Source organism: Nocardioides sp. JCM 18998 (assembly GCF_055391535.1).
Window position 1 is genome coordinate 2,546,078 of the sequence record NZ_AP043886.1, and the last position, 56,852, is coordinate 2,602,929.

Annotated in this window: 51 protein-coding genes and 1 riboswitch (2 of these 52 running past the window's edge); of the genes, 38 read left to right on the top strand and 13 right to left on the bottom strand. The window is 70.9% G+C overall.

The features are described from left to right. The 4 genes from ACZ5L9_RS11945 to ACZ5L9_RS11960 form a co-directional block, all read right to left on the bottom strand. On the bottom strand, nt 1-1,082 hold the 5' portion of the coding sequence (locus tag ACZ5L9_RS11945; RefSeq protein ID WP_464527924.1) for a hypothetical protein. It extends 58 nt beyond the left edge of the window; only the first 1,082 of its 1,140 coding nucleotides appear in the window; the start codon lies at nt 1,080-1,082; its stop codon lies beyond the left edge, outside the window. Beyond that, nucleotides 1,075-1,593 carry a SigE family RNA polymerase sigma factor gene (locus ACZ5L9_RS11950; RefSeq protein ID WP_464527926.1) on the bottom strand — a complete coding sequence of 173 codons (519 nt, stop codon included), beginning with the start codon at nt 1,591-1,593 and terminating at the stop codon, nt 1,075-1,077. The genes ACZ5L9_RS11945 and ACZ5L9_RS11950 overlap by 8 nt, the downstream gene beginning before the upstream one ends. A gap of 137 nt (nt 1,594-1,730) precedes the next feature. After that, nucleotides 1,731-2,252 (bottom strand): GNAT family N-acetyltransferase, encoded by a 522-nt coding sequence (locus tag ACZ5L9_RS11955; RefSeq protein WP_464527927.1) that lies wholly within the window; start codon nt 2,250-2,252, stop codon nt 1,731-1,733. A gap of 9 nt (nt 2,253-2,261) precedes the next feature. Then, a complete protein-coding gene (locus ACZ5L9_RS11960; RefSeq protein ID WP_464527928.1) occupies nt 2,262-5,129 on the bottom strand; it encodes an FAD/NAD(P)-binding protein in 2,868 nt (955 codons plus the stop codon). Nucleotides 5,130-5,287: 158 nt separating this feature from the next. On the opposite strand from ACZ5L9_RS11960, the gene gatC reads away from it, so the two are divergent. The 8 genes from gatC to ACZ5L9_RS12000 all read left to right on the top strand — a co-directional run bounded on the left by gatC (nt 5,288) and on the right by ACZ5L9_RS12000 (nt 14,987). Beyond that, a complete protein-coding gene (gatC, locus tag ACZ5L9_RS11965) occupies nt 5,288-5,587 on the top strand; it encodes an Asp-tRNA(Asn)/Glu-tRNA(Gln) amidotransferase subunit GatC (protein ID WP_225286388.1) in 300 nt (99 codons plus the stop codon). 52 nt (nt 5,588-5,639) lie between these two features. After that, nucleotides 5,640-7,154, top strand: a complete 1,515-nt coding sequence (gatA, locus tag ACZ5L9_RS11970) for an Asp-tRNA(Asn)/Glu-tRNA(Gln) amidotransferase subunit GatA (RefSeq protein ID WP_464527929.1) — start codon at nt 5,640-5,642, stop codon at nt 7,152-7,154. Between the two features lie 2 nt (nt 7,155-7,156). Next, a complete protein-coding gene (gatB, locus tag ACZ5L9_RS11975; protein WP_464527930.1) occupies nt 7,157-8,674 on the top strand; it encodes an Asp-tRNA(Asn)/Glu-tRNA(Gln) amidotransferase subunit GatB in 1,518 nt (505 codons plus the stop codon). A 132-nt stretch (nt 8,675-8,806) separates the two neighbouring features. After that, nucleotides 8,807-8,946, top strand: a riboswitch (cobalamin riboswitch). A gap of 79 nt (nt 8,947-9,025) precedes the next feature. Then, nucleotides 9,026-10,402, top strand: coding sequence for a hypothetical protein (locus ACZ5L9_RS11980; RefSeq protein ID WP_464527931.1), 1,377 nt, complete (start codon nt 9,026-9,028; stop codon nt 10,400-10,402). Beyond that, entirely contained in the window at nt 10,402-11,343 is a 942-nt protein-coding gene (locus ACZ5L9_RS11985) for a hypothetical protein (protein ID WP_464527932.1), read from the top strand. The genes ACZ5L9_RS11980 and ACZ5L9_RS11985 overlap by 1 nt, the downstream gene beginning before the upstream one ends. A 10-nt stretch (nt 11,344-11,353) precedes the next feature. After that, entirely contained in the window at nt 11,354-12,511 is a 1,158-nt protein-coding gene (locus tag ACZ5L9_RS11990) for an energy-coupling factor transporter transmembrane component T (RefSeq protein WP_464527934.1), read from the top strand. After that, nucleotides 12,508-14,160, top strand: coding sequence for an ABC transporter ATP-binding protein (locus ACZ5L9_RS11995; protein WP_464527936.1), 1,653 nt, complete (start codon nt 12,508-12,510; stop codon nt 14,158-14,160). The genes ACZ5L9_RS11990 and ACZ5L9_RS11995 overlap by 4 nt, the downstream gene beginning before the upstream one ends. A gap of 5 nt (nt 14,161-14,165) precedes the next feature. Next, nucleotides 14,166-14,987 (top strand): ECF transporter S component, encoded by an 822-nt coding sequence (locus tag ACZ5L9_RS12000; protein WP_464527938.1) that lies wholly within the window; start codon nt 14,166-14,168, stop codon nt 14,985-14,987. Here the strand turns inward: ACZ5L9_RS12000 and ACZ5L9_RS12005 are convergent. The 3 genes from ACZ5L9_RS12005 to ACZ5L9_RS12015 form a co-directional block, all read right to left on the bottom strand. Then, on the bottom strand, nt 14,977-15,912 hold the full coding sequence (locus ACZ5L9_RS12005) for an alpha/beta fold hydrolase (protein ID WP_464527939.1): 936 nt from the start codon (nt 15,910-15,912) through the stop codon (nt 14,977-14,979). The two genes, ACZ5L9_RS12000 and ACZ5L9_RS12005, sit on opposite strands and share 11 nt — an antisense overlap. Before the next feature lie 56 nt (nt 15,913-15,968). Continuing rightward, the gene (locus tag ACZ5L9_RS12010; protein WP_464527941.1) at nt 15,969-16,199 is read right to left on the bottom strand and encodes a hypothetical protein; all 231 of its coding nucleotides are present in this window, start codon (nt 16,197-16,199) and stop codon (nt 15,969-15,971) included. A gap of 176 nt (nt 16,200-16,375) precedes the next feature. Further along, on the bottom strand, nt 16,376-17,245 hold the full coding sequence (locus ACZ5L9_RS12015; RefSeq protein WP_464527943.1) for an EamA family transporter: 870 nt from the start codon (nt 17,243-17,245) through the stop codon (nt 16,376-16,378). Nucleotides 17,246-17,263: 18 nt separating this feature from the next. Here ACZ5L9_RS12015 and ACZ5L9_RS12020 point away from each other — a divergent pair, with 18 nt between their 5' ends. Beyond that, a complete protein-coding gene (locus ACZ5L9_RS12020) occupies nt 17,264-18,358 on the top strand; it encodes a WD40/YVTN/BNR-like repeat-containing protein (RefSeq protein ID WP_464527945.1) in 1,095 nt (364 codons plus the stop codon). An 18-nt stretch (nt 18,359-18,376) separates the two neighbouring features. Then, nucleotides 18,377-18,808, top strand: coding sequence for a universal stress protein (locus tag ACZ5L9_RS12025; RefSeq protein WP_464527948.1), 432 nt, complete (start codon nt 18,377-18,379; stop codon nt 18,806-18,808). Between the two features lie 39 nt (nt 18,809-18,847). On the opposite strand, the gene ACZ5L9_RS12030 is transcribed toward ACZ5L9_RS12025, so the two are convergent. Together ACZ5L9_RS12030 and ACZ5L9_RS12035 are read right to left on the bottom strand one after the other, a co-directional pair. Beyond that, a complete protein-coding gene (locus tag ACZ5L9_RS12030; RefSeq protein WP_464527951.1) occupies nt 18,848-21,439 on the bottom strand; it encodes a glycoside hydrolase family 65 protein in 2,592 nt (863 codons plus the stop codon). Then, nucleotides 21,436-22,179 (bottom strand): HAD family hydrolase, encoded by a 744-nt coding sequence (locus ACZ5L9_RS12035; RefSeq protein ID WP_464527953.1) that lies wholly within the window; start codon nt 22,177-22,179, stop codon nt 21,436-21,438. The genes ACZ5L9_RS12030 and ACZ5L9_RS12035 overlap by 4 nt, the downstream gene beginning before the upstream one ends. A 136-nt stretch (nt 22,180-22,315) precedes the next feature. On the opposite strand from ACZ5L9_RS12035, the gene ilvD reads away from it, so the two are divergent. After that, nucleotides 22,316-24,163, top strand: a complete 1,848-nt coding sequence (ilvD, locus tag ACZ5L9_RS12040) for a dihydroxy-acid dehydratase (protein WP_464527955.1) — start codon at nt 22,316-22,318, stop codon at nt 24,161-24,163. A gap of 8 nt (nt 24,164-24,171) precedes the next feature. Further along, nucleotides 24,172-25,155 carry a hypothetical protein gene (locus ACZ5L9_RS12045; protein ID WP_464527957.1) on the top strand — a complete coding sequence of 328 codons (984 nt, stop codon included), beginning with the start codon at nt 24,172-24,174 and terminating at the stop codon, nt 25,153-25,155. On the opposite strand, the gene ACZ5L9_RS12050 is transcribed toward ACZ5L9_RS12045, so the two are convergent. After that, nucleotides 25,142-26,836 (bottom strand): APC family permease, encoded by a 1,695-nt coding sequence (locus ACZ5L9_RS12050; protein ID WP_464527959.1) that lies wholly within the window; start codon nt 26,834-26,836, stop codon nt 25,142-25,144. The genes ACZ5L9_RS12045 and ACZ5L9_RS12050 overlap by 14 nt on opposite strands. 108 nt (nt 26,837-26,944) lie before the next feature. Here ACZ5L9_RS12050 and ACZ5L9_RS12055 point away from each other — a divergent pair, with 108 nt between their 5' ends. The 11 genes from ACZ5L9_RS12055 to efeB all read left to right on the top strand — a co-directional run bounded on the left by ACZ5L9_RS12055 (nt 26,945) and on the right by efeB (nt 38,574). Continuing rightward, nucleotides 26,945-27,976, top strand: coding sequence for an FUSC family protein (locus ACZ5L9_RS12055; RefSeq protein ID WP_464527961.1), 1,032 nt, complete (start codon nt 26,945-26,947; stop codon nt 27,974-27,976). Nucleotides 27,977-28,049: 73 nt separating this feature from the next. Continuing rightward, nucleotides 28,050-28,331, top strand: coding sequence for a hypothetical protein (locus ACZ5L9_RS12060; RefSeq protein ID WP_464527964.1), 282 nt, complete (start codon nt 28,050-28,052; stop codon nt 28,329-28,331). After that, the gene (locus ACZ5L9_RS12065; RefSeq protein ID WP_464527967.1) at nt 28,324-29,052 is read left to right on the top strand and encodes a GNAT family N-acetyltransferase; all 729 of its coding nucleotides are present in this window, start codon (nt 28,324-28,326) and stop codon (nt 29,050-29,052) included. The genes ACZ5L9_RS12060 and ACZ5L9_RS12065 overlap by 8 nt, the downstream gene beginning before the upstream one ends. 31 nt (nt 29,053-29,083) lie before the next feature. Then, entirely contained in the window at nt 29,084-29,767 is a 684-nt protein-coding gene (locus ACZ5L9_RS12070; protein WP_464527969.1) for a VOC family protein, read from the top strand. A gap of 271 nt (nt 29,768-30,038) precedes the next feature. Beyond that, nucleotides 30,039-31,808, top strand: a complete 1,770-nt coding sequence (locus ACZ5L9_RS12075) for an acetolactate synthase large subunit (protein WP_464527972.1) — start codon at nt 30,039-30,041, stop codon at nt 31,806-31,808. 82 nt (nt 31,809-31,890) lie between these two features. Beyond that, nucleotides 31,891-32,439 carry an acetolactate synthase small subunit gene (gene ilvN, locus ACZ5L9_RS12080; RefSeq protein WP_464527974.1) on the top strand — a complete coding sequence of 183 codons (549 nt, stop codon included), beginning with the start codon at nt 31,891-31,893 and terminating at the stop codon, nt 32,437-32,439. Between the two features lie 39 nt (nt 32,440-32,478). Then, the gene (gene ilvC / locus ACZ5L9_RS12085; protein WP_464536855.1) at nt 32,479-33,546 is read left to right on the top strand and encodes a ketol-acid reductoisomerase; all 1,068 of its coding nucleotides are present in this window, start codon (nt 32,479-32,481) and stop codon (nt 33,544-33,546) included. 196 nt (nt 33,547-33,742) lie between these two features. Then, nucleotides 33,743-34,447: a DsbA family oxidoreductase gene (locus ACZ5L9_RS12090; RefSeq protein WP_464527976.1), complete on the top strand. Its 705-nt coding sequence runs from the start codon at nt 33,743-33,745 to the stop codon at nt 34,445-34,447. A gap of 101 nt (nt 34,448-34,548) precedes the next feature. Continuing rightward, on the top strand, nt 34,549-36,072 hold the full coding sequence (gene efeU / locus ACZ5L9_RS12095) for an iron uptake transporter permease EfeU (protein ID WP_464527978.1): 1,524 nt from the start codon (nt 34,549-34,551) through the stop codon (nt 36,070-36,072). Continuing rightward, the gene (gene efeO, locus ACZ5L9_RS12100) at nt 36,053-37,294 is read left to right on the top strand and encodes an iron uptake system protein EfeO (RefSeq protein WP_464527980.1); all 1,242 of its coding nucleotides are present in this window, start codon (nt 36,053-36,055) and stop codon (nt 37,292-37,294) included. Before efeU ends, efeO begins: the two co-directional genes overlap by 20 nt. Continuing rightward, nucleotides 37,294-38,574: an iron uptake transporter deferrochelatase/peroxidase subunit gene (efeB, locus tag ACZ5L9_RS12105; RefSeq protein WP_464527982.1), complete on the top strand. Its 1,281-nt coding sequence runs from the start codon at nt 37,294-37,296 to the stop codon at nt 38,572-38,574. Before efeO ends, efeB begins: the two co-directional genes overlap by 1 nt. 99 nt (nt 38,575-38,673) lie before the next feature. Here the strand turns inward: efeB and ACZ5L9_RS12110 are convergent, their stop codons facing one another. Further along, the gene (locus ACZ5L9_RS12110) at nt 38,674-39,243 is read right to left on the bottom strand and encodes an O-methyltransferase (protein WP_464527984.1); all 570 of its coding nucleotides are present in this window, start codon (nt 39,241-39,243) and stop codon (nt 38,674-38,676) included. Nucleotides 39,244-39,520: 277 nt separating this feature from the next. Between ACZ5L9_RS12110 and ACZ5L9_RS12115 the strand changes: the two genes are divergently transcribed. Genes ACZ5L9_RS12115 through ACZ5L9_RS12140 form a run of 6 tightly spaced genes read left to right on the top strand, consistent with a single transcriptional unit; the run spans nt 39,521 to nt 44,726 of the window. Beyond that, nucleotides 39,521-39,643 carry a hypothetical protein gene (locus ACZ5L9_RS12115; RefSeq protein WP_464527986.1) on the top strand — a complete coding sequence of 41 codons (123 nt, stop codon included), beginning with the start codon at nt 39,521-39,523 and terminating at the stop codon, nt 39,641-39,643. A gap of 10 nt (nt 39,644-39,653) precedes the next feature. After that, complete coding sequence (locus tag ACZ5L9_RS12120; RefSeq protein WP_464527987.1) at nt 39,654-40,700, top strand: 3-isopropylmalate dehydrogenase; 1,047 nt, start codon at nt 39,654-39,656, stop codon at nt 40,698-40,700. A 38-nt stretch (nt 40,701-40,738) separates the two neighbouring features. Beyond that, the gene (locus tag ACZ5L9_RS12125) at nt 40,739-41,830 is read left to right on the top strand and encodes a branched-chain amino acid aminotransferase (protein ID WP_464527989.1); all 1,092 of its coding nucleotides are present in this window, start codon (nt 40,739-40,741) and stop codon (nt 41,828-41,830) included. A 32-nt stretch (nt 41,831-41,862) separates the two neighbouring features. After that, complete coding sequence (locus tag ACZ5L9_RS12130) at nt 41,863-43,422, top strand: serine/threonine-protein kinase (protein WP_464527991.1); 1,560 nt, start codon at nt 41,863-41,865, stop codon at nt 43,420-43,422. 45 nt (nt 43,423-43,467) lie between these two features. Further along, nucleotides 43,468-44,226, top strand: a complete 759-nt coding sequence (locus ACZ5L9_RS12135; RefSeq protein WP_464527993.1) for a dienelactone hydrolase family protein — start codon at nt 43,468-43,470, stop codon at nt 44,224-44,226. A 14-nt stretch (nt 44,227-44,240) separates the two neighbouring features. Continuing rightward, nucleotides 44,241-44,726 (top strand): gluconokinase, encoded by a 486-nt coding sequence (locus ACZ5L9_RS12140; RefSeq protein WP_464527995.1) that lies wholly within the window; start codon nt 44,241-44,243, stop codon nt 44,724-44,726. Between the two features lie 52 nt (nt 44,727-44,778). Here ACZ5L9_RS12140 and ACZ5L9_RS12145 read toward each other — a convergent pair whose 3' ends face one another. Both ACZ5L9_RS12145 and ACZ5L9_RS12150 read right to left on the bottom strand, forming a co-directional pair. Then, entirely contained in the window at nt 44,779-45,660 is an 882-nt protein-coding gene (locus tag ACZ5L9_RS12145; protein WP_464527997.1) for a crotonase/enoyl-CoA hydratase family protein, read from the bottom strand. Continuing rightward, nucleotides 45,657-46,970 (bottom strand): LCP family protein, encoded by a 1,314-nt coding sequence (locus ACZ5L9_RS12150; protein WP_464527999.1) that lies wholly within the window; start codon nt 46,968-46,970, stop codon nt 45,657-45,659. Before ACZ5L9_RS12150 ends, ACZ5L9_RS12145 begins: the two co-directional genes overlap by 4 nt. A gap of 24 nt (nt 46,971-46,994) precedes the next feature. On the opposite strand from ACZ5L9_RS12150, the gene ACZ5L9_RS12155 reads away from it, so the two are divergent. The 9 genes from ACZ5L9_RS12155 to ACZ5L9_RS12195 form a co-directional block, all read left to right on the top strand. Continuing rightward, nucleotides 46,995-47,507: an acyl-CoA thioesterase gene (locus ACZ5L9_RS12155; RefSeq protein ID WP_464528000.1), complete on the top strand. Its 513-nt coding sequence runs from the start codon at nt 46,995-46,997 to the stop codon at nt 47,505-47,507. 155 nt (nt 47,508-47,662) lie between these two features. Further along, nucleotides 47,663-49,093 (top strand): LCP family protein, encoded by a 1,431-nt coding sequence (locus ACZ5L9_RS12160; protein WP_464528002.1) that lies wholly within the window; start codon nt 47,663-47,665, stop codon nt 49,091-49,093. 162 nt (nt 49,094-49,255) lie between these two features. Then, on the top strand, nt 49,256-50,206 hold the full coding sequence (locus ACZ5L9_RS12165; RefSeq protein ID WP_464528004.1) for a glycosyltransferase family 2 protein: 951 nt from the start codon (nt 49,256-49,258) through the stop codon (nt 50,204-50,206). Beyond that, nucleotides 50,203-51,189, top strand: coding sequence for a glycosyltransferase family 2 protein (locus ACZ5L9_RS12170; protein ID WP_464528006.1), 987 nt, complete (start codon nt 50,203-50,205; stop codon nt 51,187-51,189). Before ACZ5L9_RS12165 ends, ACZ5L9_RS12170 begins: the two co-directional genes overlap by 4 nt. 6 nt (nt 51,190-51,195) lie before the next feature. Then, a complete protein-coding gene (gene glf, locus ACZ5L9_RS12175) occupies nt 51,196-52,395 on the top strand; it encodes a UDP-galactopyranose mutase (RefSeq protein ID WP_464528008.1) in 1,200 nt (399 codons plus the stop codon). After that, a complete protein-coding gene (locus tag ACZ5L9_RS12180) occupies nt 52,392-54,461 on the top strand; it encodes a glycosyltransferase (RefSeq protein WP_464528011.1) in 2,070 nt (689 codons plus the stop codon). Before glf ends, ACZ5L9_RS12180 begins: the two co-directional genes overlap by 4 nt. Beyond that, entirely contained in the window at nt 54,458-55,351 is an 894-nt protein-coding gene (locus ACZ5L9_RS12185; protein WP_464528013.1) for an ABC transporter permease, read from the top strand. Before ACZ5L9_RS12180 ends, ACZ5L9_RS12185 begins: the two co-directional genes overlap by 4 nt. Next, nucleotides 55,351-56,127, top strand: coding sequence for an ABC transporter ATP-binding protein (locus ACZ5L9_RS12190; RefSeq protein ID WP_464528015.1), 777 nt, complete (start codon nt 55,351-55,353; stop codon nt 56,125-56,127). The genes ACZ5L9_RS12185 and ACZ5L9_RS12190 overlap by 1 nt, the downstream gene beginning before the upstream one ends. A 296-nt stretch (nt 56,128-56,423) precedes the next feature. Beyond that, nucleotides 56,424-56,852, top strand: the 5' end (the start) of a protein-coding gene (locus ACZ5L9_RS12195; protein WP_464528017.1) for an FG-GAP-like repeat-containing protein. It continues 2,286 nt past the right edge of the window; 429 of the gene's 2,715 nt are visible here — the first part of the coding sequence; its start codon is at nt 56,424-56,426; its stop codon lies off the right edge, out of view.

A 56,852-nucleotide genomic window follows, 5' to 3' on the forward strand; every position in this document is an offset into this window, starting at 1 on the left:
GGCGTGGACGTACACACCATCGTGTCGGCGTCGCAGGACTTCACGCTCGTGCCGTCCACGACCAGCAACCGTCCGGTCGCCGACCAGCCGAACGCGCCGTACGCGAGTCTCGCCGTCGTCGTCGCCCCGCTCGCGAGGTCCTGGATCCGGGTGCTCCGCCCCTCATAGCTGCACGCGCCGTCCTCGTCGCACATCCCCATCGGCGCCAGAAGCAGGTGGGTGCCGTCCGTCGACAGCCGTGGCCACCGGACCATCCCCGCCTCGGGGTCGTAGCGGTAGGTCTTGACGGCCCGGCCGCTGGGGAGGTCGACGACGCTGACCGTGCCGTCGGCGTCGCTCGAGACGATGTCGCGACCCGCTCTGACCTCCGGCATGTGCGTCGGGATCGTGGTGGTCGTGACCGCGCCGGTGCGCCAGGCGACGTCCAGCAGGGTGCCGTCGACGCCGACGTAGACGTGATCACCGCTCAGCGAGACCGGCGGGGCGACCCAGCCGCCCCACGTGAAGGCTCCCGTGACCGGGATCTCGCGCACGGTGCTGCCGTCACGGACGTCGCGGATCACGACCTTCCAGTGCCGGTCGTCGCTGCCCTGGTCGGCGTAGGCGAGGTAGGGCAGGGTCGGGTCGGTCCCGGGTACGCGGTCGCCGAGGCTGAGCTTGAAGTCGGTGAGGGTGCCGTCGGGGCGCGCCAGCCAGTAGTTGGAGTCCGGGGCGTCGGTGTAGGGAGACGCGCCGACCCTCACGAGGGTGCCGGCCGAGGTGTAGTACATCGCCTTCACCTGGCCGGGGACCGTCGCGCTGGCGCCCGTGCCGAGGTGGATCGTCGAGCCCTGCGCCACCGCCCACTCGCTGGTGACGGGCGCTGTCGCCGGGTCGAGCACCACCGCAGCCTGGTCGTGGCCGTGGGTGAGCTGGGCCAGTGAGCCGGCCGCGATGATCGCGACGGCCGCGGCCGAGACGAGGGCGGTCCGACGGCGGCGTACGCGCTTGCGGCCCCTGGCCAGGACGGTGGCGGCCGGCGGCGACGGGATGGTCAGTGAGTCGGCCTCGTCGTGCAGCAGCATGCTCAGGTGCTCAGTCATGGAGGGCTCCTTCGGGCAGGACGGCGTCGCCCAGGAGGCGGCGCAGCTTGGTCAGGGCGGCGGAGGTCTGGCTCTTGACCGTGCCGGCGGTGCAGTCGAGCAGCGCTGCGGTCTGCTCCACGCTCAGGTCCTCGTAGAAGCGCAGAGCGACGACGGCGCGCTGGCGTGGCGGCAGTGCCCGCATCGCGTCGAGGACGGTCGGTCGATCGGACGGATCGGCGCCCGGTGTCGGACGCGGTTCGGGCAGGTCGTCCGAGGCGATCTCCCGCCGCCACGACGCCTTGCGGAACAGTGTGCGGGCCTCGTTGAGAAGCGTCGTACGGGCGTAGCCGTGGGCGGCCGCCGCCTCCCGGATGCGAGGCCAGGCGACGTAGGTCTTCGTCAGCGCCGTCTGGGTCAGGTCCTCGGCCGCGGCGTGCTCGCCGAGGAGGAGGTACGCCGTCCGGTACAGCGGTCTCCAGGCGTCGTCGACGAACGCGCTGAACTGCTCGTCGGTGGGTCTGCGGCTCATCCACACTCCCTGTCTCGGTGGTCACCATGACAGATGCGGCGGGGTCGGGTTCGGTTGGTCGCGAATCCTGCACACGTGCCGCGAGACGACCTGCAGGAGGCGCCGGAGGAGGTCGAAGCCGCCACCTGTGCGGCGGGTCAGTCGAGCGCGATCCAGTAGCGGCGGGTGCCGTCGCGGACGTCCTCCATCACGCCGCCGTGCGACTCGATGGTGCGCGCCGAGGCCTCGTTGTCGTCGTCGCAGGTGACCAGGGCCCGCTCGACGCCCAGGTCCCGCAGCGCGTCGAGGCCGAGCCCGAGCGCCCGGCCCGCGTGCCCCTCGCGACGACGGGAGGGTCGGACGCCGTACCCGATGTGGCCGCCGCGGTCGAGCAGGAACTCGTTGAGGGTGTGCCGCATGTGGAGGAAGCCGACCAGGGCGCCCTCGTCGTCGGTGATCCAGAACTGGGTGGCGTGCACCTTGCCGTCGGGCACCGGCCGGGAGGTGTCCATGAAGCGGGTCGAGGCGATGACGTGCTGGGTCAGACCCTCCTCGGTGATCCCGGCCTCGACCTCCCACAGCCCGCTCCCGTGGGGCATGTCGGTCTCGGTCATCAGCTCGGCGCAGAGCGAGCGCCAGTCCTCGAAGCGGGTCAGGTCGGGAAGGATCAGCCGAGTCATGGCCCGACCCTAGGGGTGGGCGACGCCCGTGCGCCTCGGGGTTTCCGCCTCGACCGCCTCGACCGCGTCGAGCGCCGTATCGAGCGCCGGGGCGGTCTCGAGCGTCGAGCCCGGGAGCAGGAGCCGCGCCCGGTCGGCGTCGAGCTTGCACGAGCGCCGCGTGAGCCGGCCCTCGAGCAGGGCGCGGGCCTCGGCCGTACGTCCCGACCGCTGCTCGCACAGCAGCAGCGACTCCTCGATCACCTCGCGCTGGGCGGCCGAGCCGCCCACCGTGACCAGCCGGGGCAGCACCTCGCCGAGGATCCCGGCGGCGTCGTCCCAGCGATCCTCGGTGGTCGCGACGAGCGCGTCGACGATGGGCGCGACGACCTCGCGGGTCGGTGCCTCGGCGGCATCGCGACACCACCCGGCCAGCCGGACGAGCCGGTCGTGGTCGCCGGTCGCGGCGATCGCGAGCGCTGCGTGCAACGCGATGAACGGCGTGCCCGGCCGGTCGAGCAGCTCCGCGCCGACCGCCGCGAGCACCGGCTCGATGGGCGGCGGGTCGGACTCGGCCGGGTCCCAGGCGGGAAGGGTGATCCGCCAGCGCCACAGCAGCGAGGCGGAGTCGACGAGCGCGCGCACGCCGGTCACCGCCGGCGGCGCCAGCTGCGAGTAGTAGCGGGCGCGGACGGCCTCGGTGTCGCCGAGCGCGAGCTCGTGCAATGCGGCGTGCCAGGAGAAGTGCGCCCGGTGGCTGGCGGAGCGGCCGCTGGCCGCGACCCAGTGGTCGAGCCACTCCCGGCCGGTCTCGTGCTGCCCGGTCTCGTAGAACACGTGGGTCAGCGCGTGGACGGCGTGGCCCGAGGACGGCTCGCAGGAGAGCGCGCTCTCCGCGAGCAGCCCGGCCTCCTCGTACCGGCCCTGGTCCTGGCGGATGAAGGCGAGCAGCGAGATGTACCACCAGTGGTCGCCGTAGGCGGGCGCGAGCTGCTCGACCAGCTCCCACGCCTCCTGCTGGACGTCGATCAGGCCGGAGAAGGCGATCGTCGGCACCGCCGCCGAGACCGCGAGGACGTCGCGCGGGTGCTCGGCGATGTGGCTCCGCAGGGCGAGCGCACCTTCGTGCCGGGCGTCGCGCACCCGCTGGGCGACGACCTCGACGAAGCTGCGCTCCCGGTCGTCGCCTCGTCGCCGCGCCGCCCGCTGGGCGGCCGCGAGGGAGGCCTTCACGTCGGCGTCGGCGCCGGCCTCGTGCCCGAGCATCGCCAGGGCCGCGTGGGCGATCGCGAAGTCCGGGTCGAGGCGGGTCGCCTCGCGGATCAGGTCCTCGCCTCCGGACTGCAGTCGCATCACCCGCTCCAGGCCGGCGTTGTAGGCGGCCGCCGCCTCCGCCGTCGTCGACAGCGGCAGGCCGAGCGGGTCGCGCGGCCGGGCGGCCGGGTGGTTGCCGGGGACGACGGTGCCGTCGGCGAGACGGCGGGGGAGCGGCGCGACCGTGTCGAGGACAGCGGTGGCCAGGGCCAGGGCCTGGGTGCGGATCTCCGGCACGGCGGTCGACTCCCACAGCTCGCCCTTGCGCAGCGCGCCGAGCGTCCACAGCGGGGCGGCGGTCGAGCCGAGCTCGTCGACGAGTCGGCCGTGGTCGGTCCGTACGCCCATGCCCGCGGAGGCGAGGGTGGCGAGCGCACCCCCCTTGCGATCGCGCAGGAGGTCGTCCAGGAGCGGATTGCCCAGGGTGCTGATGTCGAGCCGCGGACCGGTGCAGTTGACCACCCAGCCCACGTCGAGGACCCGGCCGTCGGTGAGGGTGACCCGGAGGCCGCCGCGCGGCAGCGGCTCGGCGCTGCTGACCTCGCCGGTCAGCTGGTCGAGGCGCCCGGCGCGGGTGAGCTCGCGGATCACGACGTCGCTGGACGGCGCCATCCGGTGCCGGACGACGTTCCACTCGCCGGCGTCGGCGCGGAGGAACGCGGCCCGGTCCGCCTCGTCGAGCCGGCCCCACAGGGTGGAGAGCTGGAAGCGCAGGCCGTCGACGGCCGGTCGCCAGTCGCCGCTGCTCTGCCACACGCCGTGGAGGTGCTCGCGGGTCCGCTCGCGGATGTCGGCGAGGGTGTCTCCCCAGTCCGTGACGTCCGGGATCGCGGCCGGCTTCAGCGCGGGGGCGTGGGCGTGGGGGAGGCGGCCGGATCGGGAGACCGCATGCAGGGTCCGGTCCTCGCGGACGTCGGGGCCGGTGAGACTGAGGACGAGGTCGACCATGGTCAGCCCGGCGCCGACGAGGAGCACGTCGGCGGGACCGGTGCGGTCGCGGCGGACGACGTCGATGGCGCCCGGCGCCCAGGGGTCGCCGACGAAGAAGGGCGATGCGGCCAGCTCCTGGGGCGCCCAGTGATGGCCCGCCGCGGGGAGGCCGGTGGCGACGATGACGGCCTGACAGGGGATCTCCTGGCCGTCCGAGGTGGTGACGGCGGCCCCGCAGGTGTCACGACGTACGGCCACGGCACGGCTGCGGCGGTGCTCCACGGTGACCTCGCCGCCCGCCTGGCGTACGGCCTCGGAGAGGGTCTCGTCGAGGTAGCGCGCCCACTCCCGACGCGGGGCGAAGACGTAGCCGTCCGGCGAGCCGCCGTTGCGGCGACGCCAGGCGACGAAGTGGGTCGGGTCCTCGGGCAGCGCGCTCATCCCGGACGCGGGCACGTTGAGCAGGTGCTGGTCGTCGGTGGTGCCGAACGCGGTGCCGCGGGCCCAGCGGTCCGCCGGGTCGACGAGCACGATCTCGACGGCGGTGGAGCGCCGGCCCGCCTCGCGCGTCAGGTGCAGGGCGCTCAGCGCACCTGCCGCCCCCGCGCCGACGATGACGATGCGTTGCTTGTGTGTGCCGGTCGCTCGGGCCATGGGTCACCCTCCCAGTAAGTCGAGTAAGTCACACGACTATATCCACCTAGTGGGCGGAAGAGTGACATCCACGCGGTCCGGCGCGCCCGGCGGCGCTCCCACGAGCGCGGAGGGGCACCCGCGTCGTCGACCTCCCGTACTCGCCTAGACTCCTGCTCATGCCTGAACTCTCCCGTGACGAGGTGCGCCACCTGGCCGACCTCGCCCGGATCGACCTGAGCGACGCCGAGCTGGAGCACCTCGCTCCGCAGCTCAACGTGATCCTCGAGTCGGTCGCCTCGATCCAGGGCGTGGCCGGCCCCGATGTGCCCGCGACGTCCCACCCCATCCCGATGACCAACGTCTTCCGCGAGGACGTCGTGGTGCCGGGCCTGACGCCGCAGCAGGCGCTCGCCGCCGCGCCGGCGCAGGAGGACGACAAGTTCTCCGTCCCGCGGATCCTGGGGGACGAGCAGTGACCGGCCGTCGACGGAGCCGAGCGAGGAACGAGCGAGCGACCGAGGTGGCCCGATGAGCAGCTGGATCCACAAGAGCGCCGCCGAGCAGGCCGCCGCCCTCGCCGCCGGCGAGGTGACCTCGGTCGAGCTGACCCAGGCGCACCTCGACCAGATCGCCGCCACCGACGGTGACCTCCACGCCTTCCTGCACGTCGACGCCGAGGGCGCGCTCGCCCAGGCGGCGGCCTCCGACGCGCGTCGCGCCGCGGGCCAGCCGCTGCACGAGCTCGACGGCGTCCCGATCGCGATCAAGGACGTGCTGGCCACCGAGGGCCTGCCGACCACGGCCGGCTCCAAGATCCTCGAGGGCTGGGTGCCGCCGTACGACGGCACCGTGACCGCCAAGCTTCGGGCTGCCGGGTTGCCCATCTTGGGCAAGACCAACATGGACGAGTTCGCCATGGGCTCGAGCACCGAGAACAGCGCGTACGGCCCGACGAGGAACCCGTGGGGCCTCGACCGGATCCCGGGCGGCTCCGGCGGCGGCTCGGCCGCGGCGGTCGGCGCCTTCCAGGCCCCGCTCGCGATCGGCTCCGACACCGGCGGCTCGATCCGCCAGCCCGGCGCCATGACCGGCACTGTCGGCGTGAAGCCCACCTACGGCTCCGTGAGCCGCTATGGCGTGATCGCGCTGGCCAACTCGCTCGACCAGCTCGGCCCCTGCACCCGCACGGTCCTCGACTCGGCGCTGCTGCACGAGCTGATCGGCGGCCACGACCCGCGTGACTCGACCTCGGTCCCGAACCCGGTCACCGGTCTCGCCGACGCCGCCCGTGCCGGTGCCGGACGCGACCTGTCCGGCCTGAAGGTCGGGATCGTCAAGGAGCTGCAGGGCGACGCGTGGAACACCGACGTCGTCGAGCGCTTCGACGAGTCGATCGCGATCCTGCGGGACCTCGGTGCTGACATCAGGGAGGTCTCGCTGCCCAGCTTCGTGCACGCGATGGCCGCCTATTACCTGATCCTCCCGGCGGAGTGCTCCTCCAACCTCGCGAAGTTCGACGCGATGCGGTACGGCCTGCGGGTCACCCCGGAGGGCTCGCCGAGCGCCGAGGAGGTCATGAAGGTCTCGCGCGACGCCGGCTTCGGCAACGAGGTCAAGCGCCGCATCATCATCGGCACGTACGCCCTCTCGAGCGGCTACTACGACGCCTTCTACGGCCAGGCCCAGAAGATCCGCACGCTGATCATCGAGGACTTCAAGAAGGCGTTCGAGCAGGTCGACGTGTTGGTCTCGCCGACGGCGCCGAGCACCGCGTGGCCGATCGGTGAGAAGGCCGACGACCCGCTGGCGATGTACCTGCAGGACCTTGCCACCATCCCGGCGAACCTCGCCGGCGTGCCGGGCATCTCGATCCCGTCCGGCGTCTCGTCCGCCGACGGGCTGCCGACCGGCATCCAGTTCCTCGCGCCGGTGCTCGAGGACGCCCGCCTCTACCGGGTCGGAGCGGCCCTGGAGAGCGCGCTGTTCGAGCGCTGGGGCGGCCCCATCGTTCCCCCGGCGTACGCCCCGAAGGGAGCCAACTGACCATGAGTGACGTCCTGATCGACTTCGACGAGGTGCTCGAGAGCTTCGACCCCGCGATGGGCCTCGAGGTCCACGTCGAGCTCAATACGAACACCAAGATGTTCTGCGGCTGCCCGACCGCCTTCGGCGGGGAGCCCAACACCCAGGTCTGCCCGACCTGCCTCGGCCTGCCCGGCGCCATGCCGGTCGTTAACGCCAAGGCGGTCGAGTCGGCGATCCGGATCGGTCTCGCGCTCAACTGCGAGATCGCACAGTGGTGCCGCTTCGCGCGGAAGAACTACTTCTACCCGGACATGCCGAAGAACTTCCAGACCAGCCAGTACGACGAGCCGATCGCGTTCGAGGGCTACCTCGACGTGGAAGTGCGGGATGAGGCGGGTGAGACCTCGATTCACAGGATCGAGATCGAGCGCGCGCACATGGAGGAGGACACCGGCAAGGCCACCCACGTGGGCGGCGCGACGGGTCGCATCCACGGTGCCGACTACTCGCTGATCGACTACAACCGCGCCGGCATCCCGCTGATCGAGATCGTCACCAAGCCGATCCTGAACACGGGTGCGAAGGCGCCGCTGGTGGCCAAGGCGTACGTCTCCGCGCTGCGCGACCTGATCAAGGCGCTCGGCGTCTCCGACGTCCGGATGGACCAGGGCTCGATGCGCTGCGACGTCAACCTGTCGCTGGCCCCGAAGGGCCCGGAGAACGCTGGGAAACTCGGCACCCGCTCGGAGACCAAGAACGTCAACTCGCTGCGCTCGGTGGAGCGCGCGGTGCGCTTCGAGATGTCACGCCACGCCGGCATCCTGCTCGGCGGCGGCTCGGTGCTGCAGGAGACCCGTCACTTCCACGAGGCCGACGGCACCACCTCGTCGGGCCGGGAGAAGTCGGACGCCGAGGACTACCGCTACTTCCCGGAGCCCGACCTGGTCCCGGTCGCGCCGTCGCGCGAGTGGGTCGAGGAGCTGCGGGGGACCCTGCCGGAGAACCCGGCCGAGCGCCGTACCCGCCTGCAGGCCGACTGGGGCTTCACCGACCTGGAGATGCGCGACGCGATCAACGCCGACGCGATCGACCTCATCGAGGAGACCGTCGCGGCCGGCGCGGCTCCGCAGGCCGCCCGCAAGTGGTGGCTCTCGGAGATCTCGCGCCGCGCCAACGAGGCCGGCGTCGAGCTGTCAGCGGCCGGCGTCTCCCCGGCTCAGGTCGCCGAGGTGCAGAAGCTGATCGACGAGGGCACCCTCAACGACAAGCTCGCGCGCCAGGTCTTCGACGGCCTCTTCGCCGGCGAGGGCACGGCCGCCGAGATCATCGAGAAGCGCGGCCTCGCGCTCGTCTCCGACGACGGCCCGCTGCTGGCCGCCATCGAGGAGGCGCTCGCCGCCCAGCCCGACATCGCCGACAAGATCCGCGGCGGCAACCACAAGGCGGCCGGCGCCATCGTCGGCGCGGTGATGAAGGCGACCCGCGGCCAGGCCGACGCCGCCCGGGTGCAGCAGCTGATCGTCGAGAAGCTCAGCTGACGGCGGTCGGTCCAGCAAGGTATGTAGCCGAACCCGCACTTCCCACGGTGAGTTCCACCCGGGAAGTGCGGGTTCCTCTGCATACCTCGACGGACCAGCCGTGGGCCCACCCACGCTCCTGAGGTCGTGACTCGGCACCGGCCGCGTTAGGCTGCGCCGTACTCAAATTCCATACACGCCCGTAGCGGGGGAAGCCGGTGAGACTCCGGCGCTGACCCGCAACCGTGACCCCTTGGGGGAGCCGGAGCACCTGCCACGACGCGTCTTGACCACAACGCTGCCGAGGTACGCAGCGGGTCGGCTCCCGGTCCTCGGACCCGGTCCACCCGTCGCTAGCAGCGGGAAGGACCCATGCACAAGCTCGTCCGGCGCTCCAGCGCCCTGGCCGCCGCGGCGCTCGCCGCGGGCGCCCTTACTCTTCCGGCCGGCTCGGCCCAGGCGAAGGCCCCGACGGTGGCCGCCGTCGCCTCCACCGCCGCCTCGCTCACGGCGGGAGGCTCGTGGCTCGCCACCGAGCTCGCCGCCGGCGCCTGGGGCTCGACCTACGACGGCACCTTCTACCCGGACATGGGCTCGGTGATCGACGCCGGCTACGCCGCGCGCGCCGCGGGCAAGAGCGCCGCGGTGCTCAAGGCCGGCAACACCCTCGCGGTGCCGGCCAACGCCGACTCCTACGTCGGCACCGGCGGCGAGCACTACGCCGGCCCGACCGCCAAGGCGCTCGCGTTCCAGCAGCACCTCGGCCGGTCCAGCACGCTCGCGTCGCACAACCTTCTCGCCGACCTGGAGTCGATGGTCACCGCGACCGGCCGCATCCAGGACAGCTCGGCGTACGGTGACTACGCGAACACCATCGGTCAGTCGTTCGCCGCCGAGGCGCTGCACGCCGCGGGGAGCAGCAAGGCCGCCGCGGCCACCAGCTTCCTGCTCACCCAGCAGTGCAAGGCCGGTTGGTTCCGGCTCTACTTCACCGATGTCACCCCCGCCGCGACGGGTCCCGACGACTACCCGCTGCACGCGCAGTCGGACGCCGCCTGCGACACCGACTCTGCCGCGACGGCCGACACCGACGTGACCGCGTACGCCATCCTCAACCTGCTCGACCAGCGCTCGACGCCGGCCGTGTCCGCCGCGATCGCCAAGGCGCTCGGCTGGCTCGAGGCCGCCCAGAAGTCGGACGGGTCGTTCATCGGCGGCATCAGCACCGCCACCTCGAACGCCGACAGCACCGGCCTCGCGGGCTGGGCGCTCGGTGCCGCGGGTGACAAGCCCGCTGCCGCGAAGGCGGCGAGCTGGGTCTACCGCCACCAGGTGCACAGCGGTCCCGACGCCGGGGCCGTCGCGTACGACGATGCCGCACTCAAGGCCGTCACCGCCAAGGGCATCGACGACACCGTGATCGGCCAGTGGCGTACGGCCACGGCGCAGGCACTGCCCTCGCTCGCGTATCTGCCGGTCACCAAGATCGCCGCCAAGCCGGCCAAGAGCGCCCACCACGGCACGGTCGGCGTGAAGGTCACCGTCGGTGGCAAGCCGTTCACCGGGAAGGTCACCGTCAAGGTCGGCAAGAAGAAGCTGACCGCCAAGGTCCGCAAGGGCGTTCTCAGCCTGAAGTCCGCGAAGGTCTTCCGCGGCAAGAAGAAGGTCCGCGCCACGATCTGGTTCAAGGGCTCCAGCACGGTCGCGCCGTTCAGCAAGACCCTCGTGCTCAAGGCCGCGAAGCGCTGATGCTCTCCACCCTGCGATCGGTCGTCGCCGCGGCTGTCCTGGCAACAGGGCTGGCCGTGGCGGCGATCGCCGTACCCGCCGCTGCGCCGGCGTCGGCCGCGGCCTGCGGTGACGCCCGGGGCGTCACCGTGGTGGTCGACCCGCAGCAGCTCGGCGGCGGGGCTCAGGAGGTCTGCGATGCCTCCGGCGCCGGCCGGACCGCGAGCGCGATCTTCGAGGAGTCCGGGTTCCACCAGAGCTACGCAGTCAACGGCGGGATGGTCTGCCGGGTCAACGGCGTGCCCGCCAGCGACCCGTGCCGCAACGACCCGCCCGCCACCGCCTACTGGAGCCTGTGGTGGTCCGACGGCACCACCGGCTGGGTGTACGCCAGCCTCGGCGCCGGCTCGCTGAAGATCCCGGCCGGCGGCTCGGTCGCCTGGTCCTGGCAGGGGCAGAGCGCCAGGAACCTGCCGAGCATCGCCCCGGCAGCGCACGCGGCTGCCCCCACCACACCTGACACTTCCGCGAAGGCGAAGCCGTCCACCAAGGCCCAGTCCACCCAGGCCCAGTCCACGCCGGCTCGCCCGGCCAAGGTCACGCAGAAGGCCCAACAGACGGCCCAGCAGACGGCCCAGCAGACGGTCGTCCCGACGACCACCTCCGACCCCACGGCGTCGGCCACGGCCACGCCGAGCGCGGGCGCTTCCACGCCGGCCGCCAAGCGCACGAAGCACGCCGCGAGCGTGACGGCCTCCGCCTCTGTCTCGGCGAGCGCTGCGGTGGGCTCGGCCACGCCGACTCCGACCCCGTCCGTTCCTGCAGACTCGACGCTCACAGGTGCAAACTCGGTGGGATCTTCTGCAGACTCGGGCCTGCCGGGTTGGGTCGCGCCCGCCATCATCGCCGCGCTCGCGGTCGCTGCTGGTGGGATCACGCTGGCTCGTCGCCGGATGCGCTGACCGGTACGACATGGCGCGACCGGCACGCGACCTCCACCCGATCGCCTGGTGGCTCTGGGCGATCGGGCTGGCGACGTACGCCTCTCAGACCACCAACCCGTACCTGCTCCTGCTGCTGATCGGGGTGGCGTCGCTCGTGGTGAGCGCGCGCCGCTCCGATCAGCCGTGGGCGCGCACCTTCCGGCTCTACCTCGTGGCCGGCGCGTTCATCGTGGCGATCCGGGTCGGCTTCCGGATCCTGCTCGGCAGCGGCTTCGGCGGCACCGTGATCCTCGACCTGCCGCAGATCCCGTTGCCCGGCTGGGTGCTGGGGATCACGCTCCTCGGGCCGGTGACGCGCGAGTCGCTGCTCGCCGGGCTCTACGACGGCCTGCGACTGGCCACCATCGTCATCGCGGTCGGTGCGGCCAACGCGCTGGCCAACCCCAAGCGGCTGCTCCGCTCGATGCCCAGTGCGCTGTACGAGGTCGGCACCGCGGTCGTCGTCGCGGTGAGCGTGCTGCCCCAGCTGGCCGAGAGCGCGCAGCGGGTCCGCCGGGCCCAGCGGCTGCGCGCGGGTGAGGCGGGTCGCCGCGGCCGTCTGCGGCGCTTCGTCGTCCCCGTGCTCGAGGACGCGCTCGAGCGCTCGCTCACCCTCGCCGCAGGCATGGACACCCGCGGGTACGGCCGCTCCGGCGCCGCCACTCCCGGCGAGCGCAGGACGACCGGCGCCCTGCTGATCGTCGGCCTGCTCGGCGTCTGCGCCGGGGCCTACGCGTTGCTCGACCAGACCTTCCTCGGTGGCTCCTGGACGCTGTCCGTCGGGGGTGGGCACGCCGCCCACATCGGCCGGGGCGCGGTCGTGCTGTTCCTCGGCGTCGCGGTCTGCGTCACCGGGATGGTGGCGGCAGGGCGCCGCGTCGGCCGTACGGTCTATCGACCCGACCCGTGGCGCTGGCCGGAGACCGCCGTGGCACTGGCCGGCGTCAGCGTCGGCGGCATCGGGACGTGGGTCGCGCAGCACCAGTACGCCATCGCGTCTCCCGACCTCGGTCTCGCCCCGCAGATCAGCCTGGTCGCGCTGGTCGGTGTCCTCATCGGCCTCCTCCCGGCCGTGATCGCCCCCGCCCCGCGTCGCATCGGGGCCAGCGCCCCGCGGGAGGCCCGCGCGCTGCAGGCGGTCGCATGAACCCGCTGCTGGAGCTCCGCGGCATCAGTGTCATCCTCCCCGAGCGGGAGCGGCCGGTGCTGGAGCGCGTCGACCTCACGATCGAGGAGGGCGAGCTCGTCCTGGTCTCCGGCCCCACCGGGGCCGGGAAGTCGACCCTGCTCGGCGTGATCAGCGGCCTGGTCCCGCGCTTCAGCGGCGGCAGCCTGGCCGGCGACGTCCTCCTCGAGGGGCGCTCGATCGTCGCGGACCCGCCGCGTGAGCGGGCCGCCGAGATCGGGTATGTCGGCCAGGACCCGGCCGCGGGCTTCGTCACCGACACCGTCGAGGAGGAGCTCGCGTACGGCATGGAGCAGCTCGGCCTGCCGCCCGCGACGATGCGCCGTCGTGTCGAGGAGACCCTCGACCTGCTCGGCATCGCCGAGCTGCGCGACCGGGACCTGCGCAGCCTCAGCGGCGGCCAGCAGCAGCGGGTCGCGATCGGCTCGGTGCTGACGATGCACCCGCGCCTGCTGGTCCTCGACGAGCCCACCTCGGCGCTCGACCCGACCGCCGCCGAGGACGTCCTCGCCACGCTCACCCGGCTGGTCCACGACCTCGGCGTCAGCGTCCTGCTCGCCGAGCACCGGCTTGAGCGGGTGGTGCCGTTCGCGGACCGGATCGCGCTGCTGACCGGTGCCGGCGGCCTCACCGTGGGGGAGCCGGCCGACATCCTGGCCGAGTCCCCGGTGGTGCCCCCGCTGGTCGCGCTGGGTCGCGCGCTCGGGTGGGACCCGCTGCCGTTGACCGTACGAGACGCCCGGCGCCGCGCCCGCGGGCTGGACCTCGCCTCCCCGGACCTCGCCTCCCCGGACGTCGCCTCCCCGGACGTCGAGCCTGTCGAGACGTCTCGACAGGCTCGACGTCCGGCCGGAGCTCCCCCGATCCAGACGCTCTCGGCTACGAAGGTCGCCGTCACACGTGGGGCGAGCACCGTCCTCGAGCGGGTCTCCCTGGATCTCCACGCCGGCTCGATCACCGCCCTGATGGGACGCAACGGCTCCGGCAAGTCGACCCTGCTGTGGACGATGCAGGGCAGTCAGAAGCGCGCCGGCGGCGCCATCGCTGTCGCCGGCCAGGACCCCGCCAGGCTCAGCGCCGACCAGCGGCGCGCCCACGTCGGGCTGCTGCCGCAGACCGCCGCAGACCTGCTCTACCTGGAGACGGTGGGCGAGGAGTGCGCCGCCGGCGGCTCGCGGGCCCGCGGCATCCTCGACCGGCTCGTCCCGGGCATCCCCGACGACCGTCACCCGCGCGACCTGTCCGAGGGACAGCGGCTGGCGCTCGCGCTCAGCCTGGTGCTGGCCGCCGACCCGCCGGTCCTGCTGCTCGACGAGCCGACCCGCGGCCTCGACTACGCCGCCAAGCAGGCCCTCGCCACGATCCTGCGCGAGCAGGCCGAGGCCGGCCGCGCCGTGCTGGTCGCGACCCACGACGTCGAGTTCACCGCCCAGGTCGCGGACGGCGTGGTCGTCCTGGCCGACGGCGAGATCGTCTCCGACGGCCCGGTGCGCGACGTGGTCGCCGAGTCGCCCTCCTTCGCCCCGCAGGTGATGAAGGTGGTCGGCACCCCCTGGCTCCTGGTCGACGAGGTGGTCGCCGCGCTGGCGGACGGGCAGCCGCGGCCATGATCCGGATGACATCGCGTTCGGTCGTGATCCTGACGATCGCCAGTGCGATCGGCCTGATCACGCTGTTCTGGCCGCTGCTGCTCAACGACCCGTCCAGCACGCAGGTGCAGCCGCCGTTCGTCTTCCTCGCGCTGCTGCCGGTGGTGGTGGCCGTGGTCCTGGCCGAGCTCTCCCAGGGCGGGCTCGATCCACGGGTGCTGGCGATCCTCGGCGTGCTGACCGCCATCGACGCGGTGCTGCGCGGGATCTCGGCCGGCACCGGAGGCGTCGAGCTGGTCTTCTTCCTGATCATCCTCGGCGGCCGGGTCTACGGCCCGGCGTTCGGCTTCGTCCTCGGCTGTACGAGCCTGTTCGTCAGCGCGCTCGTCACGGCCGGGGTCGGCCCCTGGCTGCCGTACCAGATGCTCTGCTCGGCCTGGATCGGCCTGGGGGCCGGGCTGCTGCCGCGTGCGCGTGGCAGGGCGGAGATCGCCCTGCTCGCCGGGTACGGCGTGGTCGTCTCCTACCTCTACGGCCTCCTGCTGAATCTGCAGGGCTGGCCGCTGCTCGCCGGCGTCGCGATCCCGGGACACCACGAGCAGCTCGCCTTCGACCCGGCCGCGACCCTGGGCACCAACCTGGTGACGTTCGCTCGGTACACCCTGATCACCTCGACCACCAGCTACGACACCGTGCGCGCGATCACCACGGCGGTCGCGATCGTGCTGCTCGGCGCGGCGGTGCTCACGCCGCTGCGACGGGCCGCGCGGCGCGCGAGCCTCGCCGGCGAGGTGGGCGCGGTCGACGCTGTACCGGACGTCGTCAGGCCGGACGTCGTCAGCGGTTAGCCGCGCCGGTCGTCTCGGCTGGCAGCCGGCCGAGGAACTCCAGCAGCAGCCGGTGCACCCGCTCGGGCTGCTCCATCTGCACGAAGTGGGTGCCGTGCAGCTGAACGTAGCGCCCGTTCTGCACCCGCTCGGCGGCACTGGCCATGTGACGGGCACCGGCCAGCATGTCCCAGCTGCCGCCGACGAAGACTGCCGGCACCTTGATCCGGCGCAGCGAGACGCGGCCGTGCACGGAGGTGCGGATGGCGAGGTGGAAGTACCACTCGATCGGGGTGCGGAGGAACTCTCGCAGCGCGAGGGCAGCCAGCTCCGGGTCCGGGACGGTGAAGATCAGGCCGGTATGCGCGAGCGCCTCGATCGTGCGCCCGCCGATGGGCAGTCGCGACATCAACGGGGTGATGGCCCGACCGGTCGTCCGCAGGATCCGCGAGGTGCCGACCGTGAGGGCGCGCGCGACGGGGCGCGGCAGGTGGAACGGCGCGAGCATGGTGGAGAAGGTGTCGCCCGGGACGCCGGCGACGGCGAAGAGCCCGGCGACCCGCTCGGGGTGCTGGGCGGCGAGCTCGAACATGATGTTCACCCCGATCGACCAGCCCATCACCGCGGGCCGGGTGAGACCGAAGTGGTCCATCACCGAGAGCGCGTCCTCGACGAACTGCTGCACGCCGACGTCCTCGTGGTCGAGCGGACGATCCGACCCGGAGGTGCCGCGATGCGACCAGGAGACCACCCGGACGCCGCAGCCGGTGCTCAGCAGCGCCGGCCAGGTCCACGGAGAGGTGCCGAGGCCGTTGCAGAGCAGCACGGTCGGCCCGTCGATGACCCCGTCCGGGTCGTTGGTCCAGGCGCGCAGCAGCGTGCCGTCGTCCGAGAGGACGTCGCGGAAGGCGACCGAGGACTCGGCTGCGGCGCGCGGGATCGTCATGGGCTGATTGTTCCCCAGCATGGCGCCGGCGTGGAGCGGCGCTGCTGTGGGATCGCTCACCGGGCGGTGGTGGTCCGCTCCGCGCGCTGCCGCGGCATGGCGATGGTCTGGACGACCGGCACGTGGCCGTGCTCGGTCAGGAACTGGTCGACCTCCTCGCGCTCGGCGCGGCGCACGGCGAGGGCGGCCTGGGCGGCGAAGGCGTTGTGGCGGGCCTGGCGGACGGAGTCGATCGGCCAGCGCAGCGGCTTGGTGATTGCTCGGGGCAGCACGAGGAACGGAGACATCGCGAACTCCCGGAAGGCCGGTATGAGTGGGGACGACCTCCACCGTACGAGGCATTCACCGATCGCGGGAGGGTGTCCGCATGACTGATTCTTCAACAGCGGGCGACGCCGGGATGGACACCGGTGGGGGCGGGTGATCTGAGGCCCGGCCGGGTCAGGCAGGAGTCAGGGCGCCATCAGGTGATCGGCTCCGGGCCCCAGTCCCGGGTCGCGCCGACCGACGCGACGATGACGCAGACCAGAGCCAGCCACTGCACCGCAGAGAGGGTCTCGCGCAGCACCACCCAGCCGGCGAGGGCCGCCGCAGCCGGCTCGAGGCTCATCAGGATCCCGAAGACAGCCGGTCGCAGCGAGCGCAGCGCGACCAGCTCACAGCTGTACGGGATCACCGAGCTCAGCAGCCCGACGAGCGCGCCCAGCAGCAGGATCCGGCCCTCGCCGAGGTCGCCCGCGTGGGTCATCGCGAGCGGGGTCAGGACGACGGCGGCGACGGTCGAGGCGACGGCCAGCCCGTCCATCCCCGGCCAGTGCGCGCCGGTCGACCGGCTCAGCAGGATGTACGCCGCCCATGCGGTCCCGGCCAGCAGCGCGAAGCCCACCCCCGCAGCGGTGAGGTCGCCAGGCTCGAGGCCGAGCAGCAGCACGCCCCCGCCGGCGAGCGCGACCCAGACCAGGTCGCGCAACCGGCGCGAACCGGCCACCGCGAGAGTCAGCGGCCCGACGAACTCCAGCGTCACCGCGATCCCCAGCGGGATCCGCGCGAAGGACTGGTAGATCGCCCAGTTCATCGTGCCGAGCGCCAGCCCGAACCCGAGCACGACGAGCCAGTCCTGCCGGCTCCGGCCGCGCAGTCGTGGCCGCACCCAGGCCAGCAGCACCAGCGACGAGGTCGCCAGCCGCAGCCACGCCAGCGTGGTCGGGTCGACCGAGTCGAAGAGGGACTTGGCGATGCCGGCCCCGAACTGCACCGACACGATCCCGACCAGCACCAACAGGATCGGCGAGGGAACCGGTCGGTGCGGGGGTGCTGACAAGGACGAGGTCACGGGAGCAGGCTAGGGATCATGACGACGCAGCTGATGGTCGGCACCCGCAAGGGGCTGTGGCTGGGTGAGTCCGACGAGGCCCGTACGACCTGGAGCTTCGACGGACCGCACTTCGACGTCGAGGAGGTCTACTCCTCGATGGTCGACCGTCGAGGCGGCCGGACCCGGTTGCTGGCGGGCTGCTCGAGCCTGTGGCTCGGGCCGGTGGTGCGACGCAGCGACGACGGCGGCGCGACCTGGCAGGAGGCGTCGGTGACGTTCCCCGACGACATCGACGCGAGCGTCGCCCGGGTCTGGCAGCTGGTGCCCGGTGCCGACGACCGCACGGTCTGGGCGGGCACCGAGCCGGGTGCCGTCTTCCGCTCGGAAGACGGGGGCGAGAGCTTCGGCCTGGTCCGAGGGCTGTGGGACCACCCGCACCGCCCCCAGTGGAACGCCGGCTTCGGTGGCCAGGCCTTCCACACGATCCTGCCGCACCCGACCGATGCCGGCTCGGTGACGGTGGCGATCTCGACCGGCGGCGTCTACCAGACCCACGACGGCGGCGAGACCTGGGAGCCGCGCAACCACGGGATCCAGGCCGGCTTCCTGCCCGAGGGCCAGCAGTACCCCGAGTTCGGCCAGTGCGTGCACAAGGTCGCCCGGCACCCGTCGCGCCCCGAGCGGCTCTACCTGCAGAACCACGGCGGGGTCTACCGCTCCGAGGACGAGGGCGCGCATTGGGTCTCGATCGCCGACGGGCTGCCGACCGACTTCGGCTTCGCGATGGTCGTGCACCCCTACGAGCCGGACACGATCTTCACCTTCCCGATCGGCGCCGGCGACAGCCGCTACCCACCCGAGGCCAAGGCCCGGGTCTGGCGCTCCCGTGATGCGGGGGAGACGTGGGAGCCGCTCGGATCGGGCGACGGGGGCCTGCCCGACCACTTCTACGTCGGGGTGATGCGCGACGCGATGTGCACCGAGGACGCCGGGCCGGATGCCGCGCCGGGGATCTATTTCGGCGCGCGCAACGGCGCGGTGTGGGGCTCGACGGATGCGGGGGAGTCGTGGCACATGCTGGTCTCGGACCTGCCGGACGTGATGGTCGTGAGGGCTTCCGGAAAACAGTGAATTCATTAAACTCCAGCCATGACGAAGACCGTGGTTGTCGGTGTTGACGAGAGCGAGACCGCTGCGAAGGCCGCGCGTACGGCCGCGGAGCTGGCCGACGCCCTGGGCGCGGCCCTGCTGGTGGTGAGCGCCTTCGAGGACGACGAGAAGCAGCCCGAGCCGCCGGCCGACATCGCCCCGATGAGCGTCAACGACATCGCCGTCGAGGTGGCCCAGCGAGTGATCGACGGGCTCCGGAGCGACTTCCCCGGCCTCGAGATGAGCCCGCGGGCCGAGTACGGCAAGGCGGCCAAGGTGCTGGTCAGCGCCGCCGAGGAGGTCGGCGCCGGCGTGATCGTGGTCGGGAACAAGCGGGTGCAGGGCCTCGCGGCCGTCCTGGGCAGCGTGGCACGCGACGTCGCGCACCACTCGCCGTGCGACGTCTACATCGCGCACACGGTCGAGCGCTGAGTCTCGGGGTCGGCACGGTGGTGCCGTCGCCGTAGGCGCTCAGCGGTGGGGCTGCTCGGGGTCGTAGGCCACCGACGCCTCGCCGGTCTCGCCGAGCTCGTGGAACGGGATCGGGTCGGGCACCTGGGACGTGATGGTGCTGCCGTCCGGCCGCTGACCGCCGGTGATCGCCTCGTCGTCGGTGGCACCGCCCGCACGCGGGCCGTGGTGCTCCAGCGAGACCACCAGCGGCGCATCGGGGCCGACGGCGTACTCCTCGCCCCGCACGCTGAGGGTGACCTCGCCCTCCTCGTCCTGCTCCAGGATCGTGATGCTCAGCTCGTCCTGGCCCAGGTCGACCAGGAGCCGCGAGCCGCGCCACAGCACACGGAAGCTCAGGGACGACCAGGCCTCCGGCATCCGGGGGTCGAAGCTGAGCCGGGCGCCGTGGTCGCGCATCCCGCCGAAGCCGAAGGCGAGCGCCGTCCACACCCCACCGGTCGAGGCGACGTGCATGCCGTCGGAGGTGTTGCCGTGCAGATCGCCGAGATCGACGTACAGCGCGTCGTGGAAGTAGCGCAGCGCGGCCTCGTGATAGCCGACCTCGGAGGCGACGATCGACTGCACCACCGCCGAGAGGGTGGAGTCACCGGTGGTGATCGGGTCGTAGTACTCGAAGTCCTTGCGCTTCTCCTGCAGCGAGAAGCGATCGCCCTGCAGGAACAGCGCGAGGACGACGTCGGCCTGCTTCAGCACCTGGAAGCGGTAGATCACCAGCGGGTGGTAGTGCAGCATCAGCGGGCGCAGCGACATCGGCGTGTTGGGCAGGTCCCAGACCTCGCGGTCGAGGAAGAAGTCGTCCTGGGGGTGGATCCCGACGACCTCGTCGTACGGGATGTGCATCCCGGCCGCGCAGCGCGCCCACTCCTCGATCTCCTCCTCGGCCAGGTCGAGACGGGACATCACCCGCCGGTACTCGGCCGGGAAGCGCTCGCGCAACACCCTCAGGGCCGCGACCGCCTGCTCGAGGTTGTAGCGGGCCATCACGTTGGTGAACAGGTTGTTGTTCACGACGGTGGTGTACTCGTCCGGCCCGGTGACCCCGTGGATGTGGAAGGTCGGGTCGCCGTTGTGGCGCCAGAAGCCGAGGTCGGCCCACATCCGGGAGGTCTCGACCAGGATGTCGATGCCCTCGCGCGCCAGGAAGCTGAGGTCGCCGGTGGCGTGGACGTACTTCATCAGGGCATAGCTGATGTCGGCGTCGATGTGCACCTGGGCGGTGCCGGCGGCGTAGTACGCCGAGGCCTCCTCGCCGCTGATCGTGCGCCAGGGGAAGAGCGCCCCCTTCTGGGCCATCTCGCGGGCGCGCTCGCGCGCCTTGGGCAGCATCACCGAGCGGAAGTGGAGCACGTTGCGGGCGATCGCCGGCTGCGTGTAGGCGAGGAACGGCACGACGTAGATCTCGGTGTCCCAGAAGTAGTGCCCCTCGTACCCCGAGCCGGTGACCCCCTTGGCCGGGATGCCCAGGCCGTCGGCGCGGGCGGTGGCCTGGGCGAGGCTGAACAGGTTGAACCGGATGGCCTGCTGCAGCGCTCGTCGCTCCTCCTCGGCACGCTCCCGATCGCCGTCCTCGACGACGGGGGTGCCGATCTCGACGTCGCTCGCCTCCCAGAACCGGTCGAACCAGTCGCGCTGCTCCTCGATCTGACGCGGCACGCCCTGCCGGTCCGCACGGTCCAGGGTGCGGTCGCAGCGGTCGGAGAGCTCGCGCACCGACACCCCACGAGAGGTGTGGTACGTGACGGTCTTCTCGATCCGCATCCGGGTGCCCTGGGTGGCGTCGACGCGATAGACGACCTTCGCCAGGTCGTCCTCGGCACGGCTGACGGCCTCGTGGCTGTCCACCGTCTGGAGCTGGTGGTCGGCGGCGATCGCGATCGTCATCCCCGAGTGGGCGCAGCGGTAGCCGAGCATGAGCCGGCGATCGCTGGCGTAGCTCATCTCCGGCACCAGGACGCGATCGGCGAAGGCCGAGGCCTTGCGCGGATCCACCTGGTCGCCGTGCAGGTGGGTGGCGCTCTGGTACTCGTCACGGCCGTCCTGGCGGTTGATCAGCTGGGAGGAGATCACCACCGGCGCGCTGCCGCTCAGCATGGTGACCTCCAGGGTCAGCACGGCGAGGTGGCGCTGGGTCATCGACACCATCCGGGTCGACTCGATGCGCACCCTCTTGCCTGACGGGGTGCGCCACACCAGGTTGCGGTGCAGGATGCCGTCGTGGAAGTCGAGGTAGCGCTCGTACTCCTCCAGGTCGGCGGTGCCGAACGTCAGCGGCTCGTCGTCCACGTAGATCTTCATGATCTTCGCGTCGGGGACGTTCACGATCGTCTGCCCGGTCCGGGCGAAGCCGAACGCGGCCTCCGCGTGCCGGATCGGCCAGGTCTCGTGGAATCCGTTGACGAAGGTGCCGTGTGCGTAGGAGGGACGGCCCTCCTCGGCGTTCCCGCGCATGCCGAGATAGCCGTTGGCGACCGCGAACAGGGTCTCGGTCACGCCGAGGTCGTCGGGACGGTAGCCCGTCTCGACCAGCCGCCACGGGTCGGCGGGGAAGCGTCCCCGATCGAGCGGGTCGGGGCCGACATCGGTCCTCATGCCACGTCCTCCGGTCCAGGGATCAGGTCGGCGAGATCGTCGATGACCAGCCCGGCCCCGGCGGAGCGGAGCGCGTCGTGGCCGGCCCCGCGGTCGACGCCGACCACGAGGCCGAAGGCGCCGGCCGCGCCCGCCCGTACGCCGGAGACGGCGTCCTCGAGCACCACCGCGTCGGCCGGCTCGCTGCCCAGCCGACGGGCGGCGTACAGGAAGGTGTCCGGCGCAGGCTTGCCGGCCAGGTGCTCACGCTCGGCGACGGCGCCGCTCACCACCACCGCGAAGCGATCGAGTAGGCCGGCCGCCTCCAGCACCGCGGCTGCGTTGGCCGAGGACGAGACGACCGCGAGCGGGGTGCCGAGGTCGCGCAGGTGATCCAGGAACGCCACCGAGCCCGGATACGCCTCGACCCCGTCGCGCTCCAGCACCGCGTTGAACGCATCGTTCTTCCGATTCCCCAGGCCCCGGACCGTGTCCGCCGTCGGCGGATCGTCGGCCTCGCCCTCCGGCAGGGCGATGCCGCGGGCGAGGAGGAAGTCCCGGACCCCGTCGTACCGGGGCTTGCCGTCGACCTGCGCGAAGTAGTCGGCATCGGTGTAGGGAGGCTGCTCGGGTGCGTGGTGGCGCAGGAAGGCGTTGAACATCTCGTCCCATGCCCGCATGTGGACGACGGCGGTGGGGGTCACCACGCCGTCCAGGTCGAAGAGCACGGCGCGGAACCGCGCCCAGTTCTCACGGGCCACCCTGTCAGGCTGACCGTCCGGAGGCGCTGCGTCCAGAGGGTGCGATCGTTCGTCACGCCCTTGTCACCTGACCGTTGCCCGTCCGCGCAGGAGGACGCGCCCGTCGGGAGCGCCCGTGACCGCGTAGCCTTGGAGCATGCCCACGCTTCGCTCAGCCACGTCCACCTCGGGACGCAACATGGCCGGCGCGCGCGCCCTGTGGCGCGCCACCGGCATGACCGACTCCGACTTCGGCAAGCCGATCATCGCGATCGCCAACTCGTTCACCGAGTTCGTGCCCGGTCACGTGCACCTGCGTGACCTCGGCAAGATCGTGGCCGAGCAGGTCAAGGCGGCCGGTGGCGTGGCGAAGGAGTTCAACACGATCGCGGTCGACGACGGCATTGCGATGGGCCACGGCGGCATGCTCTACAGCCTGCCGAGCCGAGAGCTGATCGCCGATGCGGTCGAGTACATGGTCAACGCGCACTGTGCCGACGCGATCGTCTGCATCTCCAACTGCGACAAGATCACTCCGGGCATGCTGCTGGCCGCGCTGCGGCTCAACATCCCGGTCGTCTTCGTCTCCGGCGGCCCGATGGAGGCCGGCAAGACCACCGCGATCGAGGGCCTGGTCCACCCCAAGCTCGACCTCGTCGACGCGATGTCGCTCTCGGCCAACGACCAGGTCAGCGACGAGCTGCTGGACACGATCGAGCGCTCCGCGTGCCCGACCTGTGGCTCCTGCTCGGGCATGTTCACCGCCAACTCGATGAACTGCCTCACCGAGGCGATCGGCCTCTCGCTGCCGGGCAACGGCTCCACGCTGGCCACCCACAGCGCCCGCAAGGCGCTCTTCGAGGAGGCCGGGCGCCTCATCGTCGACCTGTGCAAGCGCTACTACGAGGACGACGACGAGTCGGTCCTGCCGCGTGCGATCGCCAGCCGCGCCGCGTTCGAGAACGCCGTCGCGCTCGACGTGGCGATGGGCGGCTCCACCAACACCGTGCTCCACCTGCTGGCCGCCGCGCGCGAGGCCGAGCTCGACTTCGACGTCCACGACATCGACGCGATCTCGCGCAAGGTTCCGTGCCTGTCGAAGGTCGCCCCCAACAGCCCGAAGTTCCACATGGAGGACGTCCACCGCGCCGGTGGCATCCCCGCGCTGCTGGGCGAGCTGCGCCGCGGCGGCGCCCTGCACGAGGACGTCCACTCGGTCCACTCCGCCGACCTCGACGAGTGGCTCGGCGCATGGGACATCCGCGGCGAGTCGCCGTCCGAGCAGGCCCTCGAGCTGTTCCATGCCGCCCCGGGCGGCGTCCGCACCACCGAGGCGTTCTCGACCGACAACCGCTGGGCGACCCTCGACACCGATGCCGCCGAGGGTTGCATCCGCGACTTCGAGCACGCCTACACCGCCGATGGCGGCCTGGCGATCCTGACCGGCAACCTCGCGGCCGACGGCTGCGTGGTCAAGACCGCCGGCGTCCCGGAGGAGATCTGGACCTTCACCGGCAAGGCGATCGTGTTCGAGTCCCAGGACGACGCGGTGCAGGGGATCTTGTCGAAGAAGGTCGAGGAGGGCCACGTCGTGGTCATCCGGTACGAGGGCCCGAAGGGCGGCCCCGGCATGCAGGAGATGCTCTACCCGACCTCCTTCCTCAAGGGCCGCGGCCTCGGCCAGAAGTGCGCACTGATCACCGACGGCCGCTTCTCCGGTGGCACGTCCGGGCTCTCCATCGGTCACGTCTCCCCGGAGGCGGCCGGCGGTGGCCTGATCGCGCTGATCGAGGACGGCGACACCATCGTGATCGACATCCCCAACCGCAACATCCACCTCGACGTCGACGATCACGAGCTCTTCGAGCGTCGCCTGCGTCAGGAGAAGCGGGAGAAGCCGTACACCCCGCTCGACCGCCAGCGCCCGGTCTCGGCCGCGCTGCGGGCGTACGCGTCGATGGCGACCGCCGCCTCCGACGGCGCGTACCGTCGCGTTCCCGAGTGATCGGCGGAGTGCCCCAGCAGGACTCCCTGACACCCTCGCGCTGGACGGCCCTCGTGGCCGTCCTCGCGGGGGTGCTCGCCGTGTCGGCCCCGATCGGCGTGCTGATCGCCGGGCACCCGGGCGGCGCGACCCACCCGCAGGCGGTCATCGCAGCGCGCCCATCGGCCCCGCCCACACCAGCCGGCCCGAGCGCTCCGATCGCGGCACCGGTCCTGCCCGGCGGACGGCAGGCGATCTTCGGCGGCAACCGGTTCCTGGTGGCCTACTACGGCACGGCCGGCACCTCGGCCCTCGGTGTGCTCGGCAACGGGACACCCGACCAGATGCAGCACCGGCTCGCACGGGCCGGCCGGGCGTTCGCCGGCACGGGCCGCCCGGTGCAGCTCGTCTACGAGCTCATCGTCAGCGTCGCCGATGCCGCGCCGGGCAAGGACGGCGACTTCAGCCATGACCTCACCCGCAAGCAGGTCGAGCCCTACATCGCCGCCGCGCACCGCCACGACGCGCTGCTGCTGCTCGACGTCCAGCCCGGTCGCTCCGACTTCCCGAGCATCGTGCGGCACTGGCGCTGGGCGCTGCGCGACCCATACGTCGGTCTCGCGTTGGATCCCGAGTGGCGGATGAGCCCCCACGACGTTCCCGGGCGGGTGGTCGGCCACGTCGACGCCGCCGAGGTCAACCGCACCTCGGCGTGGCTCGCCGACCTGACCGCCCGCCACCACCTGCCGCAGAAGCTCTTCGTGCTCCACCAGTTCCGCACCGACATGATCCGCCACATCGATCGGATCCGGCGCCGGCCCGGACTGGCGATGGTGCAGCACGTCGACGGCTTCGGAACGCCGGGGCAGAAGCGGTCGACCTTCCACGCCGTCGTCCGCCCGGAGAGGTTCACCCTCGGCTTCAAGCTCTTCTACCGGGTCGACGTCCACCGGATGGGTGCGCGCGACGTCTTCGCGCTGCGTCCGCGGGTGCGGTTCGTCAGCTTCCAATGACCTCGGCGTCGACCTGGGCCTCCTGCTCGGTCTCGGCGATGTGCCGCTCGGTCTCCTCGGGGCTGAGCCGGAAGCGGTAGGCCAGGACGTACACCACCACCGAGAGCAGCCCCATCAGGGCGGCCGAGGCCTCGAAGTTCAGCACGCCGCGGTTGCCCGCGGCCGGGTCCGGGAAGCTGCCGAGGTAGGAGATCACGGTGATGCCGACCAGCCACGGCAGCACCCAGGCGGCGCCGGACTTGAACGCCATGTCGGGCAGGTGCACCTGGCCGGCGAGGGTGAAGATGCCGAGCATCACGAAGCCGATGAGCACGGCGACCATCAGCTTCCAGTCGACGTCCCAGCCCGACCAGTAGACGATCATGTTCGAGGCCCAGAACGCCAGCACGGGGATCGTGTGCCCGCCCGGCAGTCGGAACGGGCGCTCGCGGTCGGGCTGCTGGCTGCGCATCGCGGCCAGCACCAGCGGCCCGGAGGCGAACGACATCACCGTCGCCGAGGAGATGAACCCGACCAGCTGCTGCCAGCTCGGGAACGGCAGGAACACCACCAGCCCGACGATGAACGTCACGATCAGGCTCACCATCGGAACGCCGCGATCGGTGGTGCGCGCGAGCGCCCGAGGGGCGTTGCCGTTGCGCGCCATCGCGTACGAGATGCGCGAGGTGATGGTGGTGTAGATCAGCCCGGTGTCGCCGGGGGAGACGATCGCGTCGACGTAGAGCAGCACCGCCAGCCAGCCCAGGCCGAGCAGCGTGGCGATCGCCGCCAGGGGACCGAAGTCGTTCTCGAACGACAGGTTGGACCAGCCGTGCCCGATCAGGCTCGGCTTGAGCGCACCGATGAAGGCGACCTGGAGCAGGACGTAGATCGCTCCGGTGATGAGCACCGAGCCGATCACCGCGATCGGGACGTTGCGACGCGGGTTGTCGGTCTCGCCGGCGAGCTCGATGCCCTGCCGGAAGCCGAGGAAGCTGAAGACGATGCCGCCGGTCGCGATGGCGCTGAAGATGCCGTGGACCCCGCTGGGTGCGAAGCCCTGGGAGTGGAAGTTGCTCCCGTGGAAGGCGGTGACCAGGAACGCGACGATGACGACCGTGATGATGGCGAGCTTCCACCAGACCAGCACGTTGTTGAGCCGGGCGAACCATCGGATGCCGAAGTAGTTCACGACCACGAACAGCGCCATCAGGATCACGGCGGCCACGTAGCCGATGGCTGTCAGCGTGTGGACGGTGACCGGTGCGTCACTGCTGCACGCCGAGACGCAGTGCGGCTTGGTGAAGTCGGCGTACTTGGTGGCGTACTGCAGCGCGCCGAGGACCTCGATGGGCGCCGTCGTGGCCACCGCGACCCAGGTGATCCACCCGGCGGTGTAGCTCGCGAACGAGCCGAACGAGAGGTGCGGGTAGCGCACCACGCCGCCGGAGAGCGGGAACATCGTGCCGAGCTCGGCGTAGACGAGGGCGATCAGCAGGATCATCACACCGCCCAGCGCCCACGAGAGCGTCGCGGCCGGCCCGGCCTGCTGCGAGGCGTTCAGCGCTCCGAAGAGCCAGCCCGAGCCGATGATGGAGCCGACGCTCGCGAAGAGCAGTCCGATGACGCCGACGTGTCGGCGTAGCGGCGCGCCGGCCTCCGGGGGTGCGCCGTCGTCGCGATGTGCCGTGATGCTGGTCATGGGGCGGCAGGTACCCGGAGCGTGAGATCCCACCCCTCGGGGTGAGCGACGCCGTCGGGCCGTCGCGCTCGAGGTGCGCGTGGGCGCGGCGGATGAAAGGCTGAGGCGGTGCCCTCGGATGTGTTGCGCAGCCTGATCGCCATCGCGCCCGCGAACGGCGCTCACCGGATTGCGCTGCGCGCGGCGATCTCCGTCCTGGTGCCGCTCCTGGTGCTCGACGCCACCGGCCACCTCACCTGGACGATGTATGCCGCCTTCGGCGCGTTCACCTCGCTCTACGGGCGCGAGCGGGTCGACTCCCACCGCGTACGGCTCCAGCTGGTGGCCGGCGCCTGGATGGTCGGGTGCGTCACGCTGGGCGCGCTGATCGCGTCCTCCGACCACCGCGGCTGGCTCGCCGTCCCAGCGGCAGCGATCGTCGCGGCCGCCGCCGCGTACCGCTCCGCTGTCGAGGGCTGGCACCCGCCCGGCTCGCTCTTCCAGGTCTTCGGCATCGCCGCCGTCGCCTCGGTGCCCGGCCGGCTCGCGGACGTCCTGCCGGCGCTCCTGGTCTGCACGGCCACGGCGCTGTTCGCGGTCCTGCTCGGCAACGTCGGCGCCTGGGTCCGCCGGGCGCGGCGCGGCGACGTCGTCGAGACCGACGCCCCGATCGGCGGCTCCGTCACCGGCGCGGGGCGCTACGCGCTGCTGGCCGGCCTCGGCGTGCTGCTGGCGGGCAGTCTCGCCAACGCGCTCGCGATCGGTCGGCCCTACTGGGCGATGGTCAGCGCGGTGGTCCCGCTCGCCGCCCGGGCACTGCCGGCCCAGGTGATCCGCGGCGTCCACCGGCTGGTCGGCACCGCCCTCGGGCTGCTCGTGGCCTGGCTGTTGCTCGAGCTCGATCTGCGCAGCACCGCGGTGATCCTCGTCGTGGGACTGCTGCAGGCGCTCGCGGAGCTGGTGGTCGGACGCAACTACGCCCTCGCACTGATCTTCATCACCCCGCTGGCCCTGCTGATGGGCAACATCGTCCGCCCGGTGCCGACCGGTCCCCTCCTGACCGACCGGGCGTTGGAGACCTTCATCGGGGTGGTCATCGGGGTGGCGATCGGGTGGATCGTGCGGCCTCGTGCGTCCCGGCCCGCGATCGCTGTGAGGTAGATCTCAAGTCGGCCGGGCGGCTGCCGACCTCCTCTGTGGAAGGGCGGCGATCCCGCCCCCGAAGGAGACCGAGATGACCACCATCGAACAGACAGCGCTGCACACCCGCGTGCTGCAGCTCGCCGCCCTCGTCGGCACCGAAGAGGGCCTCGCGGCCGTGGAGCACGTGCACACCGACCTGGGTCACGTCGCCGGCGTCTACGACGCCAACGGCGAGGCCGACCCGGCCGCCGTGATCCTCGCCGACCTCGAGCACCTCGTCGGCCCGGAGCGGCTGGTCGGCGTGCTCGACCTGCTCGTCCACCAGCGCTGCTCGCCCGAGGACGCCGAGGGCTACGCTCGCCTGCGTGCTTGAGCCGCAGCCCCGCGACCCCACCCGCTTCGAGCTGGACGATCGGGGCAACCCGGTCGGTCTCGCGGTCGACGGATGGACGGCTCGCCCCGAGCCCGAGCGGATCGAGCTGACCGGGCGGTACGTCACCCTGGAGCCGTTGCACTCGGCCCACTACGCCGAGCTCTTCGACGCCACCTGCGCGCCGGAGGACGAGGCGCTCTGGACCTACCTCGACCCGCGCCCCACCAGCCTCCCGGCACTGTGGATGCTGCTCGCGGGCCGACTCGAGCACCACCCCGCCACGTACGCGATCCTGCCGCATGAGGGGGAGCGCGCCGGGACTCCGGCGGGCGTCTTCTCACTGATGGCGATCAACGGCGCCGACGGCTCGGTCGAGCTCGGCTCGGTCCTGTTCGGCCGGGCGCTGAGCCGCACCCGGGCCGCGACCGAGGCCGTCCACCTGATCCAGTCCTACTGCCTCGACGAGCTGGGCTACCGGCGCTTCGAGTGGAAGCTCAACAGCCTCAACGAGCCCTCCCACCGGGCGGCCCGGCGCTTCGGGTTCACCTACGAGGGCCGCTTCCGCAACGCCCGCGTGCAGATGGGGCGCAACCGCGACACCGACTGGTACGCGATCATCGGCGAGGACTGGCCGGCGATCCGCGCCCGCAACGAGCGCTGGCTGGATCCGGCCAACTTCGACGCCGACGGGGGGCAGCTCCGGGCGCTCGCAGACCTGTGACGCCCCTCGGAGCCGTGCCACAGTGGAGGGCATGACCATCTCCGAGAGCGACAAGCAGAAGCTGGGCGTCGACGAGATCATCGCCGCCCTGCCCGCCGACTTCCGCCACCTGCCGCGCTACATCGCGGCCCGCTACCGTACGCACGACTTCGCGAGCGCCCAGGCGCTGGCCGGTGCCATCGGCGCGCTCGCCGAGTCCGCCGACCACCACCCCGATCTCCTCGTCGGCTGGGGCTACGTCGAGGTCCGGCTCAGCAGCCACGACGTCGGCGGCATCACCGACCGGGACCTGCGCCTGGCGGGCCAGGTCAGCGACGCCGCGCGTGACGCGGGCGCCCATCCCGAGCCGGCCGCCCTGCAGCACGTCGACTGGGGCCTCGACTCGTGGGCCGGCGCCGAGGTCCTGCCGTTCTGGCGGGCGCTCCTCGGCTACACCGACAGCGGGCAGCAGGCGGACGACGATCTGGTCGACCCGGCCGACCGCGGCGGTCCGACGATGTGGTTCCAGGAGACCGAGGAGCACGCCACCCCTCACCAGCGCTTCCATCCCGACGTCTGGGTGCCGGCGGACCAGGCCCAGCGCCGGGTCGACGCCGCCCTCGCCGCCGGCGGGACCCTGGTCAGTGACGCCGAGGCCCCGTCCTTCTGGGTGCTCGCCGATCCGCAGGGCAACCGGGCCTGCATCTGCACGGTGCTGGACCGATCGGGGGTCTGAGGGAGGAGCGACCTGCGCCACATAATGGGATTCCCGTCTCACATGTCGGGATCCACGGGCTACTCGGGTGACGTCGGATCGCCGAGTGGCTAGGGTGTGAGCATGCTGCACAGCATTCTTGTACGCACGCGACGCGCCTGACCGGGCCAGAAGCCGGTCGACGCGTCACCCTCCGTTGCCCTCAGGGCCGGGGGGTTTTTGCTTGTCAGGAGCAGTGTGGTCAGGGAGCACGGCAGTGGGCCTGAGTGGAAACACAGATGAGGAACGAGAGATGAGCGAGCAGACGATCACCGGGGCCCAGAGCCTGGTGAAGTCGCTGGAGGCCGCCGGGGCGGAGACCATCTTCGGCTACCCGGGCGGCGCGATCCTTCCGGCGTACGACCCGCTGATGGATTCCACGATCCGCCACATCCTCGTACGTCACGAGCAGGGCGCCGGCCACGCCGCCGAGGGCTACGCCGCTGCGACCGGCAAGGTCGGCGTCTGCATGGCGACCTCCGGCCCGGGTGCCACCAACCTGGTCACGCCGATCGCGGACGCCTACATGGACTCGGTCCCGATGGTCGCGATCACCGGCCAGGTGCCGGCCGCCCTCATCGGCACCGACGCCTTCCAGGAGGCGGACATCCGCGGCATCACGATGCCGATCACCAAGCACAACTTCCTGGTGACCGACCCGGCCGACATCCCGCAGCGGGTGGCGGAGGCCTTCCACCTCGCCTCCACCGGCCGCCCCGGTCCGGTGCTGGTCGACGTCACCAAGTCGGCGCTGCAGTCGATGACCAGCTTCCGCTGGCCGAGCGAGCTGCAGCTGCCCGGCTACCGTCCGGTGACCAAGCCGCACGCCAAGCAGATCCGCGAGGCCGCGCGCCTCATGCTGGCCTCCCGCAAGCCGGTCCTCTACGTCGGCGGCGGCACCATCCGCTCCGGCGCCCACCGCGAGCTGCGCAAGCTGGCCGAGCTGACCGGGATCCCGGTGGTCACGACGCTGATGGCCCGCGGCGCGTTCCCCGACAGCCACCCGCAGCACCTCGGCATGCCCGGGATGCATGGCACCGTCTCCGCGGTCGCGGCGCTGCAGAAGTCCGACCTGATCATCAGCCTCGGCGCCCGCTTCGACGACCGCGTCACCGGCGACCTCAAGAGCTTCGCCCCCGGCGCGGCGGTCATCCACGCCGACATCGACCCGGCGGAGATCGGCAAGAACCGCTACGCCGACGTCCCGATCGTGGGCGACATCCGCGAGGTCGTCGTCGACCTGATCGCCGTTCTCGAGGCCGAGCAGGCCGCGGGCAAGGTCGGCGAGTACGAGGCCTGGGTCGCGTTCTGCGCCGGCATCAAGAAGCAGTACCCGCTGGGCTACGACCAGCCGGCCGACGGCGGGCTCGCACCGCAGTACGTCATCGAGCGGCTGGGCAGGATCGCAGGTACGGAGGCGATCTTCGCCGCGGGCGTCGGCCAGCACCAGATGTGGGCCGCGCAGTTCATCGGCTACGAGCACCCGAACACGTGGCTCAACTCGGGCGGCGCCGGCACGATGGGCTACTCCGTGCCCGCCGCGATGGGGGCCAAGGTCGGCCGTCCGGACGCCACCGTCTGGTCGATCGACGGCGACGGCTGCTTCCAGATGACCAACCAGGAGCTGGCCACCTGTGCGATCGAGAACATCCCGATCAAGGTGGCGGTCATCAACAACGACAACCTCGGCATGGTGCGCCAGTGGCAGACGCTGTTCTACGAGCAGCGCTACTCCAACACCGACCTGCAGAAGCACGGCGGTGGCAGCGGCGCGGTCAAGCGGATCCCGGACTTCCCCAAGCTCGCCGAGGCATATGGCTGCGTGGGCCTGTCCTGTGACTCGGCCGACGACGTCGACAGCGTCATCGAGAAGGCCATGTCGATCAACGACGCGCCGGTCGTCGTGGACTTCCGGGTCCACAAGGACGCCATGGTGTGGCCGATGATCGCGGGCGGCGCCAGCAACGACGAGATCCAGTACGCGCGTGACCTCGCGCCCAAGTTCGACGAGGACGACCTGTGAGTGACGCGCACCGCTGCGGCGGCCCGTACCTGTCCGCCCGTGGCGACTTCGCAGCGGCGCTGCGAGCGAACGGAGAGCACCGATGAGCACCGACGGCAAGCACACCCTCAGCGTTCTGGTCGAGAACAAGCCGGGCGTCCTCGCCCGGATCGCGGCGCTGTTCAGCCGCCGCAGCTTCAACATCGAGAGCCTGGCCGTCGGCCCGACCGAGCACCCCGAGATCTCCCGGATGACGATCGTGGTCAACGTCCGCGACACCCCGCTCGAGCAGGTCACCAAGCAGCTCAACAAGCTGGTCGAGGTGATCAAGATCGTCGAGCTCGAGTACGACGCCTCGGTGCAGCGCGAGCTGCTCCTGGTCAAGGTCAACGCGACCGTCGAGACCCGGGGCCAGGTGCTCGAGGCCGTCCAGCTCTTCCGTGCCAAGGTCGTCGACGTGGCGACCGATGCGGTGACGATCCAGGTGATCGGGAACGCCGGCAAGCTCACCGACTTCCTGCGCGTGGTCGAGCCCTTCGGCATCCGTGAGCTGGTGCAGTCGGGCATGGTCGCCATCGGCCGCGGGCCGCGCTCGATCTCCGAGCGCTCCCTGCGACCGGTCGTGACGCCGGCGCCGCCGGCCGCCGGCTGACGGCTCCGCCGTCCATCGGCACCGGCGCCTACGCCACTCATTCTTTCCAGATCCAAGAGAACACACGAAGGAGAAGCCCCCGTGGCTGAGATCTACTACGACGACGACGCCGACCTGACCCTGATCCAGGGCAAGAAGGTCGCGGTCATCGGTTACGGCAGCCAGGGCCACGCCCACGCGCTGAACCTGCGCGACTCGGGTGTCGACGTCCGCATCGGCCTCCAGCCGGGCTCCAAGAGCACCGCCAAGGCGGAGGACGAGGGCTTCCGCGTCCTCACCCCGGCCGACGCCGCCGCCGAGGCCGACGTCATCGTCATCCTCGCCCCCGACCAGCACCAGCGTGGCCTCTACGCCAACGAGCTGGCCCAGCACGTGACCCCGGGCAAGACCCTGGTCTTCGGCCACGGCTTCAACATCCGCTTCGGCTACATCGAGGTGCCGGAGGGCGTCGACGTCATCCTGGTCGCCCCGAAGGCCCCGGGTCACACCGTGCGCCGCGAGTACGTCGCCGGCCGCGGCATCCCGGACATCATCGCCGTCGAGCAGGACGCCTCGGGCCAGGCCTGGGACGTCGCGAAGTCGTACGCCAAGGGCATCGGCGGCACCCGCGCCGGCGTCATCAAGACGACCTTCACCGAGGAGACCGAGACCGACCTGTTCGGCGAGCAGGCCGTCCTCTGCGGTGGCGTCTCGCACCTCGTCCAGGCGGGCTTCGAGACCCTGACCGAGGCCGGCTACCAGCCGGAGATCGCCTACTTCGAGGTGCTGCACGAGCTCAAGCTCATCGTCGACCTCATGTGGGAGGGCGGCATCGCCAAGCAGCGTTGGTCGGTCTCCGACACCGCCGAGTACGGCGACTACGTCTCCGGCCCGCGCGTCGTGACCCCGGCGGTCAAGGAGTCGATGCAGGCGATCCTGTCCGACATCCAGGACGGCACCTTCGCCAAGCGCTTCATCGCCGACCAGGACAACGGCGGCAAGGAGTTCCTCGAGCTGCGCGAGAAGGAGGCCCAGCACTCGATCGAGGCCACCGGCAAGGTGCTCCGCTCGCACTTCTCCTGGAAGCAGCAGGACGCGGACTACACCGACGGCTCCGCCGCACGCTGATCTCCGCCGTGCAGCGGAGCGTCCGCGGCGTTGTCGTCGCTCGCCGATCGCTCCGCTCTCAAGATCGGCTTCGCTCCTCCGCCTTGCGGCCGCACGCGCTGCTCGACGGAGACTCCGATGGCCCACTCCGAAAGAGTGGGCCATCGGCCATTTCCGGCGGCGGGAAGAAGACCGGAGGGCCAGGGGTTGGGTGGTTATGCGCATTGAGATCTGGTCCGACGTCGTCTGCCCGTGGTGCTACATCGGCAAGCGCCGCCTGGAGTCCGCCCTGGCCGACTTCCCGCACCGCGACGACGTCGAGATCGTCTGGCGCTCCTACCAGCTCGACCCGGGCGCTCCCACGGAGCCGACCGAGACCGCGCAGCAGATGCTCGGGCGCAAGTACGGCATGTCGCCGGCCCAGGCCGCCGAGGCCCAGCAGCGGGTCACCTTCCAGGCCGCCGAGGAGGGCATGCACTGGAAGCACGAGCAGTCGATGCACAACAACACCCGCGATGCCCACCGCCTGATCCACCTGGCCGAGACCGAGGGCAGGCAGGGGGAGATGAAGGAGGCGCTGCTGCACGCCTACTTCGGCGAGGCCGAGGTCGTCTCCGACCACGACGTGCTGCGCAAGGTCGCGGCCGAGGTCGGGCTCGACGCCGCCCGCGTGGACGAGGTGCTGGCCAGCGACGAGTTCGACCAGGACGTCGACGCCGACGTCGCGCAGGCGGCCGCGTACGGCGCCACCGGCGTGCCGTTCTTCGTCGTCGACCAGAAGTTCGGCATCTCCGGTGCCCAGCCGACCGAGCTGTTCGGTCAGGTCCTGCAGCGCGCCTGGGACGACGCCCACCCCGTCCTCGAGTCGATCGTCGCAGGCGGCGAGGGGGAGGCGTGCGGCCCGGACGGCTGCGCGATCTGAGCCTCGGTGTGACGTACGCCATATGATCCGGACCTGATCGCGCCGGGCAGATGTGACTCGAGGCCTATATCGGTAAGGCTTACCTAAGGTAGTCTCCGAGTGTGCTGCCCACCTTCGTCATCGGTCTCCGTGAGGGGCTCGAAGCCGCGCTGATCGTCTCGATCCTCGCCACCTTCCTGCGCCGCAACGGTGCGAGCCTGCGTGGGCTGTGGATCGGCATCTCGGCGGGCGTCGGCCTGAGCATCGCCGTCGGACTCATCCTTCGCGCGATCGAGCAGGGCCTCCCGCAGGCCAAGCAGGAGGCGATGGAGACCGTCATCGGCGCCATCGCCGTGGTCTTCGTGACCGGGATGATCTTCTGGATGCGCACGCATGCGCGCACCATGAAGAAGGAGCTCGAGTCCGCAGCCACCGACGCGCTCAAGAACGGCACGACCACCGCGCTCGCGGTGATGGCCTTCCTGGCGGTGCTGCGCGAGGGCTTCGAGACCTCGGTCTTCCTCCTCGCCACCATCCAGACTGCCGGCAGCGCGCCGCTGGCCCTGCTCGGCGCCGTGCTCGGCATCGTGGTCGCGGTCTGCCTCGGCTGGGGCATCTACAAGGGTGGCGTGCGGCTCAACCTGCAGCGCTTCTTCTCCATCACCGGCTTCTTCCTCATCCTGGTCGCCGCCGGTCTGGTCCTCAACGCCTTCCGGACGGCCCACGAGGCGGGCTGGGTCACCGTCGGTCGCGACCGTACGGTCGACCTGGCGTGGCTGGCGCCGAGCGGCTCGATCCGCTCGGCGATCTTCAGCGGCGTCTTCGGCATCCCGCAGGACCCGCGTGTCATCGAGGTGCTCGCCTGGGCGGCGTACCTGATCCCGATGATGCTTCTGACCTTCACCCCGGCGCGGCTCCGTCCCGGCCACGCCCTGGCCCAGCGACTCCGCATCGCCGGTGCCCTGAGCGCGATCGTGGCAGCGATCGTGCTCCCGCTCGCCGTCGTCACGCCGACCGCACAGCTGCCCGCCACCGCCCCGCTCGAGGGCGGCGGCGAGGCGAGCATCGCGATCCACGGTGACACCGCTGTGCTGGCCGCCGACGGGAAGAGCATCGAGCTCGACCGTGGCGGCGACACCCAGGGCAGCACCACGTGGACCGGCGTGCCGAACGGCGAGCACCCCAGCACCCTCGACATCACCACGCTGATGACCTACACCGGCAACCGCGTGCCGGTCGGCCTCGACGTCCACACCGCGCCGGGCCCCTACCAGGCCGCGTGGAGCGACAAGACCGAGGTCACGGCGACCACGTACGACGACCGCCTGGTCGACGCCCAGACCACCGGCTCGCTGGTGCTCACCCTCAGCGGCGGCGGGCTCACCTCGCCGCGCGTGATGACCATCGATGCGGCCAGCTGGAACGTCGATCCCGCCCACGCGGAGCAGGCGGCCGCCGCGGTCGGCCAGGCCCGGGCGATCGCTCACGACCGTCAGCTCTGGACCCGCTGGGTCCCGGTGGCGCTGGTCGCCGCCGCACTCCTCCTGCTCGTGCAGGCATACCGCGTTCGCTCCACCCGCCGCCCCGGTTCGGGCTCGGCGTCCGTCACGGAAGGAAACACCACCCATGTCGACAGCCTCACGTAAGGCCGCCGTCAGCCTCGTCGCTGCGCTCTCCCTCGGTGCCCTCGCCGCCTGCGGCAGCAGCAACGACGGCGACACCACTTCCGCGACCGGTGGCGACGCCACCGCGGCCGCCGTGAAGAACGGCGTCACCACGGTCGACGTCGTCCTGGCCTCCGGAGCCGACGGCGACACGTGCACCCCGTCCGTCACCGAGGTCCCGGCCGGGCCGGTCACCTTCACGGTCAAGAACGAGAGCGCCACCGGCCTCACCGAGTTCGAGCTGATGCAGGACCAGAAGATCATCGGCGAGAAGGAGTCGCTGGCCCCCGGCCTGCCGGCCGCGTCGTTCACCCTCACCCTCGGCGGCGGCGCCTACCAGCTCTACTGCCCCGGTGCGACGACCGAGACCACCGACTTCAAGGTCACCGGTGAGGCCAGCGCATCCCCGACGGGCGGCGCCGCCACCCTGCTCGCCGACGGCGCCAAGCAGTACGCGGGCTACGTCACCACCCAGGTCGAGGCGATGGTCGCGGCGGTCGAGAAGCTGCAGCAGGACGTCGACTCCGGCGACGTGCAGGCCGCGCAGAAGCAGTACGGCGTGGCTCGCCCGTTCTACGAGAAGATCGAGTCCGACGTGGACGGCTTCCTGCTGCCCGGCGCCGACCCGACCTCCAACAAGGGCAACCTCGACTACCTCGTCGACATGCGCGCCTCCAACCTCGACCCGGCCGTCGGCTGGCACGGCTTCCACGCCGTCGAGCGCGATATCTTCGCCGACCAGAAGATCACCGCCTCGACGAAGAAGCTGGCCGCGGAGCTGACCACCAACGTCAAGAAGCTCGCCGAGCTCTCCAAGACCCTGACCTACAAGCCGGAGGACCTCGCCAACGGCGCCGCCGGCCTGCTCGAGGAGGTCCAGGCCAACAAGATCAGCGGCGAGGAGGAGAAGTACAGCCACATCGACCTGGTCGACTTCGCCGCCAACGTCGAGGGCGCCCAGCAGGCATTCGCCTACCTCAAGGACGGCCTCACCGAGGTCGACGCGACCCTGACCGACACGATCGGTCAGCGCTTCGACACCGTGAACGCGCTGCTCGACACCTACCGCGACCCGAGCGAGATCGGCGGCTACGTGCGCTACACCGCGGAGCTGAAGAAGACCGACGCGAACAAGCTGAGCCAGAGCGTCCAGGCGCTCCAGGACTCCCTGTCGCACCTGGCCGAGAAGGTCGCCACCGCCTGATGGACGCCCCTCACATGGGCACGTCGCGCCGGCGCCTGATCCAGGGCGCCGGCGTGGGGGCCGGTGCGATCGTCGCCGTCGGAGCGGGGTTCGCCGGGGGACGCGCGAGCGCGGAGACGGGCGTCGACATCCCGGCCACCGACGACGGTGACCTGGTCGACCTCAACGTCACCCACGAGTTCTACACCGGCGGGCACCAGGCCGGCATCGAGACGCCGCCGCAGCGCCACACGGTCTTCATGACCTTCGACCTGACCACCACCAGCAAGCAGGACCTCCAGGTGCTTCTCGCCCGGTGGTCGGCCGCGATCGCCCAGCTACAGGCCGGTCTCCCGGTCGGAACGGTGGAGCCGGCCACCCCGATCGGGGTGCCCGCCGACACGGGGGAGGCGTACAACCTGGACCCGGCGGCCCTCACCGTGACCGTCGGGCTCGGCCCGGGCGTCTTCGACGACCGTTTCGGCCTCGCGGACAAGAAGCCGCAGCACCTCGCCGACCTGCCGGTGCTGCCCAGCGACCGGCTGAGGCCCGAGCTGACCGGCGGCGACCTGTCGCTGCAGGCCTGCGCCGACGACCCGCAGGTGGCCTACCACGCGATCCGCAACCTCGCCCGGATCGGACGCGGCACCGTCAACACCCGTTGGACCGTGCTGGGCTTCGGCCGCGCCTCGGCCGGCAAGGGTCAGGTCACGCCGCGCAACCTGATGGGCTTCAAGGACGGCACCCGCAACGTCAAGGAGCCCGAGGATCTGACCGACCACGTGTGGGTCGGCGCCGACGCGGTCGCCGCGGGCGAGCAGGAGTGGATGAAGGACGGCACCTACCTGGTGGCCCGCAAGATCGAGATGAACATCGAGATCTGGGACTCCGGGAGCATCGCGACGCAGGAGGACACCTTCGGGCGTACGAAGAACGTCGGGGCGCCGCTGTCCGGCACGGCGGAGTTCGACACCCCTGACTTCACCAAGAAGGCCGACGGCGCACTCGTCATCCCGCCGACCTCGCACGTGGCGCTCGCCGCGCCGGAGAACAACGACGGCGTGAAGATCCTGCGCCGGGGCTACAACTTCACCGACGGGATCAACGAGCTGGGCTTCCTCGACGCGGGCCTGCTCTTCATCGCGTACATGCACGATCCGGCGAGCTTCGTGACGCTGCAGACCAGGCTCGGCAGCTCGGACAAGCTCAACGAGTACATCTCCCACGTCGGCTCGGCGAGCTTCGCCGTCCCGCCGGCACCGGAGAAGGGGCACTACCTGGCCGAGGCGCTGTTCGCCTGAGCGAGCCCAGCCGGTAGCTCCACCGACCGCGATCCGCCCGACGCCCGCCTTGGCGTCGGGCGGTCGTCGTTCCCGTCGGTCGGAGGGGTGAGCGCCGGGTCAGCGGTGGGTGGCGATCAGCACCGACGTGCCGGAGGCGACCATCACCTCGACGGCGGTGAACCGCTCGTCGGTGAGCCACTGCTCGCGCAACGCGTCGACGCGCCCGTACGACAGCGGTGGCCACTGCTCGCAGGGCTGCAGGTCGTCGAGCACCACGACGCCGCCGGGCTCGACCAAGTCGGCGATGCTGTCGACGCCGATGTCACCCGGCAGCTCGGCGTCGAGGAAGAGCAGCGAGAAGGGGCCGCGGTCGCGCAGCGAGGACCAGTCCACCGCCAGCACCTCGACCAGCGGGTCGTCGACGAAGATCTCGGTGGCGAACGTCGCCAGCCGGGCGTCGAGCTCGGCGCTGACGATCCGGGCGCTCTCGCCCCGGACGCCCGAGCGCAGCCAGGCGGTGCCGACGCCGCAGCCGGTGCCGAGCTCGGCCATCGTGCCCGTACGGGTGGCGGCGAGCATCGCCAGGAGCCGACCCGTCTCGTTGCGACAGAACGAGACGTACCCGGCGCGGCGGGACACGTCGAACGCTCGCGTGACGATCTCCGGCAGGTCTGGGGGTGTGCTCACCCCTCAAGCGTCTCTCATGTCGGGCGCTGATCCCGAATATTGGACGATCGTCGGGAAATAGTGCTTCCCAACGGTGTTACCGACCCGTAGCATCGTGCCCATGTTCGCCGCCCTCGCCCTTATTACGGCCGTCGTAGCCGTGGCTTTCGTAGCCATGTGCCGCGTCGGGGCTTCCAGCATTCGCTGAAGAGAGGCCACCCCGATGCGGTGGCCCGAACAAAGCAGCACCGGCCTCTCAGCCACCTCGTGTCACACCCTGAGAGAACCGGAGAAGACGATGAACCAGCTGATCGAGTGGGGCCCCTCCCGCAACAACCCGGACAGCCCTCTGCACCACGAGACCCTGCAGTCCGCAATCGATCTGCGGACCAGTGACGGGCCTCGCCCCGACGACAACTAATCTGTGGCCCATGACCAGCCTCAAGCTCGCAGTGATCCCCGGTGACGGCATCGGACCGGAGGTGACCGCCGAGGCACTCAAGGTCCTCGAGGCCGCGTCCCCCGTCCAGTTCGACAAGACGCACTACGACCTCGGCGCCGAGCGCTACCTGCGCACCGGTGAGGTGCTGCCGGAGTCGGTCCTCGACGAGGTCCGCGGCCAGGACGCGATCCTGCTCGGCGCCGTCGGCGGCAAGCCGAACGACCCGAACCTGCCCCCGGGCATCCTCGAGCGCGGTCTGCTGCTCAAGCTCCGCTTCGAACTCGACCACTACGTCAACCTGCGCCCCTCCAAGCTCTTCCCGGGCGCCGTCTCTCCGCTGAGCGACGCCGTGCTCGACAAGGGCGAGATCGACTTCGTCGTCGTCCGTGAGGGCACCGAGGGCCTCTACACCGGCCAGGGTGGCTCGATGCGCACCGGCACCAAGGCCGAGGTCGCGACCGAGGTCAGCGTCAACACGGCGTACGGCGTCGAGCGCGTCGTCCGCGACGCCTTCAACCGCGCGCAGAAGCGCCGCAAGAAGCTCACCCTGGTCCACAAGACCAACGTGCTGGTCAACGCCGGCTCGCTGTGGTGGCGCATCACCCAGGACGTCGCGGCCGAGTACCCGGACGTGACCGTCGACTACCTCCACATCGATGCGGTCATGATCTTCATGGCGACCGACCCGGCGCGCTTCGACGTCATCGTCACCGACAACATCTTCGGCGACATCATCACCGACCTCGCCGCCGCGATCACCGGCGGCATCGGCCTGGCGGCGTCGGGCAACGTGAACCCCGACCGCACCTCGCCGTCGATGTTCGAGCCGGTCCACGGCTCGGCCCCCGACATCGCCGGCCAGCAGAAGGCCGACCCCACCGCGGCGATCCTCTCCGGCGCGCTCCTGCTCGACCACCTCGGTCACGCGGACGCCGCCGCCAAGATCGACGAGGCCGTCCTGTCCGACCTGAAGTCGCGCGGCTCCGAGCCGCGGACGACCGCTCAGGTCGGCGACGCCATCGCCGCCCTGATCTGACCGTCTCCCACCAGCTCCGCTTGAAAGGCCCCGCCCGCATGGAGATCACCACCCACCTCAGCACGAACCCGGTCAGTGACGAGCGCCTCGCCGAGATCCTCGGCGAGCCGGGCTTCGGCACGTACTTCACCGACCACATGCTCGTACTGGAGTGGACTCCGGAGCAGGGCTGGCACAACGGCCGGATCGAGCCGTACGGCCCGATCTCGCTCGACCCCGCGACCGCCGTCCTGCACTACGCGCAGGAGACGTTCGAGGGGATGAAGGCCTATCGTCACGAGGACGGCTCCATCTGGTCGTTCCGACCGGAGCAGAACGCCGCCCGGATGGCCCGCTCCTCGCAGCGGCTCGCGTTCCCGGAGCTGCCGGTGGACGACTTCGTCGCCGCCGTCGACGCGCTCGTGAAGGTCGACGAGCGTTGGGTGCCGGTGTCGGCCGAGGGCGACGAGAAGTCGCTCTACATCCGCCCGTTCATGTTCGCCTCCGAGGCGTTCCTCGGCGTCCGTGCCGCCCAGCACGTGACGTTCATGGTGATCGCCTCCCCGGCGGGCGCGTACTTCAAGGGCGGCGTCAAGCCGGTCCGGCTGTGGCTCTCCGAGGGGTTCACCCGCGCGGGACGCGGCGGCATGGGAGCCGCCAAGACCGGCGGCAACTACGCCTCCTCGCTCGCCCCGCAGGCCGAGGCGTACGCCCAGGGCTGCGACCAGGTGGTCTTCCTCGACGCCTCCGAGGGGAAGTACATCGAGGAGCTCGGCGGGATGAACATCTTCTTCGTCTATGGGGACGGCCACGGTGGCGGCCGTCTCGTCACCCCGGAGACCGGCACCATCCTCGAGGGCATCACCCGCGCCTCGATCCTCGAGCTCGCCGCGGCGCGTGGCCTCAAGGTCGAGGAGCGCCGGGTCGCGATCGACGAGTGGCGTGACGGTGTTGTCAGCGGTGAGATCACCGAGATCTTCGCCTGCGGCACCGCCGCCGTCATCACCCCGGTCGGTGAGCTGCTCTGGGAGGGTGGCTCGGTCACCACGGAGGCCGGGCCGGTCACCACCGAGCTGCGCAAGACGCTGGTCGACACCCAGTTCGGTCGCGCCGAGGACACCCACGGGTGGATGCACCGCATCGTCGGCTGAGCGCCTCGACGCACAACGGATAGCCTCACGCCGTGAACTCCATCGGCGACTACACGCTGCTCAGCGTGCTCGGTGAGGGCGGGATGGGCATCGTCCATCTCGCCCGGCACGAGCCCACTGGGCAGCGGGTGGCGTTGAAGGTGCTGCGCCCCCAGGTGGTGGGCGACGAGGAGGGCCGCCGACGCCTCGAGCGCGAGGTCGACTCGCTGCGCCGGGTGCGCTCGCGCTGGGTCGCGGAGATCATCGACGCCGATCCGTGGGGACCCGTGCCCTACGTCGTGATGCGCTACGTCCCGGGCCGCTCGCTGCACGACGAGATCGCCGAGGAGGGACCGATCACCGGCCGCGACCTGCGCTGGTTCGGCCGCTGTCTCATCGACGCCATCGCCGCCGTGCACGACGGGGGAGTGCTGCACCGCGACGTGAAGCCGTCCAACGTGATCATGGAGGGACGTACGCCCGTCCTGATCGACTTCGGGCTGGCCCGGGTCGCCGACGACCCGAGGATCACCCACACCGGCTGGCTGCTCGGGACCCCGGGCTATTTGCCGCCCGAGATCCTGCGTGGCGACGACGCCTCGCCGGCCGCCGACGTGCACTCCTGGGCGGCGACCGTCGCCTTCGCCGCCACCGGACGCCCGCCGTACGGACGGGGCCCGTCGGCCGCGATCATGGACCGTGCCCGACGCGGCGAGCACGACCTGGCGGGCATCGAGCCCGGCCTGCGCGACGTGCTCGACCAGGCACTCTCGCCGGACGCGGCACGGCGCCCGACGGTGGCGCAGCTGCAGGCGTGGTTCCGTGACCCGTCGAGGCCGCTGGCCGCGCCCGCGCCCGAGCCGGAGCCGGAGCCGGAGCCCGCGACCGTGGGCGCTCCGTGGGAGGACGAGGAGCCGGCCCTGACGGCGCCCCTCTCCTGGCGGGGCGGCGCCGGCACGGAGGAGGCTCGCGAGCACGACCGCACGCTCGTCCCCGCCGATCCCACCCTGGTCGCTCCCGACCAGACCCTGGTCGAGGCCCCGCGGGAGAGCGGGGCGATTCGGGCGCGCCGTACGGTCCTGTGGCTCCTGCTCGTCGTCCTGGCCGGAGCCGGCTTCGCCGCCGCGCCGGTGCCGACGCTCGGGGTCTCGCTCGCGCTGGTCACCCTGCTGCGCGGCCTGTCGCTGGCCGGCTCGGTCCACGAGAGTCGCCGCTCGGAGCGCGGCGCGCGGTGGCACGACGGGCCACGGCTCGTGATCGGCACGCCGTGGCACCTGGTCCGCTCGCTGCCCAGCACCGTCGTCCTGGTGCTCTGGGCCGGCGGCCTGGCCGTCGCCGCCGGGCTGCTCTGCTACGCGGTCGCCGCGAGCCCCACGATCACGCTCTTCGTCTGCGGTGTGGTGCTGACCGTGATGCTGGCCAGCGGCCCCGGTGCCGGTCGCGTCCGAGGCCCGATGCGCAGGCTGACCACGCCGCCCGCCAGGCGGCTGGGCGTCTGGGGCTTCACCGCCGTGATGGTCGCGGCGCTCAGCGTCTTCTTCCTGCTGCGGGTCAGCGGCCACGGCACCGACTGGACGCCGTGGGACAGCTCGCCCTTCGGGGACGCGTTCTAGCGCACCGGCGACGAGCGCCACGGGGCCGTCGGATACCGTCTGGGCGTGGCTGAGCTGATCGAGACCCCCGCCGGAGACGGCACCACCGAGGCGTATGTCGCCCGACCGCAGGGCACCCCGAAGGGTGGCGTGCTGTTCTTCATGGACGCCTTCGGCCTGCGCCCGCGGATCGCCGAGATGGCAGACGAGATCGCCTCCTGGGGCTACCTCGTCCTCGCCCCCCACGTCTTCTACCGCGACGTCGACGCGGAGTCCCTGCGGCCGAAGGTCGACCTGCGCGACCCGGTGGGCCGGGAGAGCTTCTTCGCCACCGCCGGGTTGATGACTCTGATCGGCAACCTGACGCCGGACAAGGCCGCCGTCGACACGGCCGCCTACGTCGCGACGCTGCGCGAGCTGCTCACCGAGGCCGGTGCCGCCGGCGCCAAGCTGGGCACCGTCGGCTACTGCATGGGAGCACGCCTCGCCACCCGCGCCGCCGGCCAGTTCCCGGGCGAGATCGTGGCCGTCGGTGGCTTCCACGGCGGCGGCCTGGTCACCGACGACGAGCAGAGCCCGCACACCACGCTCACCGGTCGGGCGGAGTACGTCTACGGCCACGCCGACCATGACCAGTCGATGACCCCGGAGCACGCCGTCGCGCTCGACCGCGCCCTCGAGGCCGTCGGTGCCGCGTACACCAGCGCGATCTACCCCGACGCCCCGCACGGCTACACGATGAGCGACACGTCCTCGTGGCACGAGCCGAGCTACGAGCGCTACCGGGCCGAGCTCAAGGCGCTCTTCGAGCGCACCCTCGGCTGAGCGGGCCGCGGTACATGCGCATCGTCGTGATGGGCGTCAGCGGCTCGGGGAAGTCGACCGTCGGCACGGCGCTGGCCGCCCGCCTGGGCGCGCCGTTCGAGGACGGCGACGACCTCCATCCGGCTGCGAACATCGCCAAGATGTCGGCCGGCACCCCGCTGACCGACGAGGACCGCTGGCCGTGGCTCGACCTGGTCGGGGAGTGGCTGGCCACCCGCGAGTCGGGCGTGGTGGCCTGCTCCGCGTTGCGCCGGGTCTACCGCGACCGGATCCGCGCCGTCGCCCCGGATGCGCTGATGCTCCACCTCGTCGCCCCGGACGAGACGATCGAGCAGCGTCAGGCCGAGCGGCCCGGCCACTTCATGCCCGCGTCACTGATGGCCTCGCAGCTCGCGCTGCTGGAGCCGCTCGAGTCGGACGAGCCGGGGCTCACGGTCGACGTGAGCGGGACGGTCGAGGAGATCGTCGCCAGCGCGTACGACGCGCTGCGCGCCCGCTGAGACGGGACACCCGACCCGGGCACAGCCGGCTCGGGCGATCGTCGCGGACCGATCAGTCCGGGAAGATCCGCGGGATCTCGGAGGCCTTGCCGGTGAACACGGCGGGCCGCTTCTCCAGGAAGGCGGCGACGCCCTCCTTGCCGTCACCGACCGAGGCGTGCCACATCGCGAGCGAGTCGGCCAGGTGTGCCTCCAGCGGGCCGCTCGCCGCGGCGTTGCGCGTGACGAGCTGCTTGGCGAGGCCGAGGGCGACCGCGGAGCGGCCCTTCACGAACGACCGCGCCAGCTCCTGCGCCGCCGCGACCAGCTCGTCGGGCTCGTGCACGCTGCGCACCAGCCGGCCGGCGAGCGCCTGCTCGGCGGTGAGGATGTCAGCGGAGTAGACCCACTCCAGGGCCTGGGCGGTGCCCACGATCCGCGGCAGGAAGTAGGAGGAGCAGGCCTCCGGGGCGATGCCGATCCGGCCGAAGATGAAGCCGATCCGCGCCGCCGTGGAGGCGAGCCGGATGTCCATCGCGCAGGTCATGGTGGCGCCGATGCCGACCGCCGCGCCGTTGATCGCGGCGATCACCGGCTTCGGCAGCCGATGGATCGCCAGGGTCACCAGGCCACCCGTGTCCCGTACGCCGCGCTCCCAGGCGGGATCGGCGAAGTTCTCGCGCAGCGACTCGGGCGTCGGGTCCAGGGTCTCGTCGAGCCCGAACACGTTGCCCTCGGCCGACAGGTCCATGCCGGCGCAGAAGGCCCGGCCGGCGCCGGTGACGACGACGGCGCGGATGGCGTCGTCGTAGGCGTCGGTCTCGAAGAAGCGCCGCAGCTCGGCCGCCATGGTCAGGTCGAAGGCGTTGAGCGAGTCCGGTCGGCTCAGTGTCAGGATCGCGACGCCGTCGGCGTCGACCTCGAGGGTGAGCGTCTCATAGGAGGGAGTGGTCATCCGGTCACCGACTTCGGGAGGCCCGACGGCGTGCACAGCGAGTCGGGGATCTGCGCCGTGTGGTCCGTCTTGATGTAGTTGATCAGCTTGAGCGCGCGGTCGTGGTCCCAGTGCACGGCCAGGTCCGAGATCGGCATCCCGCAGGTCAGGCCGTTGTCGCCGTTGACATGGGTCATCGCGCTGGCCCACTCGGCCGCCTTCACCTTGGACATGCCGTCACCGAAGGTGAAGAGGTAGGGCACGGAGTGCATCAGCTTCCAGTAGCGGAAGGGGTTGATCACCGTGGCCGGCGAGGCGACCTTGTGGCCGATCGCGGAGACGACCTCACGCTGGTGCTGGGCGCGACCGAGGTCGCCGAGGGCCTGGGTGTGCCGCGACCGGGCGTAGCCGAGGGCGGTGGCGCCGTTGGCGGTCTGGCAGCCGGCCTTGATGTTGAGCCCGGCCAGCGGGTCCTTCATCGCGTCCTTGGGGCAGATCGTGATGCCGTTGACGGCGTTGACCGCCTTCACCAGGCCGCCGAAGCCGATCTCGACGTACTGGTCGATCCTGATGCCGGTGTTCTGCTCGATCGTCTTCACCAGCAGCTGCGGGCCGCCCCACGCGAAGGCGGCGTTGATCTTGGTGGGGCTGTGGCCCGGGATCGGGACGATCGAGTCGCGCGGGATCGACATCAGCAGGTTGGGGCCGTCGCCGGTGTGCAGCAGCATGATGGTGTCGGTGCGCTGGCCCGCGGCGTCGCCCGTGGAGAGCTTGCGTCGCTGCTTCGCGGTCAGGCCCGCGCGGGAGTCGCTGCCGACCATGAGGTACGTGGTGCCGGGCTGGTCGCTGGGGCGAGCGCCGGTCGGCGCGAAGGCGACGTGGTCGACCTTGTTCCAGGCGAAGATCGGCACCAGGATCAGGTAGGCGATCCAGGCCACGATCAGCAGCAGGACCAGCCGGACCGGCCGGAAGCGGGGGCGCCACCGCGGCAGCCAGCCGAGCGGTCCGCGACCGCCGCCGTACGTCGTGCCGCCACTACCGCCGTCGCCGCCGTCGGGCGTCGGGGCGATCCGCGGGGGAGTGGGCGGGGTCGGTGGGCGGTTGCCGCTGCTCGCGTTGTACGTGGCGTACGCCTGGCCGGCGCGCTGGTGCTTGGCATCGGGCCGCTCGATCGGGATCGCGCGGGTGGCGTCCTGCGGCGGCTCGGTCGGTGCTGTGGGCTGCGTACGGCGCGGCTGGGTCGGCTCGGGACGCTCCTGAGGAGTCGACTCGGAGGGCTCGGGTTTCTTGCCCGAGCCCTTTCCGAAGAGCCAGTCGTACTGGTCAGGCATGGGCCAGACGGTACCGTGCGAGCCATGACGGGACCGCTTCCAAGTCGCCCCACCTCGTACGGGCAGGTCTCGCTCGCGGTGATCATGCGCGGCATCGAGGCGAACCTCGCGGGCAACATCCACGGCGGTGAGATCGTCAAGCTCGCCGACTCCACGGCGGGTGCGGTGAGTGCTCGTCACGTCGGCGGGCAGACCGTCACCGCGGCGCTCGACGAGATGGCGTTCCTGCAGCCGGTCCACGTCGGTGACATCGTGCACACGTACGGGCAGGTGAACTGGGTCGGCCGCACCTCGCTCGAGGTGGGCGTGCGGATCGAGGCCCAGCCGCACAGCGACCCGACCGCGACCGGGCTGCACGTGGCCTCGGCCTACTTCGTGATGGTCGCCCTGCAACCGGACGGCAGCCCGCGCGAGGTGCCGCAGCTGCTCCTGGAGAGCGAGGCCGACCGCCGGCGCTGGCGCGAGGCCGAGATCCGGAGGGCCCACCGCCTGGCCAAGCGCGAGGAGATCCTCCGCGGCCGATCGAACGGTGGGTGAGCGCGAGCGCAGCCGATCCGATGGTTGGGGTGCGAGCGCAGCGCGCCTCGAAACCAGCGTGTCGGTGACCAAAGTGGCTGCTGTGACTGGCGATACTGACGGTGCCTGCCCCGGGTAGGCACCTTCCCCGTCAGAGCAGTTGAAAGGCCCGTCGCATGCGGAGCATCGAAGAGCGCGCTGCCCGCGTCCGGTTCCGTCGCGCCCTCGCCCTGATGGCGATGACGCTGATCGTGCCCGGCTCGGCACAGCTCGCCGCCGGCAACCGCCTGGTCGGCCGGATCGCCCTGCGGATCTGGATCCTGCTCCTGAGCGGCGGCTTCCTGACGCTGATCACCGCGGTGGTCTGGCACGAGCTGATCTTCTGGCTCACGACGACGCCCTCGGCGCTGCTGCTGATCCGCCTCGGCCTGACGGTCGGCGCGGTCGGGTGGGCGTACCTCTTCTTCGACGCGTGGCGGATCGGGCAGCCGCTCAGCCTCGCGCTCACCCACCGTCGGGTGACCGTCACGGTCGCCAGCGCGGTGGCGATGAGCATCGCCGCGGTGATGCTCTTCAGCGCCCACCTGGTCGGCGTCCAGCGCGGGCTGATGATGGCGATGTTCGCCGGCAGCGAGGTCTCCGACAGCAGCGACGGGCGCTACAACGTGCTGCTCATCGGCGCCGACTCGGGCGTCACCCGCTGGGGTCTGCGGACCGACTCCATGACGGTCGCCTCGATCGACGCGAAGACCGGCAAGACCGTGCTCATCGGCCTGCCCCGCAACATGATGAACTTCCACTTCCCGGCCGGATCGATCCTGGCCAAGCAGTGGCCGCACGGCTACAACTGCTCGACCTGCGAGCTGAACAGCCTCTCCACCTACGCCGCCGACCACAAGGCGCTGTTCGACCAGTTCGACCAGCCCGGTGTCGAGGCGACCATGGAGGGTGTCGAGGGCATCACCGGCCTCGACATCAGTTACTACGCGATGATCAACATGCCCGGCTTCCGCGACCTGGCCGACGCGGTCGGCGGGGTGACGATCAACGTCCGTGAGCCGATCGCGATCGGCAAGACCGGCGAGATCGTCGGCTGGATCAAGCCCGGCGTCCGCAAGCTCAGCGGCGAGGACCTGCTCTGGTACTCCCGCTCCCGGGCCACGTCCGACGACTACTCCCGGATGGCTCGGCAGAAGTGCGTGATGAACGCGATGCTCCACCAGATCAGCCCGACCACGGTGATGGCGCACTTCGGCCAGATCGCGAAGGCCTCCGCGGCGCTGCTCACCACCGACATCCCGACCAGCGAGGTCGACCGCTTCGCCCAGCTGGCGCTCAAGGCGAAGTCGCAGAAGATCGCCACCCTCTCCCTGGTCCCGCCGCTGGTGAACACCAGCGACCCGGACATCAAGAAGATCCGCAACGCGATCGACAAGGCCCTGAACCCGCCGTCGCCCTCGACCTCGTCGACCGGCTCGGGTGCGAAGCCGAAGAAGTCCTCGAGCACGCCCGCCCCGTCCACGGGCGTGATGACCGAGGGGTCGTACGGTTCGCTGCAGACCGGCTACGTCGCCAACCAGACCGACGACCTGGCCAACGCCTGCTGATCTCGCGCGGTGATCGAGGTGCGAGCGCAGCGGCCTCGAAACCACCACGGCCCGGCGTGCTCCAGGGCCGACTCGACCATGCCGGAGGGCCGACTCGACCGTGCCGGAGGGCCGACTCGCGCCTGTTTGGGCGGGCTCCGAGCGGCCCCGTAGGGTGACCGCGTGACCGAGCCCCGACGTATCGCTGCCGTGGTGGTCACCTACAACCGCCTGGCGCTCCTGCAGGCGCTGCTCGAGCGGCTCGACCAGGTGCCGGAGCTCGACGAGGTGCTGGTCATCGACAACGCCTCGAGCGACGGCACGAGCGAGTGGCTCGCCGGCCTCGACGGCGCCGCGACGGGCGACGACGCCGGTGACGGGCACCCGTCCCGGCGGGTCCTCGCGCGCACCCTGACGACCAACCGTGGGGGAGCCGGCGGCTTCCACGACGGGCTCGCCTGGGCGATGGAGCGGGGCGCGGATCTCGCCTGGCTGATGGACGACGACGGCCTGCCCGACGCGGACTGCCTCGCCCGCCTCCTCGAGGAGGACGACCTCGACTTCTGGGGCCCGGTCGTCGTGGACCGCGAGCTGCCCGGACGGCTCGTCTTCCCGATCCGGCTCCCCGGCGGCACCCGGGTGGTGCACGAGCTGGCCGACGTCCGCGTCGCCGCGACCGGCAGCCGGATCGACGGCATCGTCATCCCGTTCAACGGCGTGCTCCTCACCCGTGAGCTCGTCGAGAGGATCGGCCTGCCCCGCGAGGAGTACTTCATCTGGGGCGACGACCACGAGTACCGTCTCCGCGCGGAGGCGGCCGGCGCCCGGATCGCCACCGTCGTCGACGCCCAGGTCAAGCACCCGGCGGTCGGAGCGCTCGGCACTCCGATGCTCGGCGGCCGCACCACGTACAACCACACGCCCAGCGATCTCAAGCACTACTGCATGGCGCGCAACAACCTGCTCAACCTGCGCGACTACAAGGGCTGGGCGTACGCGCTCGCGTTCGTGCTGAAGACGCTGTGGTTCTACCTGTTCACCCACCCGCAGCCGAAGCGGATCCTGCTCAGCGTCCGGGCGTGGGTCGCCGCGCTGCGCGGAGACTTCACCGGCCACGCGAGGTACCTGCGTTGAGCGCCTCGACCGGCTCTGCTCCCGAGCGGGTGGCGATCGTCGTCGTCACCTACAACCGCGCCGACCTCCTCGCCGTCATGCTTGAGGGGCTCGCGAGGCTCGAGCGCCCGGCGGACGCGGTGATCGTGGTCGACAACGCGTCGACGGATCACACGGCGGCGCTGCTCGAGCGGTGGGTCTCGACAAGCTCGACCTCCGGGTGCGGCTCGACCTCCGGGGGTGGCTCGACCTCCGGGCTGGCCGGGCTGCAGGTCGTCACCAGCCCGGAGAACCTGGGCGGCGCGGGCGGGTTCCACCTCGGCACCAGGATCGCGTACGAGCAGGGCTTCGACCGGATCTGGCTGATGGACGACGACGTCGTGCCGGCGCCGGACTGTCTCACCGTGCTCCTCGCGCAGGACCTCGACCACTCCGACTGCCTGATGGCGGTCCGGGAGAACACCGACGGCAGCCTCATCGAGCTCGCCGCCACCCGGTTCAACCTGGCCAACCCGCTGGCGATCAAGCCGAAGCAGGCCAGCGTGCTCACCGAGTTCGGCACCCGCGCCGCGATGCCGGAGCGGGTCCGCCTCGAGAACGTCGCGTTCGAGGGCTTCATGATCCGCCGCCGCGTGATCGACGCCGTCGGTCTGCCCGATGCCAGCTTCTTCATCTTCTACGACGACGTCGACTTCGCGCTCCGGTGCCGGCACGCCGGTCTTCAGATCTGGGCGATCCGGGATGCCCGCCTGGTCCGCCAGCTCGACTTCAGCCAGCAGCACGACCTCAGCAGCTGGAAGGGCTTCTACATGTACCGCAACCTCTTCGCGGTGCACTTCCGCTACGGCGAGAACGCCCTGGTGCGGCTCAAGCCGTGGCTGATCGCCCTGGTGGTGGTCCTGCTGAGCCCCGTGCGCGGCGGTCGCCGCGAGGCCGGGAATGTGATCTCCGCCGTACGTGCGGCGCGCGCGATGCGGCGTGTTCCGCCAGCGTCCGTAGACTGACCGACCGTGTCAGACAGTGCATTCACTCCGGACCTCGTCGTTGTCGGATCGGGCTTCTTCGGCCTGACCATCGCGGAGCGGTGCGCCGCCGAGCTCGACCTCAAGGTCCTGATCCTCGAGCGTCGCCCCCACCTGGGGGGCAACGCCTACTCCGAGTTCGACGAGGAGACCGGGATCGAGGTGCACAAGTACGGCACCCACTTGTTCCACACCTCGAACGAGAAGGTCTGGGAGTACGTCAACCGCTTCACGACGTTCACGAACTACCAGCACCGGGTCTTCGCGAAGTTCCAGGGCCAGGTCTACTCGTTCCCGATGAACCTGGCGCTGATCAACCAGTTCTTCGGCGAGAGCCACACCCCGGACGAGGCCCGCGCGCTGATCGCCGAGCAGGCCAGCGAGATCAAGACCGAGGACGCCACCAACCTCGAGGAGAAGGCGATCTCCCTGATCGGGCGCCCGCTCTACGAGGCGTTCGTCAAGGGCTACACCGCCAAGCAGTGGCAGACCGACCCCAAGGAGCTCAGCGCGGACATCATCACGCGCCTCCCGGTCCGGTACACGTTCGACAACCGCTACTTCAACGACACGTACGAGGGCCTGCCGACCGACGGCTACACCGCCTGGCTGACCCGGATGGCGGAGCACCCCAACATCCAGGTCCGAACGGGCGTCGACTTCCTCGACTCGGACGTCAACGCCGAGTTCAAGGGCAACATTCCAGTTGTGTATACAGGTCCGGTTGACGAATATTTCGACAACTGCGAGGGCCGGCTGTCCTGGCGCACCGTCGACCTCAAGCAGGAGACGCTCGACGTCGACGACTACCAGGGCACGGGCGTGGTGAACGCCAACGACCCGGAGGTCCCGTTCACCCGCGAGCTGGAGTTCAAGCACCTCCACCCGGAGCGTGCCGCGACGTACAAGAAGAACCGCACCATCGTGGTGCGCGAGTTCTCCCGCTTCGCGGAGGAGGGCGACGAGCCCTACTACCCGATCAACACCGCCGAGGACCGCGAGAAGCTGCTGAAGTACCGCGACCTCGCGAAGAAGGAGCCGATGGTGCTCTTCGGCGGCCGGCTGGGCACGTACAAGTACCTTGACATGCACATGGCGATCGCCTCGGCGCTCTCCATGTTCGAGAACAAGCTGCGTCCGCACTTCGTGGACGGCGCAGAGCTCAAGAGTGGTGGAGTGGACGAGTGACCCAGACCCAGACGACGCCGAGCCAGACGACGCCGGCCCAGACGACGCCGGGGGGATCGACGCAGACGCGTCTGCTGCAGCGACAGGTCCTGCCGACCGACCGCGACCCCGAGGTCTTCCCGCTGTACGTCGACCTCGAGAAGGCCATCCTCGACGCCGACAAGTACGAGGTCGGCTCCAGCCGCGCCGCGCAGAACCTCAACTCGGCCGCCATGCGACAGAGCACGTCGACGGGCAAGGCGATGCACCCCGACCGGATCCGTTCGCGCACCGCGGTGACGATCCCGGAGGGGGAGCAGCTCTCCTTCGGCACCTACTTCAACGCGTTCCCGGCGAGCTACTGGCGCCGGCACACCATCGTCTCCGAGGTCACGCTCACGATCCGGATCTCCGGTCGCGGCGCCCGGGTCGTGGTCAACAAGTCCACCGCCAACGGCCGCTCGCAGCAGGTCGACTCCGCCACCACCGGCACCGAGGCGTCGGGGGAGTTCACCTTCGAGCTCAACCTGAAGCCGTTCGTCGACGGCGGCTGGTACTGGTACGACGTCTCCGCCGGTGACGAGGAGGCGGTCGTCGAGTCGGCCGAGTGGACCGCCGAGGTCCCGGCCGAGCGCGCCGCGCACGGCACCGTCGACATCGCGATCACCACGATGAACCGCGCGGACATGTGCGCGGAGCTGCTCCAGCAGCTCGGTGCCGACGAGCTCGAGGGCTACCTCGACACCGTCTTCGTGATGGAGCAGGGCACCAGCAAGGTCATCGACAGCGACGAGTACCCCGCCGCCGAGAAGGCGCTGGGCGACCGACTTCGGATCCTGGAGCAGGGCAACCTGGGCGGCTCGGGCGGCTACGCCCGCGGCCAGCTCGAGTCGCTCAACAAGGGCACCGCGACGTACACGATGATGATGGACGACGACGTCATCTGCGAGCCCGAGGGCATCGTCCGCGCCGTCACCTTCGCCGACCTGTGCCGCCGCCCGACGATCGTCGGCGGCCACATGTTCAGCATCTACGCCCGCTCCCGCATGCACAGCTTCGGCGAGATCGTGCAGCCGTGGCGCTTCTGGTGGAAGTCCGCGCCTGGCGTCTTCAACGACTGGGACCTCGGTGCGCGCAACCTGCGCTCGACCCGCTGGCTGCACAAGCGCGTCGACGTCGACTTCAACGGCTGGTACATGACCATGGTGCCGCGCGAGTCGCTCGCCGAGATCGGTCTCTCCCTGCCCGTCTTCATCAAGTGGGACGACTCCGAGTGGGGCCTGCGCGCCAAGAAGCTCGGCATCAACACTGTGACCTTCCCGGGCGCGGCCGTGTGGCACGTCCCGTGGAGCGACAAGAACGACGCGCTGGACTGGCAGTCCTACTTCCACCAGCGCAACCGCTTCGTCGCCGCGCTGCTGCACTCGGTCTACCCGAAGGGTGGCCGGATGGTGCAGGAGAGCTTCAACCACCAGGTCAAGCACCTGGTCTCGATGCAGTACTCCACCGTCGCGATCCGCCACCAGGCGCTGCTCGACGTGCTCGCCGGTCCGGACCAGCTCCACCGGGACCTGCCGACCAAGCTCGCCGAGATCCGTGCGCTGGCCGCGGAGTTCGAGGACGCCCGGCTCGAGGGCGACCGCGACGCGTTCCCGCCCGTACGCCGGAACAAGCCGCCCAAGAAGGGCAAGGGCGACGACGACGTCCTCGGCCGTGCGGCGACCCTGATCGCCGCGCTCAAGGCGCCCCTGCGCCAGACCATCCGTCCGCGTCCGCTCTCCCGGGAGTTCCCCGAGGCCGAGCTGCCGGCGATGGACTCGCAGTGGTACCGCCTGCAGAAGTACGACTCGGTCGTCGTCTCGATGCCGGACGGTCAGACCGCCACCTTCCTCAAGCGCGACCCCGACCGGTTCCGAGCGATGATGAAGGAGACCGCGGAGATCCACCTGCGCCTGCGCAAGGAGTGGCCGCGCCTCGCGGAGGAGTATCGCGCCAAGCTTGGCGAGATCACCTCGGTCGAGGCGTGGACGGAGACCTTCCGGCCCTGGACCGACAGTGCGGAGAGTGGCGAGGACGGACGACGATGAGTGAGACGTTGGCATCGCCGGCGACCGTGGCGACGGGGCCGCTTGCCCCGCCCTCGGCCAGCCTCGGCCTGCTCTCGGTCTTCCAGCGCCGCTACCTGCTCAGGCTGCTGGTGCAGCGCGAGATCGCGGCGCGCTACGAGCAGTCGTTCCTCGGCTTCCTGTGGTCCTACATCAATCCGCTGACCCAGTTCTTCATCTACTGGTTCATCATGGGCGTCGTGATGGGGGCGCATGCCAACATCGACAACTACCCCGTGCACGTCTTCAGCGGACTGATCGTCGTCCACTTCTTCACCGAGACGTTCGGCGCGGGCACCCGCTCGATCGTGCGGAACAAGTCGCTGGTGCAGAAGATGCCGCTGCCCAAGGAGATGTTCCCGGTGGCGGCGATGCTGGTGTCGTTCTGGCACGTGATCCCGCAGATGCTGATCCTGGTGGTCGTCTGCCTGCTCAGCGGCTGGCATCCGGAGCTCGGCACGTTGATCGGCGGCTTCCTGGCGTTCGCGATCCTGATGTGCTTCGGCACCGCGCTCGCGCTGATCTTCTCGGTGGCGAACGTGTTCTGGCGCGACTTCGGATCCCTGGTCGGGATCCTGACCAACTTCGTCCGCTTCGGCTGCACGATGATCTACAGCTACTCGATGCTCGCCGAGCACGCCGGCAGTCTGAAGTGGCTGGTGCTGGGCAACCCGATCGCTGTCGCCTGCCTGCTCTTCCAGCGGGCCTTCTGGGCGTTCTCCACCCCTGACCCGGCTCACACCGTGAACACCGAGTTTCCCCCGCATCTCTACCACCAAGGTGCGATCGCGCTCGGCTGCGCGATCCTGACGCTGCTCTTCGCGCAGTGGTTCTTCAACCGGTTCGACGAGCGCATCGCGGAGCAGATCTGATGGCCGAGGCAATCGTCGCGCAGAACGTCACCAAGGACTTCGTGCTGCGCCGGCACCGCACCTTCAAGCAGATGTCGGTCGCCAAGATGCGGGGCGAGGAGACGGTCAACCGGTTCAACGCCGTCGACGACGTCTCCTTCACCATCAACGAAGGGGAGTCCGTCGGCCTGATGGGGCTCAACGGCTCCGGCAAGTCGACGCTGCTGAAGGTGATCAGCGGGGTGATGAAGCCCAACAAAGGCACCATGCTCACCCGCGGCCGGATCGCCGGCCTGATCGCCACCGGTGCCGGCTTCCAGAGCACCCTCTCGGGGATGGACAACATCTTCCTCAACGCGGCCATCTACGGGCTGGGCGAGAAGGAGACCAAGGCCGTCCTCGACGAGATCATCGACTTCGCCGACATCGGCCAGTTCATCGATCAGCCGGTCGGCACGTACTCCTCCGGCATGAGCTCGCGACTCGGCTTCTCGATCGCGGTCCACGTCGACTGCGACATCTTCCTGGCCGACGAGATCCTCGCGGTCGGAGACAAGCCCTTCAAGCGCAAGTGCATGACGAAGATGGAGGAGATCCGCACCAGCGGCAAGACCATCGTCTACGTCAGCCACGCGGCCGCCTCGGTGCAAAAGATGTGCGACCGGGTGATCGCGCTCGAGAAGGGCCGGCTGCTCTTCGACGGCGACGTCGACGAGGGCATCCGGATCCTCAACTACGGCGACGAGGACGGCGACGAGCTCGGCATCGACGACGCCGAGCTCGGCGCGGACGTCTAGGTCTCGATACGCCCGCTACTCGGTCGCCGAGGTTCGTTGGTCGAGTAGCGAGCGCCAGCGAGCGTATCGAGACCACCGCGCAGCCCCACCGCATCACACTGCCCGCTCCCCGTCAGGGGAGCGGGCAGTCGGCATTTCACGAATGACACGGCTGTAATTTTACTTTAATCTCGGATCCGGCGGCGTGTCGAGTGGAAATTACATCATTGTAGTTACTCACGAAACCTTCCCAAGGCGCTGTTACTGATGTGAAAGTTGAGCCCTCGTGTGACCTTCCCCCACACCTGGAGCGCCCCATGCACCTTGGTAAGTCCCGCTATGTCGCCGCGTGTCAGCAGCTGCTGACCCTCGGCGTCGTCGTCGCAGCCCTCGTCCCCGCCGCCGGCGTCGTCACCCTCGACGTCGTCCGCGAGACGCCCACCGGCGCCAGCAGCGGCCCCGCAGCCGTCGGCCCGACGCCGACCGGCGCGCTGGCTGCGTACGCCAAGGCGGCCTTGGCCCCCTCCCAGGTCGCCACCGCCCCGACCGACGCATCGGTCAAGGAGGTGCAGCTCACCGCGCCGGAGGGCATCGCCGGCCGCCGTGCGGTCGGCGCCGGGCCGGGCTCGACCACCGTGAACGCCCGCAAGGTCGCCCAGGCGAAGAGCACCGTCATCACCAGCACCCCGCAGGCCGTCACCGGCTTCGGCACGGTCGGCGTCACCTGGCAGCACGGCGACGCGCTC

What these genes read in the sequence shown, in the direction of transcription:
- ACZ5L9_RS11950 (WP_464527926.1), bottom strand. Translation starts at nt 1,593, where the DNA reads ATGAGCCGCAGACCCACCGACGAGCAGTTCAGCGCGTTCGTCGACGAC.
- ACZ5L9_RS11955 (WP_464527927.1), bottom strand. Translation starts at nt 2,252, where the DNA reads ATGACTCGGCTGATCCTTCCCGACCTGACCCGCTTCGAGGACTGGCGC.
- ACZ5L9_RS11960 (WP_464527928.1), bottom strand. Translation starts at nt 5,129, where the DNA reads ATGGCCCGAGCGACCGGCACACACAAGCAACGCATCGTCATCGTCGGC.
- gatC (WP_225286388.1), top strand. Translation starts at nt 5,288, where the DNA reads ATGCCTGAACTCTCCCGTGACGAGGTGCGCCACCTGGCCGACCTCGCC.
- gatA (WP_464527929.1), top strand. Translation starts at nt 5,640, where the DNA reads ATGAGCAGCTGGATCCACAAGAGCGCCGCCGAGCAGGCCGCCGCCCTC.
- gatB (WP_464527930.1), top strand. Translation starts at nt 7,157, where the DNA reads ATGAGTGACGTCCTGATCGACTTCGACGAGGTGCTCGAGAGCTTCGAC.
- ACZ5L9_RS11980 (WP_464527931.1), top strand. Translation starts at nt 9,026, where the DNA reads ATGCACAAGCTCGTCCGGCGCTCCAGCGCCCTGGCCGCCGCGGCGCTC.
- ACZ5L9_RS11985 (WP_464527932.1), top strand. Translation starts at nt 10,402, where the DNA reads ATGCTCTCCACCCTGCGATCGGTCGTCGCCGCGGCTGTCCTGGCAACA.
- ACZ5L9_RS11990 (WP_464527934.1), top strand. Translation starts at nt 11,354, where the DNA reads ATGGCGCGACCGGCACGCGACCTCCACCCGATCGCCTGGTGGCTCTGG.
- ACZ5L9_RS11995 (WP_464527936.1), top strand. Translation starts at nt 12,508, where the DNA reads ATGAACCCGCTGCTGGAGCTCCGCGGCATCAGTGTCATCCTCCCCGAG.
- ACZ5L9_RS12000 (WP_464527938.1), top strand. Translation starts at nt 14,166, where the DNA reads ATGACATCGCGTTCGGTCGTGATCCTGACGATCGCCAGTGCGATCGGC.
- ACZ5L9_RS12005 (WP_464527939.1), bottom strand. Translation starts at nt 15,912, where the DNA reads ATGACGATCCCGCGCGCCGCAGCCGAGTCCTCGGTCGCCTTCCGCGAC.
- ACZ5L9_RS12010 (WP_464527941.1), bottom strand. Translation starts at nt 16,199, where the DNA reads ATGTCTCCGTTCCTCGTGCTGCCCCGAGCAATCACCAAGCCGCTGCGC.
- ACZ5L9_RS12020 (WP_464527945.1), top strand. Translation starts at nt 17,264, where the DNA reads ATGACGACGCAGCTGATGGTCGGCACCCGCAAGGGGCTGTGGCTGGGT.
- ACZ5L9_RS12025 (WP_464527948.1), top strand. Translation starts at nt 18,377, where the DNA reads ATGACGAAGACCGTGGTTGTCGGTGTTGACGAGAGCGAGACCGCTGCG.
- ACZ5L9_RS12030 (WP_464527951.1), bottom strand. Translation starts at nt 21,439, where the DNA reads ATGAGGACCGATGTCGGCCCCGACCCGCTCGATCGGGGACGCTTCCCC.
- ilvD (WP_464527955.1), top strand. Translation starts at nt 22,316, where the DNA reads ATGCCCACGCTTCGCTCAGCCACGTCCACCTCGGGACGCAACATGGCC.
- ACZ5L9_RS12050 (WP_464527959.1), bottom strand. Translation starts at nt 26,836, where the DNA reads ATGACCAGCATCACGGCACATCGCGACGACGGCGCACCCCCGGAGGCC.
- ACZ5L9_RS12060 (WP_464527964.1), top strand. Translation starts at nt 28,050, where the DNA reads ATGACCACCATCGAACAGACAGCGCTGCACACCCGCGTGCTGCAGCTC.
- ACZ5L9_RS12070 (WP_464527969.1), top strand. Translation starts at nt 29,084, where the DNA reads ATGACCATCTCCGAGAGCGACAAGCAGAAGCTGGGCGTCGACGAGATC.
- ACZ5L9_RS12075 (WP_464527972.1), top strand. Translation starts at nt 30,039, where the DNA reads ATGAGCGAGCAGACGATCACCGGGGCCCAGAGCCTGGTGAAGTCGCTG.
- ilvN (WP_464527974.1), top strand. Translation starts at nt 31,891, where the DNA reads ATGAGCACCGACGGCAAGCACACCCTCAGCGTTCTGGTCGAGAACAAG.
- ACZ5L9_RS12090 (WP_464527976.1), top strand. Translation starts at nt 33,743, where the DNA reads ATGCGCATTGAGATCTGGTCCGACGTCGTCTGCCCGTGGTGCTACATC.
- efeO (WP_464527980.1), top strand. Translation starts at nt 36,053, where the DNA reads ATGTCGACAGCCTCACGTAAGGCCGCCGTCAGCCTCGTCGCTGCGCTC.
- efeB (WP_464527982.1), top strand. Translation starts at nt 37,294, where the DNA reads ATGGACGCCCCTCACATGGGCACGTCGCGCCGGCGCCTGATCCAGGGC.
- ACZ5L9_RS12115 (WP_464527986.1), top strand. Translation starts at nt 39,521, where the DNA reads ATGAACCAGCTGATCGAGTGGGGCCCCTCCCGCAACAACCCGGACAGC.
- ACZ5L9_RS12120 (WP_464527987.1), top strand. Translation starts at nt 39,654, where the DNA reads ATGACCAGCCTCAAGCTCGCAGTGATCCCCGGTGACGGCATCGGACCG.
- ACZ5L9_RS12125 (WP_464527989.1), top strand. Translation starts at nt 40,739, where the DNA reads ATGGAGATCACCACCCACCTCAGCACGAACCCGGTCAGTGACGAGCGC.
- ACZ5L9_RS12140 (WP_464527995.1), top strand. Translation starts at nt 44,241, where the DNA reads ATGCGCATCGTCGTGATGGGCGTCAGCGGCTCGGGGAAGTCGACCGTC.
- ACZ5L9_RS12145 (WP_464527997.1), bottom strand. Translation starts at nt 45,660, where the DNA reads ATGACCACTCCCTCCTATGAGACGCTCACCCTCGAGGTCGACGCCGAC.
- ACZ5L9_RS12150 (WP_464527999.1), bottom strand. Translation starts at nt 46,970, where the DNA reads ATGCCTGACCAGTACGACTGGCTCTTCGGAAAGGGCTCGGGCAAGAAA.
- ACZ5L9_RS12155 (WP_464528000.1), top strand. Translation starts at nt 46,995, where the DNA reads ATGACGGGACCGCTTCCAAGTCGCCCCACCTCGTACGGGCAGGTCTCG.
- ACZ5L9_RS12160 (WP_464528002.1), top strand. Translation starts at nt 47,663, where the DNA reads ATGCGGAGCATCGAAGAGCGCGCTGCCCGCGTCCGGTTCCGTCGCGCC.
- ACZ5L9_RS12185 (WP_464528013.1), top strand. Translation starts at nt 54,458, where the DNA reads ATGAGTGAGACGTTGGCATCGCCGGCGACCGTGGCGACGGGGCCGCTT.
- ACZ5L9_RS12190 (WP_464528015.1), top strand. Translation starts at nt 55,351, where the DNA reads ATGGCCGAGGCAATCGTCGCGCAGAACGTCACCAAGGACTTCGTGCTG.